This window comes from Hydrotalea flava, from assembly GCF_001623405.1.
GTDB classification, from domain to species: domain Bacteria; phylum Bacteroidota; class Bacteroidia; order Chitinophagales; family Chitinophagaceae; genus Hydrotalea; species Hydrotalea flava.
This window is the reverse complement of the sequence record NZ_LUHG01000082.1, coordinates 1-57,671: the sequence shown is the minus strand read 5'-3', so window position 1 is coordinate 57,671 and position 57,671 is coordinate 1. Positions and strand designations below refer to the sequence as shown.

Sequence of the window (57,671 nt, the reverse complement as noted above, 5' to 3'; positions counted from 1 at the left end):
GCTGCATTGAACGATGTAGCTGTATACATATTAATTTGAATGTCCTAAAATTCCATGATTATTTTGATATACACATTAAAATTTGATAAAAATAAATCAAACGTTTGTTTAATTCAAACATTTGTTTAAAATTTGCATTTTAATAGTTACACTATGAGTATAGACAAGAAGGAATTGATTATGCAAACCGCCATTTCCCTTTTTTCAGAGAAGGGATTTGAGGGTACATCCATTCGTGATTTAGCACAGAAAGCAGAAGTGAATATTGCTATGGTAAACTACTACTTTGGTTCAAAAGAGAAATTGTTTGAAGCCATAGTAGAAGAAAAGGTTCGCTATATAAAGGGGCGAATTGAGGATTTGGAAAATGATAAAAACCTTACTGAAATTGAAAAAATTGATTTAATTATAGAAGCTTATGTAAATCGCTTCTTATCCTATCCAGATTTTCATAAGGTAATGGAACAGGAAATGCTGGTATCGCAGCGAGAAGATTTGCATCAAAAAGTGATTGAGGTTGTTACACAGAACATCAACAATTTTACAAAAATTATTGAAAAAGGGATTCGAAAAAAAGTATTTAAAAAGGTAGATGCTCCCCTCCTTTTTGCCAGCATTATTGGAACCATTAATCAGGTACTGAAATCGAAACAAATTTGTTGTGTATATATTTTCAGAGAAAGTAATAAAGATTTTAATCCTTACTCCAATGAACAATTTAGGAAACGACTCGTTACACACATTCAACAAATGGTTCATTCTACATTATTACAATAATAAAAAATAAATCATCAAAATAAATGGAACAGCAAGCACAGGAACAAAAGAAAAAATCACCCATCAGATTAATTATACTCATTGCGGTTTTATTGGTGGCAGGATATTTTATATTCGATAAAATAAAATTTGCACTAACCCATGAAACTACCGACGATGCAGAGGTAGAGGGGCAAATTACACCTGTTTTACCGAGGGTTTCAGGTTATATTAAAACATTGTATGTAAGAGATTACGACAGTGTAAAATCCGGACAACTGGTGGCAGAAATTGATGATGCAGATTTATTGTTGCAACTGAAAGAAATGGAGGCTACTTTGGCTCAAACAAAAATAGATATTGTAAATGCCAGAGCTACTTTAAATAATGCATTGGTTGCTTTAAAAGTAAACAAAGGAAATATTGACTTAAGCGAATTAAGACTGAAGAAAGCGCAACAGGATTTGGATAGAGATAAAAATTTATTTGCAGCAGAAGCCATTACCAAAAAACAATTGGATGACTCGCAGTACAATTACGAAACAGCTTTGCAACAATACCAAAATTCGCATAAAGATTATAATGCAGCCGATAGCAGATTGGCAGTTTTAAGAGCTTCTGTTGAAAAAGCCGAAGCATCTATTGCTGTGCAACAAGCAAAAATTGACCAACAAAAACTGAAATTAACTTACACTAAAATTTTTGCACCACAATCGGGAAAAATTGGCAAACGAAATGTTAGCGAAGGCCAGTTTGTGCAAGAGGGTACCCCATTGTTTTCGATTGTTGACAATAGTACTTATTGGGTAGTGGCCAATTTTAAAGAAAACCAGCTTCGCCATTTATATAGAGGCAAAAAAGTTGAAATTAATATAGATGCTTATCCGAATTTAAAAATTACAGGAACCATTGCCAATTTAAGTGATGCTACAGGTGCCAAATTTGCCTTGCTTCCTCCAGATAATTCTAGCGGCAACTTTGTAAAAGTTACCCAACGTGTGCCTGTTAAAATAAATTTCGACAATATTGATCAATTCAAAGATTTATTGAGGGCCGGTTTAAGTGTATATGTAGTTGCTAATAACAAATAAAAAAAATTCATGGCTACACCAAAAGGATTTGCCCGTACCATTATTGTGTTAACTACCGTTACGGCAGCCGTAATGGAATTAATTGACACATCTATTGTAAACGTGGCTTTAAATGATATGAGTGGAAGTTTGGGCGTAAGTATAGAAGATATTAGCTGGGTAATTACTTCTTATGCCATAGCAAACGTAATTATTATTCCCCTAACAGGATTTTTAGCAGAATATTTTGGCCGTAAAAATTATTATCTGGTATCCATGGTTATTTTTACAGCAGCATCATATATGTGCGCTCAATCATCCTCACTGGTTGAAATTATTGCGTGGCGTTTTGTGCAAGGTATTGGTGGTGGTGCATTACTATCCACCTCCCAAGCTATTTTATTCGATGCATTTGAACCACAAGATCGGCCAATTGCTTCCGGATTGTTTGGGATGGGTGTTGTGTTAGGGCCAACATTGGGGCCAACATTAGGCGGATATATTATAGACCACGCTTCCTGGCCGCTTATTTTTATGATCAATATTCCAATTGGTATTATTGCTACCATGCTTACCTTTTACTTTATTGAAAAAAAGGAAGGGGAAGGGAAAAAGAAAAAATCTATACATATCGATTATAACGGTATACTATTGCTGGCAGCAGGCATTGGTTGTTTACAATTTGTATTGGAACGTGGTGAAGCTGATGATTGGTTTAGTAGTGAAGCCATTCGTATTTGCTCTGTTATTGCAGTTATAAGTATTGTAGGCTTTATTATTTATGAGCTAAGTATTAAAGAGCCTGCAGTAAATTTAAGGGTATTGGGTAATCGTAATCTGGCATTTACTACCATATTTACATTTGTTGCAGGATTAGGATTATTTACATCCGTATTTGTATATCCGGTATTGGCACAACGGATACTGGGTTTTACAGCTTATGAAACCGGTATTTCTTTACTGCCTCCTACCCTTATGGCCGTTGTAATGTTACCCATTGTAGGTAAAATTATGAGTAAAGGAGTTTCACCCATTCCATTTGTAGTAGCAGGTTTTTTATTGTTTGCTGCTTACAGTATATTAACTTCACAAGTTAGTCCTGATGTAGGAAAATGGGATTTCTTTTTCCCATTATTGTTGAGAGCCATTGGCATTTCAATGGTACAATTACCACTTATTAATCAGGCAGTAGCCGGACTTGAACCCAAAGATTATGCTGCAGGTATTTCATTAAATAATATGATCCGGCAATTAGGCGGTGCCTTTGGTATTGCTATGGCCAACAATTATATATCGCATCAATATGCGCAACATAGAAGCGATATAGTAAGCAATATGCCTGCAGGGTCACCATTATTATTGCAGCGTGTGCAAACTATTGCAAATGGCTTGATTTCTAAAACAGGTGCCGGCTTACAAGATGCAACCCATCAGGCTTATGGTTTTGTTAATGCTTCGGTAGAAAGACAATCCTATTACTTAGCTTATCTGGATACGTTTAGACTAGTGGCAATATTTTTTATAATAGTAATACCATTAGTGGCATTTTTAAGAGTGAAAAAACAAAGTACTGCTGAAAAAGCAGCTATGATGAAAGCAGCCAGTGAAGCACATTAAATAAATGAGGTAATATTTAAAATGTAAAATGAATTAAAATACGGAAAATGAAAAAATATAATTTTTTAATATTATTTGTTTTAATGGCTTTCTTTTGCCGGGCACAAGTACAGGTAAACACAGAATTAAAAAATTTAATTAATCAATCTTTTACTTTTTATCCCAAAGTAAAAGAAGTAAATAATACCATTAGTACTGCACAAGAAAAATTAGAACTCACCAAACTGAATAATATGCCGGAAATTACCGGTAATGCCAGTTATGCATACATACAACCTAAAATCACCATTCCTTTAGGTGGTACTGATTTTCAGTTTGCACCTGTTAACAGTATGAATGCCAGTATGAATGTGCAATATGCATTATTTGATTTTGGAAGATTGAAAGCCAATATTGAAAAATCGAAAGATGAATTGCAAACTGCCACACATAATCTTGCAAATGTAAAATCGCAATTAGCCAATCAGGTTTCCATTATTTATTATAATATGATTTATTTGAAAAAAGCAATTGCAATTCAGGATAGTGTTTTAAAGTTTTTAAATGACAATAAAAAAATAGTAGATGCAAAATTAAAAAATGGCGATGCACTTAAAATTGATGTATTGAATATACAAGCCGCAATTGATAATGAACAAAACAGAAAAGTTGATCTTCTAAATTCATTACAAAAGCAACTCAATTTACTGGCATATACTACCGGCACCAATTTTGAAAATGGAACAACATTCGATTTTGATTTAACAACCCCCAATAATATTGATGATTTAATCAGCATTGCACAAGCCACCAATATGGATTTTTTTATTATGAAAGATAAAATAAAAGAGGCTTTAAGCGATGTAAATATTGCCAAACTTTCCAATAAACCAATAGTAGGTTTACAGGCAGCAGCAGGTTACAAAAATGGATATGTTCCTGAAGTTGAAAATCCCCGTTTTAATTATGTTGCAGGTGTTGGAATCACCATTCCTATTTATAATGGCGGTAAAATCAAACAGCAGGTTAAACTGGCACAAAATATTGTAAAACAAAATGAATTGGCACAGGAAACTTTAAATAACAATTATCGAAAAAATATTCAGCAAGCCCTTACCGATATTAAAAGTAATATGGAACGAATTCAAAATACAACCGGACAAATTGAAGAAGCTGTATATGCAGAAAAATTAGCCGCTTCCCGGTTTTTAAATGGTACAGGCACCAATTTAGAGTTAACCAATGCCAGTACCAACGTGCAAAGGGCTGCTTTAACCAGATTGCAATATGAATACCAATTATGCCTGGCTAAAATTGAATTAGCACGACTAATTGGCTATCAGTATTGGTAATTTTTTTATAGTTGGGTTTTGGTGAATAACGGGGCTGTATTCTTACAGCCCCTTTTATAACTGTATCACATTACTTTGCATCGAACCAAATTTTTGTTGTATCATTTGGATTTGCATTGTAATTAATAAAAATCTCATCGCCTTTATTAATTTTTTTTACAGTAGTAATCGTCATTAATGCGCTTTCAAAATCCATCGTATAATCAGCATTAGCATCATAATCATGATTGTATAAAGATAGATAGCCTAACCCTAATGCTGCCAGCTTCCGCGACCTACCCCACTCAAAAATGTAATTATATAACAAAGTTTGCTCTACAATCAAACGTTCCTGCTTACTAAAAACCAACACCGGTGAAATTTCAATAATGGTTCCGGATGGTATAACGGCTAAAGCAAATACTCCTCTCCCTCCTTTTGGAGAGGGTGCTATGATTAAATCTGGTAATATCATTTCTTATTCACTAATGTAGGCGAAGTTAGCAGAATTCAGTATCTCAAATTTTTTCTTCCTCTGTTAAAGGCTTAAATTGCAATATGGCTGCAATTTTTAAAAAAAATATTTCCAAAGAAGATCAATTCCTGCATTATCTGCAATCTGATAACAAAGAAGGGCTTTCCTATTTTTTAAATAACCTGCATATCAGCGATGTTGTTGAATTGGTGAACCAATTTCCGGATGAAGAGGCTACCATCCTCTCTAACATGTCTATTCACCGAGCCATCAATGTTTTTAAAATTTTAGATATTGCGCAACAGAAAGACATTATTAAAGCCTTACCACCTGCCAAAACTGCTGAATTACTGAATGAATTGCCACCCGATGACAGAACTGCTTTTTTAGCAGAATTGCCCAATCATATTATTCGCGATTTAATTAAACTACTCAATCCAGAAGAAAGAAAAATTACATTGGCTTTATTAGGTTATCCGGAAGATTCTGTAGGCCGCTTAATGACACCCGACTATGTGTATGTATATGAATACAATACCATAGAGGAAGTTTTTGCTACTATCCGAAAATTTGCCAAGAATAGCGAAACCATTGATGTTATTTATGTCATTAACCAAAAGGGGAAATTATTAGATGATATACGTATTAAGGATATTTTATTGGCGCCACCCAACGCTTTGGTTTCTGAAATTATGGATGGAAGAGTCATTACATTGAATGTACATGACGATCAGGAATATGCCGGTAAAATTTTTAAAATGAATAACCGGGTAGCTTTACCGGTAGTGGATGACAATAATATTTTATTGGGCATTGTTACCATTGATGATATACTTTGGGTAACCAATGAAGAATTTAGTGAAGACATACAAAAAATAGGTGGAACGGAGGCATTAGATGAGCCTTATTTGGATATCTCTTTTTTTAAACTCATCAAAAAAAGAGTAGGATGGCTCATCGTTTTATTTTTAAGTGAAATGCTAACTGCAACAGCGATGGCCTATTTTGCCGATGAAATTGAAAAAGCTGTTGTTTTATCCATATTTGTTCCACTCATTATGTCGAGTGGCGGCAATAGCGGCTCGCAGGCCTCTACCCTTATTATTCAGGCAATGGCAGTGGGCGAAGTTTCTTTAACCGACTGGTGGCGGGTAATGCGCAGAGAAATTAGCAGTGGAATTATTTTAGGAAGTATCTTGGGACTCATTGGTTTTATCAGAATTGCATCCTGGCATGTTTTAATGCAGCATGGCATTATTCAGGACTTATATGGTACCCACTGGTTGTTAATTGGATTTACGGTTGGAGTAAGTTTAATTGGAGTGGTTTTATGGGGAACCCTATCCGGCTCAATGTTACCTATGTTGCTTAAAAAATTGGGGGCCGACCCTGCAGTTTCTTCCGCGCCTTTTGTGGCAACATTGGTGGATGTTACCGGCCTGATTATTTATTTCAGTGTTGCCTATCTTCTTTTAAGAGGCATATTATTGTAACAGCTTATACAATTCCATATAAACTTCCGCTTTTTGCAAAAAGCGGATCGATTTTTTTATTGGTTTCCGGCAATACTTCAACCGGAGGAGCATGATGTGGTTTAATGCGTGCATCAATTACCAATGGTCCTTTGCAACCCCAATGTTTGTTTTCAATAAAGGCACCAATACCATGTATATCATGCGATGGATTGGAACGTGTAAAGGTAACCCACAAAAAATTGTTGAGGGTAGCCGCAGTAAATGCACTGCTGTCACATAATACAATACAAGCCACATCAGACAATGTATTCCATCTCTCTTTGAGTTGTGTTTCTAAAATTTCTAAAGTTTGTTTTGCTGCATCTGTATCTGTATAAGGCTGTGCTGTTATGGCAATAACCCCGGGTATTACCAGTTGCGCATTTTCAAAAGAATGGAGTTCTTTTAATTGAACAGGCACCTCAGTGCATAAGCGCCTAATTGGATTTCCGTATGCAGCAAATACTACCTTACTGCCTTTGTTGAATCCTGCTCCGCTGTAATCCAATGTATCAATACTGGTATTGGTATAAAAATGCACATCACGGGTAAAATCAATTCGCTCCAATACAAACTGCATAAATTCAGGTACGTTAGATGTAGTTAACTGTTTGGTATCATCAGCAGTAATGAATAAAAATTTAGCCAGACTCAATTGGCCGGTTCCCAAAATATGATTGGCAATGGTTAAAATTTCTACAGGCTCTCTGGCAGGATTAAATGGCGTATATCTTTCGCTGCCAATAGCCAGCAACAAAGGATGTACACCTGCAGCATCCACTGCATGAATTTCACGCACACCCGGAATTTCCTTTGTAACAGCATTACCGGTAAGTTCATGAATTAATGCTCCAAAACTGGTATCTTCCTGTGGTGGCCTGCCTACAACCGTAAATGGCCAAATGGCATTTTTCTTTGCAAATACCTTATGCACTTTCATTACAGGAAATGGATGTTTCAAACTATAATAACCTAAATGGTCACCAAATGGTCCTTCCGGTTTGTTTCCTCCCGGCATTACTTCACCCGTAATTACAAAATCAGCATCAGTACTAATGGCAAATCCATCTACATAGGTATAACGAAATCTTCTGGCACCCAATGCCCCTGCAAAAGTCATTTCGCTTATGCCCTCTGGTAATGGCATTACTGCTGCCAAACTATGTGCCGGCGGGCCACCCACAAAACAGCTTACTTTTAATGGAACGCCTTTTGCATTGGCTTTTGTTTGATGAATACCAATACCTCTGTGTAATTGATAATGCAACCCAATTTCTTTATTCAATACATAATCATTCCCTGTTAATTGAATGCGGTACATGCCAAGATTAGCATGCATAATGCCAGGTTGTTCAACATCTTCCGTATACACTTGCGGAAGCGTAACGAATGCCCCGCCATCATTAGGCCAGTGCTGTATTAACGGCAAATCACTGATTTGAATTTGATTAGCTAATACCGGCTTTAGAATGGGATTTTTTAAGGGAAATGCTTTCAATGCAGCCCATCCGGTGTATAAATATTTAAAAGGCGATTGTAAAGCTTTTGCAGGATTGTCTTTTAACTCAATTAACTGCTGTACTAACTGAAAAGTATCTCTAAAAATAAATTTACTGCGTTCAACTGTTCCAAAAATATTCGATGCAGCTCTAAACGGTGTACCCTTTACATGCTCAAATAACAATGCAGGCCCGCCGGCAGCATGCACCCTTAAATGAATAGCAGCCATTTCTAAATGCGGGTCAACCATTTCTTTAACACGCACTAAGTGACCGTTTTTTTCTAAATCCAGAAGGCAGGTTTCTAATGTGGCATACGACATAACAGTTAAAACAATTGTACGTTTAAAATGTTCTTTGCGAAGTTAGCATTGTTTTAAATGAACTACATTACCATTTAACTCCTTTTATTCCGTTATCTATAAAAAGGCAATCTATATCAATCATTCTCTGCAGCATTTACATTTTTTATAATTACTTTGCAAAAAATAGTGCAATTGTATGCATACCCGCTTAAGTGTTAATATAAACAAAATCGCCACTTTACGCAATGCCAGGGGCGGCAATAATCCCAATGTAGTCAAAGCCGCTATCGATGCACAGCTTTTTGGTGCAGAAGGTATTACTGTGCATCCCCGACCTGATGAACGGCATATTACTTACCAGGATGTGTTGGATATTAAAAAAGTGATTATTACTGAATTTAATATAGAAGGAAACCCATCTGAACAAAAGTTTGTTGAGCTGGTGCTGGCTGCTAAACCAGATCAGGTAACATTAGTGCCCGATGCCACAAAACAATTAACCAGCGACCATGGCTGGGACACGATTCAACACAAAGATTTTTTAATAGATATCATCGGCACATTTAAAAAGGCAGGAATCCGGGTATCAATTTTTATAGACCCGGATTTAAAAATGGTAGAAGCCGCAGCCAAAACCAATACCGACAGAATTGAATTGTATACAGAAATGTATGCCCGTGAATTTGCTGCAGGGAAAAAGGAAATGGCTATTCAACCCTATCAGTCAGCTGCAAAATTAGCGTCCACCTTAGGTTTGGGTATTAATGCAGGGCACGACTTAGATTTATATAACCTTCACTATTTCAGGCAACATATTTCGAATTTGGATGAGGTGAGCATTGGCCATGCCTTAATTTGCGACGCATTGTATTTGGGTTTTGAAAATACCATTCAATTATATAAGCGGCAATTACAAATTGCAGTATAAAAAAAATGATATGGAAACAGGAAACATTAAAGTAGGTATTGTAATGGGAAGCGACAGCGATTTGCCCGTAATGCAGGCTGCTGCAGATATGCTAACACAATTTAAAATACCGTTTGAATTAACCATTGTTTCAGCACACAGAACGCCTTTGCGTATGGTTGAATATGCTCAAAAAGCAAAACAAAGAGGCTTAAAAATAATAATTGCCGGTGCCGGTGGGGCGGCACATTTACCCGGCATGCTGGCTGCCATTACGCCATTGCCGGTTATTGGCGTACCCATCAAATCATCCAACTCAATAGATGGGTGGGACTCTATTTTATCCATTCTGCAAATGCCCAACGGTGTGCCGGTAGCTACAGTTGCCTTAAATGCTGCAAAAAATGCCGGTATTTTGGCCGCAGAAATAATTGGTGCTTTTGAACCCATTACAGGTACTTTGGTAGAACAATATAAAAATCAGTTAGAACAGGAAGTAAAAGAAAAAATTTCTAAAATAAAATCAGACTGGGTAAATCAGTTTGATATTTAAGACATTGCAATAATGCCCATTTGCTGCCCAAATGATTTTGAAGCTGCATAAATATGATGAAATAATTCAGGGCCATGTTTTCCATATAAGACAGAAAAATTCTCCACACGCTCCTGCAGATTATTATTAGGAAATAATTGTGTTTTAATGTTGGCAATTCGTTGCATATCAGTTGCATATTTTCGCCTTTCTGCTCTTGCCATTTTTTTCTCTAATTGTTCAATTTTTTCAATGGCCCGATGCTGTAATACCTGAACATGTGTAGTTAAAGCACTATCTGCTTTAGCAGCATGTGCCGAAATGAGCGCATAAATAGCGCTGATTTGCGCTATCTCATCATTTAATGATAAAGAATAATCGCTATGCCTTTTTGCATATTCATTTTGCAAATGCAATACCGGTTTAAATAAATCTTCTACACTAAATTGCAACGAACGCCAAATTTCCAACCGACGTTCTTGTATTAAAACAAACGAATTGCGCAACAATAACATAGGATAAGGCACGCCTGCCGATTCAAAAACCCGCTTTAATTCTAACCAATAAGCCAATTCGCCACCGCCACCAATAAAAACAATATTGGGTAACACAGTTTCCTGAAATAACCCCCTTAAAATAACATTTCCACTAAATCGTTCGGGATGCTGTTGCAGTTCTTCCAATATAGCTTCTTTACTAAATTGCAAACCGGCTTTTTTTACAACAAATACATTATTTTCCCATTCAATGCGTTCCCGATAGGTATCCATTAAATAAAATAAATTAATACTTCGCCCTTGTGTTTGAATGGGATAATGCTGCTGCATTTCCCGGATGGTAGCTTCCACTGCCTGATGCGAAAACTGTTCAGTCAATTCTTTAACAATAACCGGTTCAAATACTTTTTTTAAACGGGTATTATCGGGTATTACAATCAGCAAACCAAAATCAGCAAATAAAGCATGCGCCAGTTCTAAAGTTGCTTGTTGTATTGTTTTGCCTAACGTATAGGCATTTGCGAACAATGTACTTAATGCTTTACCATACGGTAATACATCAATTTGCCCTTTTATTTCCGTAATCAGTTGCAGAAAAGGCTGATCTACCTTCATTCTGCCTACTGCACCTGTTTGTTTGGTTTGCCAGGTAAGTTGTTTGCCATCAATGGTAATGGTTCCCAATTCATCCAAATCAGCATCTTCACTACCCATGTAGTAAAAAGGAACAAAACAATATTGGGGCAATTGTTCTTTTAAATAATCAGCCAGTTGAACAGCGTGTATTATTTTGTAAATAAAATACAATGGGCCGGTAAAAATATTAGGTTGGTGGGCCGTTGTAATGGTAAAGGTATTTTCGCTCAAAATAGCCGCTAAGTTATTTTGCTGTAGCGGGGTTAGGGTTAAACCTGCATATTGTTCCACCAAAACATCATACAATAATTGACGATGATTGGTTGTTTGTTGCCGTGCCTGAATAGCGGCCTGAATACCTTCTATAGAAACTGCATGTTGATAAAAAGGGCTTAAGCTTTTATTTTGTTGAACATAATCTACTGCAATTTTAGAAAAAAAACCGGTAGACTCAATTGGTAAATAACGATACGTTGCTTCCATGCATTAATGCTTGTTTCTATTAAAAAAGGTAATAAAGGCAATCAGCGCAATTATTTCAATTCACAGTATTATACCAGTTCACCTTCAATATCATAATCGTATGCTTTAGTAATACATACATTAACAAATTCACCAATAGAAAGTTTTTGATCAGTTGAAATAATTACTTCATTATCCACCTCAACACTATCAAACTCTGTTCTGCCAATATAGCGTCCGGCTTCTTTTTTATCAATCAGCACTTTAAAAACCTGCCCAACTTTTTCCTGATTTTTCTCTAAACTAATTTCCTGCTGTACCTCCATTATTTCCTGTGCTCTTTGTTGTTTTACTTCAGCAGGTATATTGTCTTCTAAAGTATAAGCGCCGGTATTTTCTTCATGGCTGTATGTAAAAATTCCAACTCTGTCAAAGCGGTGATCTTCCAGAAAAGATTTCAATTCTGTTACATCTTCTTCCGTTTCTCCCGGAAAACCTGCAATTAGTGTTGTACGTAAACATATACCCGGTACTTCCTCCCGTATGGTTTTAATCAATGCACTCATTTCTTCTTTAGTGCTGTTTCGGCGCATGGCCTTTAGCATGTTATTGCTGGCATGCTGCAAGGGCATATCTAAATAATTGCAAATGTTTTTCTTTTCACGCATTACAGCCAACACTTCCAATGGAAATTTATTGGGATATGCATAATGTAAACGTATCCACTCCAACCCTTTTACATCAGCCAATTGTTCTAACAAAATATGCAATGATCGTTTTTTGTATATATCTAAACCATAATAAGTTAATTCTTGTGCTATGAGCATTATTTCCTTTACCCCTTTTTTTACCAACGCTTCTGCTTCGGCAATAATGGCTTCAATAGGCTTACTAACATGGCCGCCCCGCATCAGGGGTATGGCACAAAAAGCACAGGTTCTGTTACAGCCCTCACTAATTTTAAGATAGGCATAATGTTTTGGCGTACTTAATAAGCGTTCGCCCAATAGTTCAGATTTGTAATCGGCACCCAATTGTTTTAAAATTAAAGGCAGTTCCATGGTACCAAACCAGGCATCAACTTCGGGTATTTCCTGTTCCAAATCATTTCTGTAGCGTTCACTCAAACAACCTGTTACATACACTTTATCTAATTTCCCTCTACGTTTTAATTCTACCTGATTCAAGATAGTATCAATACTTTCTTCTTTCGCTTTATCAATAAATCCGCAAGTATTTACCACTACAATATTATGGTCGGTTTTTATGTTTTCATGCACCACCGGAATAGCATTGGCCATCAATTGCCCACTCAGTACCTCACTATCCACCAGGTTTTTACTGCAACCAAGTGTAATAATGTTAATTTTATTTTGTTTCAGTGTTTTTGACTTCATATTCGGCGCAAAGGTAGTTGATATTCTAAAGCATATAACGATGCTGTTGAAGATAATTTTGTTACCGGCTTCAGCACTACTATGTAACACCGGTTGCATCGCACACTTGTACGGCAACCATTCTATTCAGCAAGGCTACCGTAGAAAAATTTTATCTATTCATTAAGTATTGCACTTAATTTTGGGCTTTATGAATACACCCAATGAAAGCCCTTTCAGCTCCATTCTTTCACCTCAAAAAGCTGCAATGTTTGAGAACCGCTTAATGAAGGTTTTTAAACACAAATATAAAATTGCAAAAAAACAAAATATTACCTGCTGGCGGGTTTATGATCATGATTTACCAGAATTTCCTTTTTGTATTGACTTGTATGAGGATAAAGTGTATTTAGCCGAATACCAGCGCAGGCACCAGATGACAGAGGAGCAGCATACGGAATGGTTAGAGGCTTGTGTTGCTTTGATAAGCAAATATCTTGGGATAGCCAACGAAAATATTTACATTAAAGAACGCAAAAGAAAGGCCAACCGAAACGATCAATATGAAAAAACAGGCAATACCAAACAATATTTTACTGTTACAGAAAATGGGTTAAAATTTTTAGTAAACTTAACCGACTACTTAGATACCGGCTTGTTTTTAGACCACCGCATTACCCGCCAAATGGTTCGCAACGAGGCTGGTGGCAAACGTGTTTTGAATTTATTTGCTTATACCGGTTCTTTTTCAGTGTATGCGGCAGCAGGAAAAGCTGCAAGTGTTACAACAATTGATTTATCGAAAACATATTTACAATGGGCTCAGGATAACTTTTCGATTAACCGATTGAAAAATGCAAACGCATTTCATTTTATACATGCTGATGTAAAACCATACTTAAAAACTTTGCCACCCAATAGTTTTGATTTGGTAATCATGGACCCGCCCACTTTTAGTAACAGTAAAAGAATGAAGGATATTTTAGATATACAACGTGATCATGTGGAGTTATTGAATGATGTGCTGACTGCATTACCCACAGGCGGTAAAATATATTTCAGCACCAATTTTACCCGATTTGTGATAGATAAGGACAATATTAGAGCCGCTGCTATTAAAGACATTACAAGAGCCACAACACCATTTGATTTTGAAGGGAAATTAAAAAGATGGTGTTACCTTATTGTAAAGTAAATGTTTAGCTTAGCATATTTTAATTTTAAAAGCAGCGGCACATTCTTTAATTTTACAAAATAAACAGCATGTCAATCAATTTTAAAAATTCATCTATGGAGTACACATATCAACAAACCACTCTCTCAAAACATTTATCAGTTGGCGTTTTGGCAGGTTATCTGTTAACAATTTTTAATCTGTTTTACGATTTTTTATTGCGTTCATTAACCAATTTTACTTATTCAGAAATTGTAAATGTTTCGTCAATCATATTCTCTTCCATGTTGTTTATGATTATTGCCAGTTTAATATACCATTTCTTGTTTGTAAATTTTAAAATGGCCGGTGCCACTATTTATATGATTGGTTTTGGAGTATTAACCATTTTTCTTTTTATAGCTGCCAGCCATATTGGCAACAAGTTTGCAATTCCAATTTATAATGATGCATTTCGTATGCAGTTTATGGGTTATGCTGGAATATCAGGCGGATTTGCAACATTGGTCATTCCTTTTATTTCCCGGGCATTCAAATACATATTTTAAACAATCCAATTGGAACATTATACTTCTGAATTACACAGTTGTTTTTGCTAATGCTAAAAAATGGTTGTGTAATTTTATTATCTGTGGCAATAGTAGTTGTGTTTCATCGTTTTGCAGTACAAATTGGCAGCGTTTTAATTTTTCATTTTCATCCATTTGTTGATTCATCCGTGCCAGTACGGCAGATCTTGTGGTGTTATCTCTTTTCATTACCCTTGCAATTCTTAATTCCAAAGGGGCTGAAACCCCAACCATATAGTCCATTTCCTTATCTGACCCCGATTCAAAAAACAAAGCAGCTTCTTTAATTACATAGGCAGATTGCTGTTGTGCCATCCATTGTTGAGCAAAAGCAATGGTTGCCGGATGTACAATAGCATTTAGGGCATGTAACTTATTTTCATCCTTAAAAACAATTCCAGCCAAATAAGCTCTGTTTAATTTTCCATGCAGATACACTTCATTGCCAAAAACTTTACGAATGGCAGTAACAACTGCAATATCTTTCTCCATTAATTCCTTTGCAACAGTATCTGCATCCAACACGGGTATATCAAATACTTTGAAAATATTTGCAACGGTTGTCTTACCACTACCAATTCCTCCTGTTAACCCTATTTTAAGCATAGTTAAAATTAGTATTTCTCTTTTGATATAAGTGCATAAAAAACCCGGCCATGTTTGCACAGCCGGGTTTTACTTACTTAAATTAATTATTTTTTTTCGGCAACAGCAGTTGCTTTATTCAGTGCTGCTGTCCATTCCATACTAATGGCAGATTTTTCAATTTTTAAATAGCTGCCCGGGTTTACTTCAATTTGCAGGGTACCATCTTCATTTACCTTGTTAACAGTGGCATGTATGCCGGCAAGTGTAACAATTTTATCCCCTTTTTGCAGGTTATCGATAAACTTTTTTTGCTCTTTGGCTTTTTTTGCCTGCGGACGAATCATGAAAAAGTAAAATACGGCAATGATGGCAATCATTAAAAACAATTGAATAGATCCACCACCCTGCTGTGGATTACCGGCCATTAAAATAACATTGAACATGTAATTCTGTTTTATAATTGATTAAATAGATACAAAGTAATGGTTAATGGTTGGCAACACTATCTGCAATAACCTGCCCTTCAAAAAACAAATAATGTTCCGTTCCATTTTTGGTATTGGTATTGGCAATAACCGTTTTACGCACATTTCCCACCGGCACATGTTCACTGTTAAACGCCGCTTCAATTAACCCTTCAGAACCCGGCATTATGGGATGTTTTGTATAACTGGTTACTGTACAACCGCATTCAGGTCTTACATTCACCAATATGAATGGTTTATTACCGGTATTTTTACATCGAAAACGCACCGCAATATGTTCACCTTTAGGTATGCTGCCAAACTGAACCGTACTATCTAACCATTTTACCGTTGTATAATGAGCAGTATCTAATGCTGCTTTTATATCGGTATTCGCTTCTTTATGATGCATACTGCAGGCGAATATAGCAAAGAACAGTAAAGTTATAGTAACTGATGGGAATAATTTCATAGCTGCAAATGTATTATTGCCCGGATTTAAATTCTACTTTTTCAATTTTACCTTCAGACACCAGCTCTTTGTGAATAGAATCTAAAATGCCATTTACAAAATGGCCGCTTTGCGGCGTACTATATTCTTTTGCAATATCAATGTACTCATTAATGGTTACTTTGGTTGGAATGGTTTCAAAATAAAGAAATTCACATACACCCAAACGCATAATAATCATATCTAATAATGCAATTCTTTCTGCATCCCAATTATTTAATTTGGGTTTAATGATGCTCAATGTAAAACTTTTTTTTTCTATGGCTGTCATCAGCAAATCTTTGGCAAACTTCCATTTATCTTCCGATAATAATTGCGGAAAATTACTTGCCGCCGGTTTTTGAATGATTTCTGTAATGGATTGCATCATCATATCGCCATCATCCTGCCAATTGGGGAAATAATACTCTACATGTGCTTCAAAATCTTCATTCGGTAAAATGAACTGATTAAAAATATAGAGTAAAATGGCTTTTTCCTTCTTTAAATCGCGACCTTCTTCCAGAATATAGGTTTTATACTCTGTAGAGATGATCATATTGTGATAAATTTTTTTTACCAGTTCCCTGTCAATCATTTTATCCGGTTGATTGGATTTGATGGCCTCCTGAATGGCTGGCAATTCTAAAATATTCCACAGGATTTGGTTCCCTGCAATTTTAGTACTGACATTCAAATCTTCAAAACTGGTAATATTTTTACTGGCTTTTAAACGGGCGTCCTGCTCTGCATACTTTGCAACTTCGGTTAAAAAATAAAGCAGGTAAACAAAGAGTTCACCGGTTTTTTTAAAATTATTTTCAAGTTGTTGTACCGGATTTTTAAAGCACTCAGGATCTTTTGCACTCTCAATAATGTAGATTAACTGCATTACTTTAACGCGTATATTTCGTCTGCTAATCATTGCTGAAAGAACTGTTTTAGTGGCAGCAAAAGTAATGGTTTATACGTAGTTTCCAAATGTGATTGAGTAACAGATGTACACTTTTACAATATTACAATATAGGTATAAAAAAAGTCCGCTATTATCCATCCCCGGAAATAGCGGACTTACCACGCAACATTTACCTAACTATAGTACCAACTATGTTTTATGCCTGCACCACTTGCGAACGCAGTGAATTAATAATGGTACCTAATCTTGCAATCAAATAATCGGGTAATCCATTTTTCTTGGCTGCCACAACCACATCCTTAATAAATGAATCAAAATCATCGTTCATTGCTTTGCCATTCATACGTGGATTGGTGGCAGGATTATGGGCAGATACCATATCTTTCCCACCATAAGTAAAGTTTTTAGCACCGGTGCCTACACAGAAAAAATCAGTTAAATTTTTGCTCAAAGCCTTAAATCCACTCAAATTTCCGGATGAAACTTCCTGTAACAAAACTTTAAAGTAGACATTAATGTTTGTATCGGCAGCAATTACAAAAATGGCGCTATCAACTACCGAACGAATACCCAAACGCCCTTTTTCAATCATGGCACCCTGAACAGCCGGGTCAGGTACCATTGTTGTTCCACCTAAAGAATCATATAATGTTTGTGTCATTACAGACGGCGCGCTGTCACTTTTTTTACACGAACTGCCCAATAAAGCGATGGCTGCAAAAAATGCGGTTACCAGAAATACGGTTTGTACTTTTTTCATTGTGTTGAATTTTTATTGTTTAAGAATGATTAAAAAACAGATTGAACCATTTGCATCAGCTTTTTCTCGGTTGAATTAGGCAGTACCGGACAACCGGAAGCCATTTCTTCCGAAGAAGGCAAATAACGGCTGGCCGGCAGTGCCATTGATTTTGATAATTGAGCCGTTAATTGAGTGGCATTTATTTGAGCAGGATAAAAGGTAAACACTGCAATCCTGGTTTTAGTATTACATAAAACATGTAAAACCCCTTTTTGGGCATACAACCACTCGGTAATGGCGGCACCTTGTTGTTCGGTTAATGGCGTTTTAAAATCTATCCGTGCCATTGCAATACTGTTTACATCTATTTTTTGGGGCCGGGTCACCCAATAAATGTGAACAAATAAAACAACCACTAAAACAGAGAGGGTAATGGCCCCTATACGAAGTATTTTTGTTGTTTTCATAAATGACAGTTTAATGACACTTACGAAGTGTGATTTCATTTGGATTGAAAAAAAAGTTTTTTTTCTTTTATCCGGGTAGTCGATAAAAAATGGTTAGGGTGTGAAATTTTGACACTTAGCTTATTTTATGAAGGTTACTTAACCAAAGATTGCTGCCAAGCTGGGGAATTTACTGAAAAGAAAATAGGCAAAGTCTGCAAATTTGACTTGTTATGTCGCGGTGGCATAAAAATAGCAAGTAACGTTTCATCAAAATCAGTTTTCTTTTAACAACTAAAAATCTATAACGTATGGCTAAAAAAGTAAACGTTACTCCATTACATGACAGGGTAATTGTTAAGCCTGCTGCGGCAGAAGAAAAAACAGCAGGTGGAATTATCATTCCTGATACTGCAAAAGAAAAACCCCAAAAAGGAACTATTGTTGCTGCCGGGGCCGGTAAAAAAGATGAACCTTTAACTGTAAAAGTAGGCGATACCGTTTTATATGGTAAATATGCCGGAACTGAAATTCAAATTGAAGGAGAAGATTTATTAATTATGCGGGAAAGCGATATTTTGGCGATAGTTTAATTCATCAGCCATTCAAACATCCTAACCGAATGATGCATTAATTGAGAATCTTATCCATTTTCGAAAAAATATTCAAACAAAATATTTCCAAACTTTTAAAAAATAAAAGATGGCAAAACAAATTTTCTTCGACATTGAAGCAAGAAATAAAATGAAAAAAGGTGTTGATGTATTAGCCAACGCCGTAAAAGTAACATTAGGGCCTAAAGGCAGAAATGTTGTAATTGAGAAAAAATTCGGTGCACCTCAGGTAACTAAAGATGGTGTTACCGTTGCAAAAGAAATTGAATTAGAAGACCCTATTGAAAATATGGGCGCACAAATGGTAAAAGAAGTGGCTTCTAAAACCGCCGATTTAGCCGGTGATGGAACTACAACTGCTACCGTTTTGGCACAAGCGATTATTAGTGAAGGTTTAAAAATGGTTGCATCCGGTGCCAATCCAATGGATTTAAAACGTGGTATTGATAAAGCTGTTAGCTTAGTGGTTGAAAACCTGAAAGCACAAAGCCAAACTGTTGGAAATGATTCTAAAAAAATACAACAGGTGGCAACTATTTCTGCCAATAACGATGAAACCATCGGTAAATTAATTGCAGAAGCTTTCTTAAAAGTGGGTAAAGAAGGTGTTATTACCGTTGAAGAAGCTAAAGGAACCGATACTACAGTTGATGTTGTAGAAGGTATGCAATTCGATCGTGGCTATATCTCTCCTTACTTTGTTACCAACAGCGAAAAAATGGAAGCTGAATTGCAGAACCCTTACATATTAATATATGATAAGAAAATTTCTGCCATGAAAGATATTTTGCACATACTTGAAAAAGTTGCGCAAAGTGGCCGTCCGTTATTAATTATTGCAGAGGATTTAGAAGGGGAAGCATTGGCTACATTGGTGGTGAACAAATTGCGTGGTACCATTAAAGTGGCTGCTGTAAAAGCTCCCGGATTTGGCGACAGAAGAAAAGAAATGTTGAACGATATTGCTATTTTAACTGCAGGTACTGTAGTAAGCGAAGAACAAGGATTTAAATTAGAAAATGCTGATTTAAGTTACTTAGGACAGGCTGCTTCTGTTACCATCGACAAAGACAATACTACTATTGTTGGCGGAAAAGGTAAAAAACAAGATATCACAGCAAGAGTGAATCAAATCAAAGCACAAATTGAAAATACTACCTCTGATTACGACAGAGAAAAACTGCAGGAACGTTTGGCTAAATTAGCCGGGGGTGTTGCAGTATTGTATGTTGGCGCAGCTACCGAGGTGGAAATGAAAGAAAAGAAAGACCGTGTGGATGATGCTTTACATGCTACAAGAGCAGCCGTTGAAGAAGGCATTGTTCCCGGCGGTGGTGTTGCTTACATCCGCGCCATTGAGGTATTGGAAAACAAAATTAAAGGCCAAATTGCTGATGAACAAACCGGTATGGCCATTATTCGCCGTGCTTTGGAAGAACCCATCCGCATCTTAACTACCAATACCGGTGTTGACGGTTCAATTGTAGTGCAAAAAATTAAAGAAGGCAAAGGTGATTTTGGTTTCAATGCCAGAACAGAACAATACGAAAACCTGTTTAAAGCCGGCGTTATTGATCCTACAAAAGTTAGCCGCGTAGCTTTAGAAAATGCCGCATCTATTGCAGGTATGTTCTTAACTACCGAATGTGTAATTGCCGACAAACCAAAACCGGAAGCACCTGCAGCACATCCTGCACCTGATATGGGCGGAATGGGTTACTAATCCTTCTAACCATACAACATATAAAAATCCCGAAACGAATAGTCATTATTTTTTTCGGGATTTTTTTTCCAATCAATTCCTTTATTGTTTTATGACAAAACAGTTGAACTATGAAATGGATACAATGGTGGAAAAAAGTTTTGAATTATTTTTTACTGAAGAAAGATGATGACTTTAACAATCCTTACCTCATTTTATGAGGTATTTTTTTATCCCCTAAAATAACGGGTAAACCCATCTGCCAATAAACTCAGCGCATAACCATAACTTACCATTACTACTACACCAAGAAAAGATACATCGGTATATAAAAACATTTTTAATGCCAGTACCGAATCAGAAATCATGAACAATGCAGCGCCAGGTATAAAAAAATTAATGGCTAAATTTTTCTTGCTTCTACTACTTAATAAATTAACCGTACTAACAGCCATTGTACTAATTATCAACATATATATTAGTATAGGCCATTTCATGCCCCCTAAATTGGCACCAATAAAGTGAAAGATTAAATAATTCCAACAAAACAAAATAACCACACCAATAAATGCTTCCTGGCTATGTTTTAGTTCAGGCTGGTGCATTCTTAAAAAAGTAATGATGAAAAAAATGTGTGCAACAATAAATGCCACCATTCCGAAAATAAAGAAAAGGGTTCCTTTCCCCATTAACAAAATATCGCCTATCCAGGCAAATACGAATGCTAAAAACACCAATGTTTTAGTATGTTTAAACAAATTATGTTTTGCGTTTAAAAAAATAAAGAAAAGCAAAATGGGTATTAACAAGGGTTTAGTAAATATCTGCAATTGCTCTTTTTCTGTAAGAAGGAGGTAACAATCGGCCAATAAAAAAAACCAGAATACCAATATGCCATGCTTTTTAAGTAAGCGCATGCAGTTAATTTTAAGTGTATGCTACGAAAATAAGCCGATTCAGGAATATAATTTCTGTTTTAAAAAAATGTATGCTAAAAGTATAATAATGTCAGGTAGATACAATATGTAATACCTGATTTTGACATTTTAACCCAAAAAATCGATTTTTTATACCATAGCAGCAATTTTGAAAGCTTAAATATTACATTTGCGACATGTTAACCGAGGAGGAAGAAAAATTTATTGTTTATTGGTCTGCTAACGGGGAAAAGCAAAAAACCAGTGTCCGCACATTATTGAAAGGATTTTCATCAGGAATCAGTATGGGTGCAGGCATCATTTTGCTGATAGCTGCCGGATGGTATGAACGTGCAGATATGGAAGCGCATACCAAACTAAACCCATTTTTTTTATTGTTGATCATTCTCATCATTTCAATATTTATGGCTTTTTTGTACAGGAATTACCGATGGGAAATGAACCAGCAGCATTATTTAGAATTACTATCCAAAAAACGAAAACTTGAAAAAAATAATACAACAACTGGTTCTAACAACCCAAACAATTCTACTCATTCATAAAAAAACAATGATGGTGAAGCAACTGTTAACAGCCGCTTTTATTTCAGTAATCTTTTTTTCTGCCTGTTCAAAATCCAATTCCGGTGGAGGTGCTCCTTGCCAGTCAGCAACGGTAGCTTCAGAAAAAAATGCCATGGTAGCCTTTTGTGTGGCCAATGGCATTACCTACCAAACTGATACCAGTGGCATTTTATATCAAATTATCACATCGGGAACAGGCGCAACCCCTTCACTCAATTCAAAAATATATATAACATATACCGGAAAATTATTAAATGGAACCACCTTCGATATGCAGCCCAATGCCAGTCAAACAGGATGGAATTTGTATTCACTGATTCAGGGCTGGCAAATTGCCATTCCGCTGATTAAGAAAGGAGGCGAAATTAAAATGGTTATTCCTTCTGTTTTGGCTTACGGATGTATTGGCAGTGGCCCGATACCCCCCAATGCGCCGCTATTTTTTGATGTGAATCTGGTGGATGTACAATAATTTTTTTTAAACAATTTTACTGTTGTTAATTTCTAATTAAATATCATTTTCATTCCCCTATCTTTGCCCACTCTAAAATTTTATAAACCCTTACTAGTATGCAACTGAAAGGTTTAGTGCGATTTTTTACGATTGCTCTTATTTTAATTTGTATTTACCAGCTCTCTTTTACATGGATTGTAAAGAGCCACGAAAGTGCCATGGAAGCCAAGGCCGAAAAATATGTACAGGCCTACCCTGCCCCATCAGTAAAATATCCTGATAATACTGATTTGCGGGATTTGTATGCCGATACCTTAAAACAGTTAAAAGAAGCTGAATACAAAAGGTTATTGGACAGTACCCAAGATTTTAAAATTGGGCCATTCGGTTTAACAACCTACCGCAGCGCAAAAGATAAAGAACTATTATTGGGGCTTGATTTGCAGGGAGGTATGAGTGTTACTTTAGAAGTACAGTTAGATGCTTTAATCAAATCGTTGGCCGATTATACCAAAGACCCACAATTTAATCAGGCTTTAGCAGCTGCAGTCAATAAAAAAGCAAATAGTGGAGCAGATTTAATTACCCTGTTTATTGATGAATACAAAAAAATTAATCCCAATGCACAATTGGCACCATTCTTTGTAGCCAGAAGTAATGGCAAATTAAAATACAACACATCTAATGATGATGTTACCAATTATTTAAGAGAACAGGCTACTGCTGCTTTTAATAACACATTACGGGTTTTAAGAACACGTATTGATAAATTTGGGGTTTCTTCTCCCAATATCAACCCCGATCCTGCCAAAGGGATTATCAATGTAGAATTGGCCGGCATTACTGATCCGGAAAGGGTTAGAAATTACCTGCAATCTACTGCCAACTTACAATTCTTTGAAGTGTATACCGCCGAAAATCCGGAGTTAGTGAATGGTTTATTAAGTGCAGACAAAGCTTTACAGGATTATTTAAATGGCATCAAAGCTACTGATACTGCAAAAGCAAAATCGGAAACTGCACCTGTAGCAAAAAAATCAGAAAAAACAGATACAACACAAACCGCTACATTATCGCAATTATCATCTGCTTCAAATAACAATACCACTACAACCGATTCTACCACATTCAAAAACAATGAAAATCCGTTAAGAAGATTGTTGTTACCCGGCCCGCAACCCTATCGTAATGCTACCGGCAAAGTGGTATATCCGGGTGTTATTGCCATGATTCAGGTTAAAGATACAGGCACGTTTAACAGGTACTTCAATATGGATATTGTGAAAAGCAAATTTCCATCTAACCTCGTGTTCATGTATGGTAAACCCGATAATACCAGTGATGATCCTAAGGCAAAAAATTTCCTGAATCTATATGCTATCAAAACTTTAGACAACGGACAGGCTGAATTAGAAGGTGAACATGTTACCAATGCACGTCAGGATAATGATGAAAGAGGCCGTGTGGTAATCAGCATGTCAATGGATAATGTGGGTACCAATATCTGGGCAAAAATGACTGCCAGAAATATTGACAAACCTATTGCTATTGTATTAGATAATTTTGTTTACTCTGCACCCAATGTAAATGATGCCATTACAACCGGTAATTCACAAATTTCCGGTAACTATACTGTTAAAGAAGCACAAGACCTTGCCGAAATATTAACCAGTGGTAAATTAACTGCTCCTGCCAAAATTGTACAGGAACAAATTGTAGGGCCTACTTTGGGTAGTGCAGCCATTAAAGGTGGTGCTTTGGCATTCTTTATCTCCTTCCTGGTTATATTCTCTTTAATGCTTATTTATTATAACAATGGTGGTTGGGTAGCCAATATTGCATTAATCCTAAACTTACTATTTACCATAGGTATATTGAGTGCATTAGGATTTACCCTTACCGCAGCCGGTATAGCAGGTTTGGTATTAACGGTAGGTATGGCGGTAGATACGAACGTTATTATATTTGAAAGAATTAAAGAAGAACTTACCAAGGGTAAAAGCTATCAAAATGCAATTAACGACGGTTATAAACGTTCATTGGCACCTGTATTAGATGCCCACGTAACTACTTTGTTAACCGCTATTATTTTGGCTTATTTTGGATTGGGTCCTGTGTTAGGATTTGCTACCACACAAATTATCGGTATTTTATTATCACTGTTCTGTGGTATTCTGGTTTCCAGAATGATTACCGATATATACATGACCAGGAAGCGCCACTTTAACTATTTCACTGCCATCTCCAGAAAAATATTTAAACATTCTGCATTCAAATTTATTGAGTATAGAAAAATTACTTATATTATTTCTGCCATTGTATTTACATTGGGAATTGCCTCTTATTTCAATGGTTTTGATGAAGGCGTTGAATTTGAAGGGGGGCGTAGCTATACCGTTAAGTTCGATAAACCGGTAAATCAGCAAAAATTAGCCGATGAATTGCGTCCTGTTTTGGGTGGTGAATTGCCGATAATTAAAACAGTTGGAACCAATAATCAGTTAAATATTACAACAGCTTATCTGATTAAAGAATCAAAACCCAATACTGATTCAATTGTAGAACATACTATATTTGAAGGATTGAAGAATTATTTACCGGCCGGTACTACTTTCTACGATTTTGATAAAAAATACAAGCAAAGTTCTCAAACTGTTCAGCCTTCTATCTCAGATGATTTGAAAGCAGGTGCCAAAAAAGCAACCATCATTGCAGTGATTATTATATGTTTGTATATTTTCATCCGTTTTAGAGACTGGAGATATTCGCTGGGTACTATTTTCTCTTTAATGCATGATGTATGCGTTACTTTGGCTGTATTCTCTTTCTTTAGAAAAATTGTACCATTCCCATTAGAAATTGATCAGCATTTTATTGCGGCCATCTTAACCGTAATTGGTTTCTCTATGAACGATACCGTAATTGTGTTCGACAGAATCAGGGAAAACAGTCACTTAATGAAAGGGGCCACAAAAGGAGCCATTATCAATAAATCGATTAATGATACATTGAGTCGTACCATTATGACATCATTAACCGTATTTCTCACCTTGTTAATATTATTCATATTTGGTGGTGAGGTTACCCGCGGATTTTCTTTCGCAATGTTAATTGGTGTAATTACCGGTACTTACTCTTCCATATTTGTTGCCGCACCGATTTTGGTTGATATGGCAAAAGATAAACCACTGGGCGATTCTTCTGAAAAGAAATAATTGCAACATCAATAAATTTAATTTAAAAAACCTGTTGTACCCATGCAACAGGTTTTTTATATAATCAGTCGTAGAAGTAAAGCAGCCAGCCTAAATGTTCTACGTTAAAAGATTATTAAAGTATGCAGATATATCCGATTAGCCCGTATTATTTTTAAATTTGCAAACGTGGATGTATTATTTAAAAATAGAATAAAAAGTTTTGTAACGAAATTCCTCTTATTGGTTGTAGCCCTGCAAATTTTAAACTTCAGCATGGACTCTATCGATTTTCATCCACATAAACACAGAAATACTATCAGCGATTTTAACTATTTAAATTCAATGGTAGAATATTTCGATGAAATTATTTTAGGCAATAAAGATGCCTTCCCGGAATATTGTAAACACAATGCCAGAGAATCTCAAAACATCAAACATTTTGATGTAAAAATTTGCCAGCAACTACCTGTTAAATTAATCCCGCTTCAACATGTGGAGGATAATACTTACCGTAGAAGCAGAAACGAATTTTTTACTTTACTGTTTATCCGCGAAATCACACCTCCCCCTCCAAAGCCATTCATAGCATAAAATTATTTTACAATTATTGTGTGTATTTGGTTGAAATATTGACAAATGCTTAGTATTTTAACAGATATAATTTATTCATAGAATATTACAGGTTTTATATGCAAAAACTAAAAACGATTTTTTTGTTTGGGGCAATATTGCTTTGTTCCCGAATTGCAATGGCACAATGGCAACCTCCCACTAGTGATACTGTCCATTTAAGTATAGATAGTGCTGAAAGTATCTTCTTGCAAAATAATTTGCTGCTTTTAGCCCAACGTTATAATGTAGATGCGCAAAAGGCATTAATTATACAAGCCAAACTTTATCCCAATCCGAATATCAACATTTCGCAAATGATGCTGCAGCCAGTTTCAAAAAAAGTGCTGCCCTTTGGTTCGGAAGGCGAAATTCAGGCTACGCTTTCACAAATGATTATTTTGGCAGGCAAAAGAAATAAGCAAATTAAACTGGCCGAAACCAATGCCAAGTTGGCTGAATATCAGTTTTATGATTTAATGCGCACTTTACGGTATACACTAAGAACCGATTTTTATAATATTTATTATTTAACGCAATCCTCTAAAGTATACCAACAGGAAATTCAATCGTTGCTGCAAGTGGTAAAAGCCTTTGAACAACAACAATCAAGGGGATATATTGCCGAAAAAGAAGTAGTTAGAATTAAAGCGCAATTGTATAGCTTAGAAAGCGAATACAACGATTTAATCAATCAAATTAATGATACAGAAAGTGAATTGCGGCTGGTATTGCAGTTAAAAGACAGTTTTATACAACCGGAAGTTAATGAAACCGAACTGGCAAAAATCAGCCCTGCCAAATATCCTATTGCGATATTAATCGATTCGGCTTATCAGGCCAGAACCGATCTTAAAATTGCAAAGGCTTATACAGATATGAGTAAACAAAATTATGACCTGCAAAAAGCTTTGGCTGTTCCCGATCTTGCCCTGCAATTAGGATATGACCAACAAGGCAACTATATACAAAACTTTAATAATGTTGGTTTTGGAATAGATATTCCTATTTTCAACAGAAATCAGGGTAATATCAAATCGGCAAAGTCGATGATTGATTATAGTACCACCAGCCAAAAAAGTACGGAGGCAAGTATTGAAGCACAAATATACCGGGCTTTGCAAAAGGCATACGACAATTCCGCATTGTACCAAAAAATTGATCCGGCTTTCGGAAAAGATTTTGACCGGTTGAAGGATGAAGTTTTATCGAATTACAAAAAACGAAATATTAGTTTGCTGGACTTTTTAGATTTTTATGATGCTTATAAACAAAATACATTACAAATCAATTCCATTAAATTCAACCGCATCAGCGCATTTGAAGATCTAAATTATTATACTGGAACATCACTTTATTAAACCCTGAAATATTCAAGTATGAAAAATATTAATAACAAATGGATAGTATCCGCTTTTTTTATAGCCGTTTCTATATGCAGTATTACCGCCTGCAAAGAGGAATCGGTAAAAAAAGAAGAAAGGCAACAATATGTAATTCCTGACTCATTATTAAAAACATTAAAAATAGATACAGTTCAAAAATGCCCACTTGTAGACGCATTAACCTTAACCGGAACTGTTGATTTTAATCAGGATAAACAAGTAAATGTATATCCGTTAGTAAGTGGTAATGTGGAAGATGTAAAAGTACAATTGGGAGATTATGTTCAAAAAGGTCAGATATTGGCTGTTATTAAAAGTAGTGAAATGGCTGGATATAGCAACAGCTTAGTGAATGCAGAAACTAACTTAGCGGTTGCCAAGAAAAATTTAGATGCTCAACGCGATTTATTTAAAAGTGGACTTGCCTCACAATTAGATGTAAATGCAGCTGAAGCTGCTTATCAACAAGCTGTAGCCCAACTAGAAATGGTGAATAGAGTTTTAAAAATTAATGGTAATAATACACAAGGCAATTATGTGATTAAAGCACCTATCAGTGGTTTTATTGTTCAAAAAAATGTAACCAATAATACAGCCATAAGAACTGATAATAGCTCTAACCTTTTTACAATTTCTGATTTGAAAGATGTTTGGATTTATGCCAATGTATATGAATCGAATATCAGTAAAATTCATCTCGGCAACCCGGTTGATGTAACCACTATTTCATATCCCAACCGCATATTTAAAGGCAGGGTTGATAAAATGATGAATGTGTTAGACCCCACCAATAAAGTAATGAAAGTAAAAGTGGTTTTGCCCAATAATGATTATGCATTAAAACCACAAATGTTTGCCAGTATATTGGTTACCAATAAAGAAAACAAACAATCTATTTGCATTTCATCTAAAGCATTGGTGTTCGATAACAGCCGGTATTATGTTTTAAAATACCAGGGTAATGGCGTAGCCGTCATTACGCCAGTAGAGGTTATCAATACCATTGGCGATAAAACTTATATTGCTTCCGGCATTGACGTAGGCGATCGCATTATTGCCTCGCAAGCACTTTTAATTTATGATACTCTAAACAATTAGTTTTCATTTATTTCAATCTGAAGCAATGATCAAAATATTAAAAAGCGTAATTGGATTTTCGCTTAAAAATAAATTTTTTATACTATTGGCGTCGTTGGCCATGATTATTGTGGGTATTATTACTTTTAAAAATATGCCCATTGAAGCATTTCCTGACGTTACCAATACTGAAATTAGCATTATCACCCAATGGCCAGGCCGAAGCGCAGAAGAGGTTGAAAAGTTTGTTACCATTCCTATAGAATTGGCCATGAATCCGGTACAAGATAAAGTGAGTCTTCGTTCATCAACCATTTTTGGCTTGTCCTATGTAAAATTGATATTTGATGATAATGTAAAAGACCCACAAGCCCGTCAGCAGGTAATGAATTTGTTGGGTAATGCCAATCTTCCTGCAGGCGTTAATCCTTCAGTTCAACCTCCTACCGGCCCAACCGGCGAAATTTATCGCTATACCCTCAAAAGCAATATCAGAGATGTAAGAGAATTAAAAACCATGCAAGACTGGGTCATTGATCGTCAATTGCGCTCCGTTCCCGGTGTTGGCGATATTGTAAGTTTTGGCGGAAAAACTAAAACTTATGAAATACAGGTAAACCCCGAAAAACTCACCAATCTGGGTATTACTCCGCTCGATGTATTTACTGCTGTACAAAAAACAAATATTAATATTGGCGGAGATGTTATTATTCAAAATAACCAGGCTTTTGTAGTGCGAGGTATTGGTTTATTGAATGATATTAATGAAATCAAAAACATCATTATTGAAAACATCAACGGGGTACCGGTACTGGTAAAAGATGTTGCTAACGTTGAAATTTCTAACTTACCCCGCTTAGGCTGGGTAGCCCGTTCAAATGGCTTGGTAAACAAGGATGGAACAAGGGTTGCAACCGATGAACCCGATGTAGTAGAAGCCATTATCTTAATGCGCAAAGGTGAAAATCCTACCAAAGTATTGAATGCCATTAAAGATAAAATAGATAAACTGAATCAGTTTATTTTACCTGCTGATACACAAATTGTTCCTTATTACGATAGAACCGATTTAATTAATTATGCAACACATACCGTACTGCATAATTTGGTGGAAGGCATATTGCTGGTTACCTTATTGGTTTCGCTCTTCATGTTTAACTGGCGTACCACTTTAATTGTTTCCATTATTATCCCCATGGCCTTGTTGTTTGCCTTTATTTGTTTGCGCTTAATGGGCATGAGTGCCAATTTGTTATCATTGGGTGCAGTTGACTTTGGTATTATTATAGATGGTGCGGTCGTCATGGTGGAAGGTATGTTTGTAATACTTGACCATAAAGCCAAAGAAATGGGCATGGAGCGATTCAATAAAATTGCCAAACTAGGGTTAATCAGGAAAAATGGAGCCCAATTAGGGAAAGCTATTTTCTTTGCAAAAGTGATTATTATAACAGGCCTCTTACCCATTTTTGCTTTTCAGAAAGTGGAAGGGAAAATGTTCTCGCCATTGGCTTATACATTGGGTTTTGCCTTATTGGGTGCACTGATTACAACACTAACACTGGTACCTGTTTTAATAAGCTTATTGCTTAGAAAAAATGTGCACGAAAAACACAATCCTTTTGTAGAAGCCCTCACTGGTTTTATGCAGAAAGGATTTGCAGGTGCTTACAAAAGAAGAAAATGGGTTGTACCCATTGCATTGGTAATTATGGTAGGTGGTCTTTATTCTTTCAAATACCTGGGCTCTGAGTTTTTACCTGAATTAGATGAAGGTTCTATCTGGTTAAGGGTGCAAACACCTTACAGCATTTCCTTAGATAAATCGGTTGAAATTTCAAAACAGGTTCGTAAAATTTTAATGGGCTTTCCACAAGTAAAATATGCAGTATCGCAAACAGGCCGGCCCGATGATGGTACAGATGTAGCTGGATTTTACAACAATGAATTTTCTGTGATGCTATATCCCGAAGATTCCTGGAAACCTAAAATTAGCAAAGATGAATTGATTGCAGAAATGAACAAATCTTTATCCAATATACCAGGTATTGACCTAAACTTTTCGCAGCCCATTATGGATAATGTAGAAGAAGCTGTTTCCGGTGTAAAAGGTTCCATCAGTGTAAAAGTATATGGTGATTCTTTAAATTATATGGAAGGCAAAATACAGGAAGTATATAATATCTTGAAAAATGTTCGTGGCATTACCGATTTGGGTGTGATCCATAACATTGGGCAACCGGAGTTAGATGTAAATCTTGATCAGAACAAAATGGCCATGTATGGCGTTGCCACTGCCGATGCCAATGCAGTGGTTGCTATGGCTATAGGCGGTTTAGCAGCCTCAACATTGTATGAGGGTATTAAAACATTTGATATTCGTATTCGCCTTCCGGAAAATTTCAGAAAAACACCGGAAGATATTGGGAACCTTTTGGTGCCAACACAAAGTGGCTCTAAAGTGCCCATTAAAGAAATTGCCACCATCACAGAAAAAACAGGCCCCTGCTTAATTTTCAGGGATGATAACCAACGTTACTCTGCACTTAAATTTTCTGTACGCGATAGAGACATGGGCAGTACGATTGCAGAAGCGCAGAAAAAAGTTGACCAGGCTGTACAATTAAAACGCGGTTACACCATGGCATGGCAGGGCGATTTTGAAAATCAGAAAAGAGCCGAACATAGACTGGCACAGGTAGTTCCCATCAGCTTATTATTAATTTTTCTATTGCTGTTTACCATGTTTGGCAATTTAAAAGATGCCGGGCTTGTTTTTTTAAATGTGCCTTTTGCAATAGTGGGTGGAATTGCAGCACTGCATATAACGGGTACCAATTTCAGTATCTCCGCAGGTATTGGTTTTATAGCCTTATTTGGTATTTGTATTCAGGATGGGGTTTTACTGATAACAGTATTTAAGCACAATCTTGAAAACATAAAGGGTGCGTCCAATACATTATACTCAGCCATTAAAGAAGGGGTTAAATCGCGCATACGCCCTGTAATGATGACCGCCTTAATGGCAGCCATTGGTTTATTGCCTGCGGCCATCTCACATGGTATTGGTTCTGAAAGTTCCAGACCTTTGGCCAGAGTTGTAATTGGAGGTATTTTATGTGCCATGATCTTTTCGCTATGGGTATTCCCATTAATCTTTGGATGGGCTTACAGAAATGTAGATAATAAACATAAGTCGCTCACAGATAATGATAATACTACTGAAACAAAAAGCTAATTCTCTATATTAATTTTAGTAGAAATTAAAAGCCGCTTCTTATCTTCATGAAGCGGCTTTATTATGCTGTATTGCTTCTTCATCAAAAAACTATTACATGAATACAAAATGGAAATATTACCTCTTTTTATTTTTATTACCGTTGCTATTACAGTCACAAGAGCCGCAACAACAATCATTGCTCTGGCGCATATCAGGCAATCATCTTCCAGCCAATGCCTATATCTTCGGTACCTTCCACTTATTATGCCCTAATGAATTTATACTTCCAGATACCATTTCCAGCATCATTCAAAAAGTTGATACCGTTTATTTTGAAATTAAATTAGACGACCCTTCTCTATTTAATAACATGATGCAGGAAATGACCATGCAAAACAATCAAACACTTAAAAATTTTGTATCCACGCCTGCTTATGATTCTATGAATCATATTTTTCAAGAGAAAACAAATATTAATCTCAGTTTTTTTCAATTTTATAAACCCATTCTAATTACTTCGTTCTTATATCCTGCATTAATGGGCTGCACTCCCATTTCTTTAGAAACTTCTATTCAAAAAATTGCAGAACAGCATCATATTCCAATTGAGGGTTTAGAAACAGCCGGTTTTCAATTTAAAATATTGGATGACATACCTTACCAACAACAAGCCAATATGTTAAAAGAAACGCTGCTGCATTTCAATCGGTCGAAAATAGAACTTAAAAATATGGTGGCAATGTACAAACGTATGAACATAGATAGCATTCAACAAAGTCTGACCACTGAGGATGATTTACTACAATACCAAAATGAACTGGTGGTTCAGCGCAATAAAAATTGGGTAACCAAATTAACACAATTAATGCAAGCAACTTCCTGTTTTATAGCTGTTGGTGCCGGACATTTAGGTGGAAATGAAGGATTAATTGCATTATTCCGTAAACAAGGTTACACTGTTATGCCAATATTGTTCCAATAATAATAGATGATATGATAACTGATGAAAACGAATATTTTTAAAGCAATTTGAAACAGTTCACTTTGCATGTAGTACCTTCCACTCTATATTTTAATTTTTATGAGAAAATTGATCAGCTTTCTAAGTTTCATTTTGCTTTGTACCGGCACTACCAAGCTAAATGCGCAACCTACTTTTATTAAAGATAGTTTAAATACCTACATTGAGCAGGGCATGCAGGACTGGAATATTCCCGGTTTAGCCATTGCTATTATAAAAGATGGCAAAATAATAGTAATGAAAGGCTTTGGCGTAAGAGATGTTACAACAAAAGCGCCTGTTGATGAAAACACGCTTTTTATGATAGCCAGTAATTCAAAATTATTTACAGCTACCTCTCTTGCACAATTGGCTTATGATCATCAGCTTTCTTTAAATGATAAGATTATAAAATATTTTCCCGATTTTCAATTGTATGATTCTGCCGTAACCAAAATGGTAACCATTCATGATATGCTATCGCATCATTTGGGTACCAAAACATTTCAGGGCGATTTTTCTTTTTGGGACAGCAAAAATTCGCGGCATGAAATCATGTACAAAATGCGCTATTTAAAACCATCGGGTACTTTCAGGCAGGATTTTGGTTATTGCAATAGCTGCTTTTTAACTGCAGGTGAAATTATACCGAAAGTTACCGGAAAACCCTGGGAAGTTTATGTATACGATAGTTTAATACAACCATTAGGAATGGAGCATACACAAACCTTAGGCTATGGTATCAGCAGAATGCCCAACGCTGCCAAGCCACATACCACTGCATTCTCGGGCAAACTACAACTGCTCCCCTACGATCAGGTAGATAATTTAGGCCCGGCAGGAAGTTTGTTAAGTTGTGTTTCCGACCTTTCCAAATGGCTGATGATGCAATTAGACAGTGGCAGGTATAATGGCAAAAGAATTATTCCCTGGGAAGTTCTAAGAACAACCCGAGATATGGCTACCATCATCTCCAGCCGTAAAAGAGGTGAGTCACATTTTAGTGGTTATGGACTCGGTATATTCGAAACTGATTACCATGGCAAACAGGTTTTCTGGCATACCGGTGGGGCATTTGGATTTGTAACCAATACCTGTTTTGTTCCCGAAGAAAATCTGGGTATCACCATTCTTACCAATCAGGATAATCAGGATTTTTTTGAATTACTACGCTATCAAATTTTAAATGCCTATTTAAAATTACCTTTTGAAAATTTAAGTAAAACAGTATTGCCCGGATTTTTAGATGAAGAAACAAGAGCAATAAAAAAGATAGATGGATGGAAAGATCGAATTAAAGGCAATACACCACCGTTACCTTTAAAATCCTATACAGGTCAATATGAAAATACATTATATGGAACGATCACTATTTCTGAAGAAAAAAATAATCCAGGCAATTTATTGATCAAATTCAACAGCCATCAAAACTTAATGGCAACACTGCAATATTTGGATAATGATGAATGGCTGCTCACTTATAACAACCCGGCTTTTGGCGTTTTTACTACTTCCTTTTTAACCAAAAATAATACCGTAACAGGCATTCCAATTAAAGCCAGCGATTTTGTTGAATTTGATCCCTATCTGTTTATAAAAAAATAATGTAACCAGCAGTAAGTAATTTTATACCAAGCAATCATTACATTTGAATACCAACCATCAAAACGAACATTATGAAAGTTGCCAAACTACTGTTTTTACTAATGCTGCCTTCACTGGCATTTGCGCAAAATGAAACAAATACCATTAATACTTATGCAAATGCTGTAAATGATTCGGTAATTACCTGGCGAAGACATTTCCATCAATTCCCTGAGTTATCGAACAGAGAATACAATACAGGCGCCTACATTGCAGCTTATTTAAAAAAATTAGGATTAAATGTACAATATCCTGTTGCTAAAACCGGTGTAGTGGCCATCTTAAAAGGCGGCAAGCCTGGCCCCGTTGTAGCTTTAAGGGCCGATATAGATGCACTACCTGTTGTTGAACGCGTTCAATTACCATTTGCCAGTAAAGTTACCGGAGAATATGAAGGCAATAAAGTGGGCGTAATGCATGCCTGTGGGCATGATTCTCATATTGCTATTTTAATGGGAACGGCTACAGTGCTTACAAAAATGAGAAATGAAGTACCCGGTACCGTTGTTTTCATATTTCAACCTGCCGAAGAAGGCCCTCCCGGTAATGAAGAAGGTGGTGCACCTTTAATGATTAAAGAAGGGGTAATGGACCATCCGAAAGTAGATGCTATTTTTGGTTTACACATCAATTCTCAAACCGAAATCGGAAAAATAAAATATAAATCCGGAGCTACCATGGCTTCCAGCGATTGGTTTACCGTAAAAGTAAAAGGTAAATCTTCGCATGGCTCGCAACCCTGGAGCGGAATTGATCCTATTGTAATAGCTGCACAAATTATTCAGAGTTTTCAAACCATTGTAAGCAGACAGGAAGAATTAACCAAAGCACCTGTTGTAATTACTGTTGGTAAAATTAATAGTGGAGTGCGCAGCAACATTATTCCGGAAACATTAACAATGGAAGGCACCATTAGAACATTAGACAGTAAAATGCAGAAAGATGTGCATGAAAGAATGATACGCACGGCAGAAAAAATTGCAGAAGCATCCGGTGCAACTGCAACAGTTTCTATTGATACAAAAACAGAAGTTACTTACAATAACCCCGAATTAGTGAAAGCAACTTTACCGGCATTAGAACTGGCTGCAGGGAAAAATAATGTATCAGAATCTGACTGGACTACCGGAGCCGAGGATTTTTCTTTTTATGGTGATAAAGCGCCTGCATTCTTTTTCTTTTTAGGTGGAATGCCCAAGGGAATGGACCCTGCAAAAGCGCCACCACATCATACTCCGGATTTCTATATTGATGACAGTATGTTGTCTGTAGGTGTAAAAGCTTTTTGTAATATCGTTTTTCAATATACAAAAACACATCCTTAAGATAAAATTGGATTGAAATTTTAAAAGAATACTGCTCAAAAATTATCTGGTTTTGTTTTGATAAATATCAATTCAAAACCAGATTCCATTATACGAAATTAAGAATGATTATGACCTGCTGCCAAATAATAAACTGCCAATACGTACCATATTGCTGCCACATGCAATGGCAATTTTATAATCGCTACTCATTCCCATAGAAAGAATGGTGAAATCTGATAGCTTTTGATATTTTTTTTTACAGCTTTCAAACAAATGCTTCAAATATTGAAACTCTGATTTAATTTGAGATTGATTTTCAGTAAAGCTTGCCATACCCATTAATCCCTTTAACCGAATATTTGAAAAAATACCTGATTGAACAGTTGATAGTATTTCGGTTAGTTCCTCCGCATTCAATCCAAACTTTGTTTCTTCTTTTGCAATATAAACTTGTAACAAACAATCAATAACCCGGTTACATTTTAGCCCTTGTTTATTAATTTCAGCCAGTAAAGACAAACTATCTACCCCATGAATTAAATAAACAAAAGGTGCAATGTATTTTACTTTGTTTTTTTGTAAATGACCAATAAAATGCCATTGAATATCTGTAGGTAATAATGCAGCTTTATCTATCAACTCCTGAACATAATTTTCACCAAAATCTCTTTGACCGGCGTTGTATAAAGCTACAATATCTTCAACCGGTTTGGTTTTGCTAACCGCAATTAAAGTAGTGTTGGTTACATTTAATTCCTGTAAAATTTGCTGATATACTTCTATTGCTGCTGCCATAGTGCAAATTTAAGGATGAGCCTGATTGTATTGTTGTTGCAACAAAAGATATTCTAATAACAAAACAATATTGTATGCTGGTGAATAATAATTAAACTGTCCAATATTCAGTTTTTCAAATATCATTTTAAAAGGATTGGGTAAAATAGAACCCATATTGGCCTTAAAAAATACAAATTGATTATTCTTAAAAAAGTTTTGGATTTGAGGTACACCCATTTTTAAGGGAGAATTTATATTTTCACTCCATCTTAATAAAGCGGTTGCAACAATTATTTTATCAAAATAATTAGTAGATGAATTTGATAAAATTTGATGCGCTGTTTGCATGAGTACAGGTTTAGATTCGTCCAGCAAATCAAAACCAGACAAACTCATTAAACGGGCCAAATGATACAAAATTACCGGGGTTCTTTGATAATGTGGGGATATGATCGCACTGCTGTTTAAAATGTATTTTTTTTCAATACTTATTTTTAAAAGACCCACCGAGGCACTATCTGCTTTTGTGAAAGGTAAATGATAGGCCTGAACAAAATAGAGTATATTGGCCAAAACACATACATCAAAATCAATGGGCATTTTTTTCCCAAACCATGTAGAATATGCCCGTAATTTTTTAAGTGGCTTCTTTGTATTGCGAATTATTTTACCATTTAAATGATTGGTATATTGTTGCATCAGTAAATGTACTGCACTGGCAGAGATGCTATCTGTGCCTAAAGCCAACAAGTCAATTACCGTATCATCCATATCATCGGGAAGCGCCATAGATCGGTTCATCAGATTTAACCAACCACCATTTGGAAATACTACAGAAGGATGGGTTGCCCAGAAATTATAAGTATTTCTTCCCTTTTTATTTTTAAATTTTTTGAAAGCAGACTTTGCACGTTCGATGATGGAATCAATTAAAATTTTATCGGCACTGTCTGCTAAAGGATATAATTGTTTTAGTGTGAATACAATGAGTCCCGTAAAAAATATATTATCATCTGGTTTAGATGTATTGTACCGGTATGTTCTGTATGATGGAAATGTGCCTGTTGTAAAAAACTTAGCAGACTGTACCTGTTGTTGAGCTAATAAATGAATCAGCATGTGAGCGCTAATCGTATCAGTTGATGCAGCCATCAACCCGGTTGGCAAATGGCTGCAAAAAAAGATAAATAGTATGAAGCTGATTTTTTTCATTGCAGTTATATAAACTTACTCAAATAACTGCAAAACGGATTTGCTTATTTTAAAATATTTCTGCTAATTACAATCCGCTGCACCTCACTGGTACCTTCATAAATTTGGGTAATTTTTGCATCACGCATCAATCGTTCAACATGGTATTCTTTCACGTAACCGTATCCACCATGAATTTGAACCGCCTCAACAGTAATCCACATGGCCGTTTCACTCGCATATACTTTGGCCATTGAGCTGCTAATGTCATAATTCATTCCATGGTCTTTTTCCCAGGCAGCTTTTAAACAAAGCAAACGGGCAGCATCAATACGGGTGGCCATGTCAGCAAGTTTAAATTGAATGGCCTGATGTTTGGCAATTTCTTTTCCAAAAGCTTTTCTTTGTTTGGCATATTGCAATGCCAGTTCATAAGCCCCACTTGCAATACCCAATGCCTGAGAGGCAATGCCAATTCTGCCACCTGCCAGTGTTTTCATGGCAAACTTAAATCCAAAGCCATCTTCCCCAATTCTATTGGCTTTAGGCACTTTTACATCATTAAACAAAATACTATGTGTATCGCTGCCTCTAATACCCAGTTTATTTTCTTTGGCACCAACTGTAACACCTGGCCAGTTTTTTTCAACAATAAATGTATTGATACCATGCGCACCTTTTTCAGGATGTGTTTGAGCCATTACTAAGTAAACGCTGGCACTTGAACCATTGGTAATCCAATTTTTTGTACCATTCAATAAATAGTAATCACCCATATCTTCAGCAGTTGTTTGCTGTGAGGTAGCATCACTGCCCGCTTCCGGTTCACTTAATAAAAATGCGCCAATATAGAGTTCACCATCTTTTTTCCCCTGTGCAAGCGGTGTGAGGTATTGTTGTTTTTGGGCTTCTGTACCAAATTCCTGTAAACCATAACATACTAAGCTGTTGTTTACACTCATACACACACTGGTACTGGCATCAATTTTACTAATTTCTTCCATAGCCAAAACATAACTAATGGTATCCATTCCTGCACCGCCATATTCTGGTTTCACCATCATGCCCATAAAACCTAAATCGGCCAACTGTTCTATTTGTTCTTTCGGAAACTTTTGGTGTTCATCGCGTTCAATTACACCTGGTAAACAATAGTTTTTGGCAAAATCACGAGCAGCTTTTTGAATCATCAAATGTTCTTCACTCAACTTAAAATCCATAGCGTTTAATTTAATGCACACAAAAATAAGCTAACGATTGTTAGTAGCCATTATTTGTACAAAGGAATTTTATTTTCAATTGCTACATATACTTTTTTTGAAGATTGTAAAGTACCAATCTTGCCGGTGCGGTCATGCCGGGTGTTGTATCCTGCAGAAAATGACGTTTAAAAGCAATAATGGCTGCAGCAGTATCTTTTACATTATACCCAATAATCCTCAATGCCGTTAAGGTATTAAATGCATTGGGTATAGTGTCAGTAATCATTGCATCATACCAATTGCCAAAACCATGTTGCGCCAATAATTGCCATGGAAAACGGTAGTTGGGATCGTTTTTACGTGTGGGTGCAATATCGCCATGCCCAATAAAATTGGGTGTTGGGATGTGATATGTTTGTTTTAAACGGCTTAACAAACTTAACAAACTGTTGATTTGTGTACTGTCAAATGGCTCAAAGCCATTGTTATCTAATTCAATTCCAATGGACGATGAATTGATGTCTTTATCATTTCCCCAGCTGCTTACTCCTGCCTGCCAGGCTCTTAAATAATCGTTCAACATATGGTATACTGTTCCATCTTTACATATTACATAATGTGCACTAACCTGTGTTGCAGGTTTGGTAAAGGTTTTAAGTGTTGCAGGACAGCTATTTTGTGCGGTATGATGTATAATAACGTAATTGGGTTTACGTAAATTAAAGTTGGTGGTTCCAACAAAATAAGGTGGCTGTTGAATGGTATCATTTGCAGGAACTGCAGGAATTATTTTTAGCTGTCGGCTAAAACGAGATACTTCTTTTTTATAGGTTCTGTTGGTTGACTGATAAGAATTGCGGGAACAAGCACAGATACCAACCATAAAAGTGCAAAGAATAAGATATTTTTTCATAACCAATTAATATTTATAACAAATAGCATTAATGTTCATTCCTGCACCTACAGAAGCAAAAAGAATGGTATCGCCCGGCTGAAGATGGTGATCCGGAATTTGCCCCTTCCGAACCCAATCTAATAATGTAGGAATTGTTGCAACAGAACTATTGCCTAATGTATGAATACTCATGGGCATAACACAGGGTGGTAATTCATGTATGCCATACAACTCATACAATTTTTTAACAATACCTTCATCCATTTTTTCATTGGCCTGATGGAGAAAAATCATTTTTAAAGTTTTGATATCAACTCCACTTTTATCTAAACAATCTTTCATAGCTGCGGACACATAACGCATGGCATATTCATACACTTTTCTTCCTTTCATTTTAATGAAACGAATACGTGGATCAGAATGCGGAAAATTAGATTTACCCATATATAAATAATCTAACTCTTCCAATGCATGCGACTGGACACTGTAAGATAAAATACCCACAGCTTCATCTGTTTCCTTTGCATTTACAATACAGGCTCCTGCCCCATCTGAAAATATCATACTATCCCTGTCATAAATATCAATTACTCTCGATAAGGTTTCCGCACCAATTACTAAACATGTTTTTGCAACACCTGCTTTTATAAATGCATCGGCCTGAATAATACCTTGCAGCCAACCCGGACAACCAAACACAATATCATAAGGAATACATTGTGCATTTTTAATTCCTAAACCGTGCTTTACTCTTGAAGCCAATGCAGGCATGGTATCTGTTTGTATGGTATGTTGAATAACATTACCGAAATTATGCGCCAGGATAATTTGATCGATGGATTCTTTGTTAATTCCGGCATCTGCAATAGCGGCAGTGGCTGCTGCAATAGCCATATCAACATTATTCATATTACCCGGTGCATAACGCCGTTCTTCAATCCCGGTAATATTTTTAAATTTTTCGGCAATAATATTAGATGGCAAAGCGATGGGTTGTCCATTTTCATCATAAAAATGGTTTACATAAAAATCTTTATTCGATTTTATTACCTCAGGTATATAACATCCCGTACCGGTAATTACTGTTCGTAATGCAGGCATTATAGTTGGTATAATAGTGAACTTTAAAAGTAAGGATAGTTCACACACAAAAGTACAGACCTTAAAAAATTATTCAGGATTGTATCTTTACCCAAAAAAATATATGTCATTACATTTAGGCAGAACTGTTTTTGGCAATCCGGCCAATCAGGATAATGTTTTAACAAAAGAAGATGCCATGCAACTAATGCAGGCTTGGGTATTGAATCCTAAACTGCAATTGCACATGTTGCAAGTAGCCCATTTAATGCAATGCTGGGCTGCAAAAATTGAACAACTGCCTGAAGCAACACAATGGAAATGGGAAATGGCGGGTTTATTGCATGATGCAGATTGGGATCAGTGGCCTGAACTGCATTGCAGCAAAATTATTGAAGAGTTAGAAATCAGAAATATTGATCCTGAAATTATACATGCCATTGCCTCACATGGGCCTGCACATTTTGGGGTAGTACCTGAAACCAGAATGGACAAAATGCTGTATGCATTTGATGAACTTTCCGGATTAATACATGCATATTCTTTAATGCGCCCCAATGGTTATGAAGGCATGGATGTAAAAGGCGTAAAAAAGCGATTAAAAGAAAAATCATTTGCAGCAAATGTTTCCAGAAAAGATATACAAGATGCATGCACCCGTGCCGGTGTACAGTTGGATGATCTGATTGCTTTTATTATTGCTAAACAACAAGCGGTTACGTTACCTTAATACTTTATTGTATTAGGTAACATTTTTCACAATAGCATCAAAAGAACGAATGCCCAATACTTTTTCGGAAATAAAGCCTTCGGCATATTCCACTCCTATTCTTTTACCCAGCATCATAGCTCTGGCTTTTACTGTTTCTAAAAATTGTGGTGAAGAAATATAGGTTTGCGGTTCGTTTAAGTTGATTTCAGGTTGATAAAACTGAGTTGTATAAGCAAGTACTGTCTCAATTTTTTTAGGCATATAAGCTGATATATCTATTACAAATGAAGGTTGAATAAACCGGTCTTGTATATAATGAAAAACATAAGTTGGGCGCCATTTTTCCTGTGGTATTTCATTATCTGTTGTTTCAATTTTTCGCAACCCTGCTAAAAATGCTGCATCAGCTACTAATTTTGCGCTTCGACCATGATCCGGATGACGATCTTCAGGTGCATTACATAAAATAATTTCGGGTTGATATTTTCTAATAACGGTAATTACTTTGCGCAGATGAGCTTCATCATGTTCAAAAAAACCATCGGCCATTTCTAAATTTTCTCTCACTAATACACCCATTATTTCTGCAGCTTTTGCAGATTCCTGCAAACGGGTTTCTGCCGTTCCGCGGGTACCTAATTCACCTTTTGTTAAATCTACAACACCTATTTTTTTCCCTTCTGCAGCTGCAGCCATAATGGTGCCTGAACAACCTAATTCCACATCATCGGGATGTACACCAAAAGCTAAAATATCTAATTTCATCTTTTACAATTTTATTCAAACGTTACAACTTTCAATCATTTCAACAGTATTCTATTTGAAAGGTTGCATATTTATTATAAATTTAAGCAAAGCTATTGTTCAATAAAACAAAAAACCCAGTCAGTTTAAAAGACCGGGTTCTTGCTCTATTCTCACGTGTAAATTAGCTTTTCTTCGCATATCTTTTCTTGAACTTATCAATACGGCCTGCAGTATCTACCAATACATTTTTGCCGGTATAAAACGGATGCGAAGTATTAGAAATTTCTAATTTAATTAATGGATATTCATTGCCATCTTCCCATGCAACAGTTTCTTTAGAAGCAGCAGTTGAACGACTTAAAAATGAGTACCCGTTACTCATATCTTTAAATACCACTAAGCGGTAACTTTCGGGATGGATACCTTTCTTCATAATGAATGATTTAGGTGGTACGGTTTGGCCGTACGATTATTAATTTTTTTTGAGGGTGCAAAAATAAGGGTTGGGTAAGTTTTTACCAAAATTAAGATGGTTGTTACACAATTTTTTAGCATTTAGATGAGTAAAACCTCCAACAAACCTCTATATTAAGCTATTAAACTATCAGAAAAACCAAATTTATTTAAGATTTCATGTTTTCAAACTGAAGTGGAACGCCAAAATCCTGCTCATTACACAATTTAATTACCGCCTGCAGGTCATCAATTTTTTTACCCGTAACACGAATAATGGTATCCATAATAGCCGCTTGTACTTTTAAACCGCTGTCTTTGATTGATTTTACAATTTTTTTGGCATTATCTTGCTTTAGGCCATTTTTTACGGCCACTTCTTTTTTGATCACTTTTCCGCTTGGATAAGCATCTTTTTCAAAATCAAAAGCATTGGCAGAAATACCTTGTTTCATGCCACGGCTAATTAAAATATCAATCACCTGCTTCATTTTCATATCGCTTTCCACTTCCAGCATAATTGTAAAATCTTTTTTATTAAGTTCAATGATTACCGGAGAATCTTTAAAATCGAAGCGCCCCTGAATTTCTTTTTTAACCGTATTGATGGTGTTATCCAATAATTGTAAATCTACTTTACTGGTTATATCAAATGAAGGCATAATAATTTTTTTACAAAGATAAAAATCTGCCGCAAATATTGATGATTTACATCTGGCAGAACATAAGTCAGTTATTCCATAAAATACTGCTTCGGTTTTGGAGTACTTATGTTTTGCATCTGAGCCAATAATTGTAATTGATTGGCAGTTCGCACTAAATTTTGCTCTGCATAACTACAGGCATAATAACAGTTATGTTGCAAATAATCTGTTAAGAACCGCAAGGCCTGCATATATGTCATTATCTGGCCGGAATACAACAAATGTTCTTTCTCAAAATCAGTCAACACATGCACCATTGCTGAAAGATACCCTTCGGTTACAGCTTGCAAAAAATCAGGTCTTACTTCAATAAATGTGATATCTTTTTCTTCTTCGCCAACCGGACTTAAATAGGTGCGCATCATATCACCCATATCACTGAAAAAAAATCCGGGCATTACTGTATCTAAATCAATTACCGCCACACCTTTTCCTGCTTCATTGAACAATACATTTGAAATTTTTGTATCATGATGCATGGTTCTTTGCAGGCAAGTATTTTTGTGAATGAAATAATTGAACTTTTCTATAATTTGTGTTTGTCCGGCAATTTGAGTGGCATATTTTTGAGCCTGCTTTTTTAACCCATCATCAGCCTGTTGCCAGGCTTGTTTAAATTGCCAATAGCGAAATGAAAGATGGTGAAAAAAAGGGATGGTAATTTGTAAATGATTGGTATTGAAATGTACCAATGCTGCGGTAAACTTTCCAAATTGCTGAGCAGCCTCAAATGCATCTTCCGACCTTGATAAGATTTCCTGGGTATGTGAACCTTGAATAAAAGGAAAAACCCGGTAAACAGTATTGTCAACAACCATCATTGTTTTCCCATCAACATTTGCAACCGGGCCAACAAATAAATAATCCGACGCTTCTTTAAAAAAATAGTCAGCAAGCATTTGCAGGTTTACATCCATTTTTTCCGGATGAGGAAAAACATGGGTATTGATTGCCTGCAAAATAAAATCACCAGTATTGGTAATCACTTTCCAGGTATGGTTAATGAGTCCGCCGGATATTGGTTGAACCTGAATATTTCCTGTCCAGTTATATTTCTGTTGAAGTTGTTGTAACAGATGAGTTGGTAACATGTATCGGATGCTTTGGCTTATAAAATTCTCTAAATATTAAACGAAGGTTAGGATCTTTTGTAAAATAATTGTAAATCCAGTTTATAAAAACCTGAATCCTGTTTTTTACACCTACTAATAGAAAGAGATGCAATCCCATCCATACCAACCAGGCTAAAAATCCACCAAAATGTAATTTGGGTTTTGGAATATCTACCACCGCTAAGTTTCTGCCAACTGTTGCCATACTTCCTTTGTCGTGATATTCATACGGTTGAGGATTGCCGGGGTGTAATAAATTTTTAGCCACTTGCAGCCCTTGTGTTATTGCTACATTCGCCACCTGTGGGTGGCCATGCGGATACAGTGGTGTTTCCATATAAGCTACATCGCCTACTGCATACATATCCGGTACACCAATTACTTCATTCAATCGATTTACTTTTATACGATTACCACGCACAATAAGGCTTTCGTCAAGCCCAGTGGGTACATTACCTTTAATACCTGCTGCCCAAATTAATGTATTAGAAGCAATACTGTTACCGTTGTTTAAAACTACTGTTTCGCCATCATAATCAAAAACAGATATTCCGGTTAACACATCCACTCCTAATTTTTTTAAATATTGCTCTGACTGAATCCTGCTTTTTTCAGACATGGCAGCCAGTGTATGTGCATTATTTTCAATCAGAAAAATTTTCATTAACGAAAAATCTAACTCAGGATAATCTTTCGGTAATATCAAATTGCGCATTTCGGCCAAAGCACCACACAATTCCACCCCCGTTGGCCCACCTCCCACAACAACTACCGTTAGCAATTTTGCCAAAATGGCTCTGTCTGTAATTTGAAGTGCTTCTTCTAAATTGTGCAGAAAACGATGACGCAATTGCAACGCCTCAACAGTACTCTTCATGGGCAATGCTGCTTCCTGAATTTTTTTATTGCCGAAAAAATTGGTGTCGGCCCCTGTAGCAATAATAAGTTTATCATAATGAAAATTACCAATATCTGTATGCACTTCTTTTAAATGCGTATCGACGGATAAAACGTTGGCCATCCGGATACGTATATTGTTACTGTTCTGAAACACTTTTCTGAGCGGAAAAGAAATATTACTGGCATCGAGGCCGGCAGTTGCTACCTGATAAAATAAAGGTTGAAACTGATGGTAATTGTATTTATCCAAAAGCAATAATTCAATCCCTTTTTGATTGTTGAGTGTTCGTGCAATTTTTAAACCTGCAAATCCTGCTCCAATGAGTACCACTTTCATAATGATTCCGTTTATGATGAATAATCAGTTGCTTTCCACACTCCGCTGCTTTTGTAAAGGTACACCTGTTTAAAAGGGTTCATTTACCTTTTCAGAAAAGAAAATCATGGAAACATTGCTGACATGCATCAATATCCCGATGATGATAGAACTGAATGTGTTATCTTTAAATCAACAAATTACTACTTCAGACAAACTAAATTTTTTATTGTGAAAAGAAGAAACTTTTTATCGCTGAGTTCTTTAGGATTGACTGCATTGGCTATGCCGAAAAACAGGCTGTCGGGCTTTGCCGGGCCGGTTAAAAAACCAATTGTTATTGCTACCTGGGATGCGGGTATTGCCGCCAATAAAGCCGCATGGCTTATTTTAAAAAATAACGGACGTGCATTGGATGCAGTTGAAAAAGGGGTAATGGTTACTGAATCATCCATCAATTGTTGTGTAGGGTTAGGTGCCAATCCTGACAGAGATGGCTATGTTACATTAGATGCCTCTATTATGGATGAAAATTTTAACTGCGGTGCGGTTGCCTGTTTGCAACGCATTAAGCATCCCATTTCAGTAGCCAGAAGGGTAATGGAGAAAACACCTCATGTTTTATTGGCTGGTGAAGGAGCCCAACAGTTTGCCATTGCCGAAGGCTTTATTTTGGAACCGGAGCAACTTAGCAATGAAGCCAAAAAAGCTTATGAAAACTGGCTGAAAAAAAGTGAATATAAACCTATTATCAACATTGAACGGAATGAAGGAAAAACTTCTTTTGTGCCCACTTCGGTTCCTGCAAAATTAGACACCGGACAATGGAATCATGATACCATTGCTATGTTGGCGTTAGACAGTGCCGGCAATTTAAGCGGTAGCTGTACCACCAGTGGTCAGGCCTTTAAAATGCATGGCCGTGTAGGCGATTCGCCGCTAATTGGTGCCGGCTTATTTGTGGATAACGAGGTAGGCGCTGCTGCTGCTACCGGCCAGGGGGAAGATATCATTAGAATTTGTGGTTCGCATACAGTGGTTGAACTGATGCGGCAAGGATGGCCGCCGGAACAAGCCTGTAAAATGGCGGTTGAAAGAATTGCAAAAATTAAAGGCAGTAAAGCAAAAGAAATTCAAATAGGTTTCGTAGCTCTGAATAAAAAAGGAGAATATGGCGGCTATTGTTTACAGAAAGGATTTAATTATGCAGTTTGTTTTGCAGATGATAAAAACTTTTTAGAAAACGCAAAATTTATATTACCATAAATGAAACTACTTGAAATAGCGGTTTTCTCAATTGAGTCTGCTATCGCTGCTTATAAAGCCGATGCCAATCGACTTGAATTATGTGAAAACTATGAAAATGGCGGCACTACTCCTTCCTATGGATATTTAAAAACGGTTCGACAAAAGATTGATCTGCCACTTTTCGTAATGATTTGCCCAAGAGCCGGAGATTTTGTGTACACTGATGCAGAGTTTGCAGCCATGAAGGCAGATGTTAAACTTTGCAAGCAAATGGGTTTTGATGGCATAGTATTTGGCATTTTAAAAACCGATGGTAGTATTGATATAGCAAGAACACAGCAATTAGTAGCGTTGGCTTACCCAATGGAAGTTACCTTTCACCGGGCATTTGATCGGTGCAAACAGCCATTGGAAGCCATGGAAAACATTATTCAATGTGGCTGTCAGCGTATTTTAACCAGTGGACAACAGCCCAATGCCTTATTGGGAAAAGCATTAATACAACAACTGATTGTAGCAGCGGCAGACAGAATTGTGATTGTGCCGGGAGGAGGTATTAGAAGCAGTAATTTGGAGGAGTTGCTTTTATTTACCGGAACAGATGAAGTGCATAGCAGTGCAAAAAAATTGGAACCATCGCCCATGCAATTTTGGGTAGATGCCATGCAGGACAAAAGCGAAAGAATAATGGTAGATACATCAGAAATTGCAGCATTAAAACAAATACTACAACAATGTTAACACATGCTAATTAATTTTTCAACCCATAATCATAAGGCATGGCAGTGGATAAGCCCATCCAGTTCCAATCACCAATTACCCAATAATCAGAAGATGGAAAAGAATATCCGGTATTGGCAATATAAACCGGGTTATCAGAGAAAATAATGTACGAATAGTTTTCTGCTAATGAGCTGGTAAATGGATTAAACCCATTGGATCTGTCAATCGGTTCCCATGCATCTGTTTTTTTATATTTTACCTCCATAATGTGCTGTGAGGCCAATAATACAGCAAGATTATCCTGATTCTTTTTCAGGAAATTAGATAACAAATTCTGTGCACCGGTTGCAGCAACATCAACAAACTTTTTCTTAACAATGGTATTTCCTTCTTTTAAAGATTGCATACCTGTTGTATTTTTTTTATTAGCAACAGCACTGGCATAACCGGATTCATTTTCAAAAATGCGTTGTATAAATTGAACAGTAAAACCATTTTGATGCAAACTGTCATTATACAGGCTTTTCCAAAAAGCAATCTGACTGGTTGGATAGTTTTGTTTTCTATTTTCTATCCATTTATTTCTAATATCTAAACTTTGTGAATGCAGCGGCTTAAATGCAATTGTGCCATCATACACCATGTCGCCATTTTTATTCATCTTAAAACTTTCCAAATTCATCAATAACATATAACCCAGCGCTTCATTACTCACCATGAGGGGCCCATCAGCCAGCACATCTAAAATTTGTGTAGAATCGTTCCATTTAAATTTCAATGCATCAGAATTCAAAATTTCACATTGAGCAGCATAGGCCGCATGGCCCATAAAAAAGTTTTGGAATAACTGAAACCACTCTTTCCCATTTGCAGAACCGGAACCTATCCATCCATTAAAACGGGCAGTATCCAACTGCGTCATTTCAAATCGGATTTGCGTTGGAATTTTTTGAGTGGTAATGTGATAAGTTAAGGTTTCAAAACCTGCTTTGGTAGCAATCAAATCAGCTTCAATACCTGTAATATTACCCAAATCAAACTGACCGGCACTATTGGTGATGGTAAGATAGGTTGACTGATTCACATAAATATATACACCACTAACCGGCTGATGTGTAACAGCATTGGTAACTATACCTTTAAGAGTATAGGCCAATGCATTTCGACTGCTTATACAACCTAAAATGATACAAACTACAATAGCAGCAATACGTTTCATAAAAAATGTTAAGTATAGAAGATGTTGATGCCTGCCAACAAGCCTGATTATCCGTTTGCTACCATCATCTGTTCGTCATATCGTGGTGATGATATTAGTACAACATTCTCACTTTAATGGTATCTTTTACCTCTTTTAATAATGCCGCAGCCTGATTAGATAATTTTTTATCTACATCCAATACTACATAACCAATGGCATCATTTGTTTTTAAATATTGGCCAACGATATTAATATGATGACTTGACAAGGCACTATTGATGGCACTTAGTACACCGGGTTTATTTCTGTGAATGTGTAAAATACGATGTGCACCATCTACAGGAGGCAAACTAATGGCAGGAACGGTATGTGAACCATTGGTAATGCCTCTTTCAAGATAATGAAACAATTTAACACTTACATCTTCACCAATATTTTCCTGCGCTTCTTCGGTGGAGCCACCAATATGTGGTGTTAGAATTACATTGGGTAACCCTTGCAATGGCGTTTCAAAATGATCGCCGCTTTTTTCAGGCTCCCATGGGAAAACATCAATGGCTGCTCCACCAACTGCATCGGCTTTTATTGCTTCTGCCAACGCTTTCAAATCAACCACTTCACCACGTGCATAATTAATTAAAATGGCACCCGGTTTAAAATTTTTAATGACCGCTTTTGTAATCAGATTTTTGGTTTGTGGTGTTTCCGGAACATGCAGTGTAATAATATCGGACATACCCACCAATTCTTTCATGCTTTTACAGGCAATGGCATTACCTAATGGCAACTTGTTTTCAATATCATAAAAACGAACTTTCATACCCATTGCTTCGGCCAAAACGCTTACCTGCGAACCAATATTTCCATAGCCAATAATACCCAATGTTTTACCCCGTAATTCAAAACTGCCCTTCGACTCTTTGAGCCAAATACCTTCATGAGCTGCTTTATTTTTATCCGGAATTCTTCTTATCAACATAATTGATAATGCAATTACCAATTCGGCCACACTTCTTGTATTGCTGTATGGCGCATTAAACACTACTACCCCATTATCGGTTGCTGCTTTCAGGTTTACCTGATTTACGCCAATACAAAAACATCCTATGGCCTGTAATTTTGTTGCAGCTTTTAATACATTTTCGGTAATTTTGGTTTTAGACCGAATGCCTAACAGATGTACATTTTTTACCGCATCTATTAATTGTTCTTCACTTAAAGCACCATTTAATTTTTTAACGTTTGCATACCCGCTTTGTTTAAAATATTGCACTGCTTTATCACTGATGTTTTCTAAAAGCAGTATGTTAATTTTTTCTTTGGGGTAACTGGTTGGGTTGGTTGTTTGCTTGCTCATGGCTGCTAAATTAAATCATATTCTCCAATTAATAGTTGATGCAAATTTTACTTTTGTTTTTGCTTAACGAAACTCGGCACATTATCCTTTATATTTGCGCCTTTTGAAACCATTGAGGCATGCACAAATTATTGGTACTTTCATCTCTGTTTACATTGTTGTTTTTATCCTGCAAATCGCAGAAAGAAAAAAATGCCATACAGCAAACTATTGCACCGGTTACTTTTCATTTCGATACACTGACCCCGCAACAGAAACAAGCCTATGCAGATGCCATTTATCCATTGTATAAAAAAGATTTATTAGATAAAGGTTTTAATGGCGCCATTTTAATGGCGAAGAACGGCGAAGTGGTTTTTGAAGATTACCATGGTTATTACAATTTTAAAACAAATGAAAAAATAACACCCGATGATCCTTTTCATTTGGCCTCAATTTCAAAAACTTATACTGCCATGACGCTTCTGCGATTATGGGAGCAAGGCAGAATTGAACTAACCGATACCCTACAAAAATTTTTCCCAAGTTTTCCTTATCGTAATATAACCGTAACTGATTTACTATCGCACCGAAGCGGGCTTCCCAATTATGTTTATTTCATGGATGAAAAGAAAGCAGTGGTTTCTTATGCAAGAAACAAAAGAGGGAAAAGAATTAAAATTGTACATCTGGTTCCTTCTGGGAATGAAGTAAAAGGCTTTCAAACCAATCAGGATGTATTAAACTATATGATTGCACATCAACCCGCTATCCTTTCCTTGCCCAATAAAAAATTTCATTACTGTAACACCAATTATGCACTACTGGCATTGATTATTGAAAAAATTACCAAAATGCCTTTTCCGCAATACATGAAAGACAGTGTGTTTAATGTTTTGGGCATGAAGCATACGTATGTATTCAGTATTGCAGATACCAATCGGTATATACCTTCTTATCAACCCAATAAAGCACCATTTAAATTAGAAAAATTAGATTGTATTTATGGTGATAAAAATGTGTACAGTACGGTAAGAGATATGCTTTTATGGGATAAAGCCTTGTATGAAGGCAGTTTTGTAAAACAACAAACACTCTCAATAGCATTTGAGCCAAAAAGCCTTGAAATTAAATCGAACCACAATTATGGTTTGGGATGGCGTATGTTGTTAGATGGCAGTAACGGCCCCATTATTTACCATAATGGCTGGTGGCATGGCAACAATACCGTATTTACCCGATTAATTAATGATACGGCCACTTTAATTATATTGGGAAATAAGTATAATCGAAACATTTACAGCGCTAGAAAAATGACTTCAGTTTTCTCCGGCCAGTCAGACACTTCCCGCATTGAAGAATAATTTGATGATTTAGATTATTTGTATTTGATTCTCATCAGATTATTGTTTTTCTGTAGATAGTTCCCTGAATTTATAATACATTCGGGTCTGAATAATAATGAAGCTTCGCCTATTCATTTTAGTAGTATTTCCTTTTTTCTTTGTTGCAACATCAGCACAACAAAGACCCTATTATACGCAATACATTTTAAACAATTTTATTATTAATCCGGCAGTTGCCGGAATTGAAAATTATACTGATGTAAAATTGAGTCACCGTATTCAATGGGAAGGTTTAACAGATGCACCTGTTACTACCTATTTCACCATTCAGGGGCCATTGCATAAAAGCAGCTTTCCTGAAAAAACTGCAACCGGCTACCATACCCCTGGCGAAAACCCTCGTGGCAATGCCTATTGGCGAAATTACACCAGCGCACCCGCCCATGCAGGCGTTGGTTTAACCATTCTGAACGACAAGTTCGGATCACTGAACCGTTTTGCTGCTTATGCTACTTATGCCTATCATGTAGGATTAACTCCTAACACCAATTTGTCTGCCGGAATATCAGCCGGCATTTCGCAACTCAGTTTAAATACGTCCAATCTCAATTTTGCTGTACCGGTTGATCCGGCAGTAGCCAATGCCAACACCATTAACCGGATAAAACCGGATATCAGTGCCGGTTTGTGGTTATATGCAGCCAATTATTTTTTGGGATTATCTGCACAGCAAATTATTCCCGACCAGATTTATTTTTCCAATCATCCGGTTGGTATTGTTCCGGGCAAATTGGTACCCCATTTGTTTTTTACCGCCGGCTATCGGTATAGCCTTTCTGACGATATCAGTGCACTTCCTTCCTTCCAAATCCGATATATTCAACCATTGCCATTGGGGATAGATGTGAATGTAAAATTGCAATACCAGGATTTATTGTGGGCAGGTACATCATTGCGTTATAAAAATGGATTTGCAGCCATGTTAGGCATCAATTTAAATCAATCTATAAATATTAGTTATTCATACGATTATACTACCTCAGCATTAGGAACTGTTAGTAGTGGTACCCATGAAATTTTAATTGGCTTTTTATTAAATAATCGTTATGCTGACTGGTGCCCCAGAAGACTGTGGTGAGCGATATTAAATTTTATCATTTAATTGAATGAAACAACATCACAAGCAGTATCATTCATGATGGGCAATGACTCTTCAAACCCATCAGATTGATTAGAAAACCAATACACATAATCCTCTTCAGGCATTTCATTATTAGCAGGATTCATAATCAGTAACATAAAATAGCCAGGCTCAAATTCTTTGCACCAATTGCTTTTTTGTACTTGAACCAAAAACACCTGACATGCAGAAGTATTTAAAATACAGGCATTTTCATCGAAAATGTATTGATGAGCCATAACGGGAATGAATTGATGTATGGATTGTAACTCAATCTGTTGCTGTTGCATTTGATACAAGAGTGCTTTCATCCACCATTTCAGATCAGTAGTCTTTATTAAATGCCGTTGATGCTGAATACTTGCGAAAAATTTCAGTGCATGCTGGTTTATATCATCTGCGGTAACCAATTTTAAAGTGGATTGTGAAGTAGTGAGGCTGAATAGATTAAAATGTGTTTTAGCACTATTTTGTTGGTTCGAATTTGAAGAAAGCAAATTTTTTGTTTGAATGAATGTAGTGCCTTCGGGCAATGTTGATTCTGCTTTATTTTCTGTTTGAACAACAGGCAAAGACTGGTCAATAATCAGGTTTGAAACAGGCACAGTTGCTTTAGGCAAATAGGAAGTTGCAGATTTTGAAACAGCAATCATTTTCTTGTCTGAATGTAGCTTTATTTTTTGTTTTTTGTATGTATAATGTACAGGCTCCATTGAAATTTTTAAGGGCTGAAGCATACTATTCTTATCAGCAACTGTATGAATAAATAGTTGATTTTGCTGCACCATCTCATTCGGATGCAATACCAATACAGGCTGCTTTAATTGCATGGTATACACAAATACAAACCCTGCCATCATGAAAACTAAAACAGACAGCCATTTAAATACCAAACGACCTGAATATACTGCATGCTTATTCGCATACAATATATGTTTAATTCGAAACAACAATTCACCCTTATGCTGCACAGCCGGCATCGACAAAATGGGCAAGGAATAATTTTGTGATATTCGGGCTAATTGCAACAGGGTTTCAGCATACAATAACGGTTCATACTTTTGTTGCAACACATATTCATCACAACAAATTTCTCTGCTGCGTTCCATTTCCTTCACCAATAATTTGGCAAAAGGATTAAACCAGATGATTGACTGTAACAGCTGCACTAAGATATTGATGAGATAATCATTCCGTTTAATGTGTGCCAATTCATGTAACAAAATTGCTTCAACCGCTGTAGTTGACAAATGTGTAATTCCTGCAATCGGCAATAAAATAAATGGTTTAAAAAATCCAATGGTCATGGGGCTTTTAATACCTGAAATTATAAAAAGTCGAATGGACTTTTTTAAATGCAGCCACTGTTTTTTTGTTTCAATAAACTTTATAAATTCTTCCGGTAACGGTTGCAATGTATTTGCTAATAAATTTTTATGCTGCCGAAAAATTAATGGCCATCTAATCAGTTGTACCACCAACCATACTAAATAGATTCCTGCTATTGCATTAAAAACATAATAAAAAATGGGTTCATTTGCTGCCTGGGTCACCCCATTTAAGGACTCAACAATAAAAACAGGCAGTATCAATGGTTGATTGGCAACCGGTTCAGCAATTGAAAGATAATGTATAAAAGAAAAAATAAAAAGCAGGAAAACACCTGCAATGGCTATTATCGCAACATTGTAATGCATTGCAACTTTGTTGGGAAATAATATTTTAAAGAGCACAAACAATAACCAGACAATACTACCCTGCAGTACATTCCAAATAATAGCTGCTCCTAAATTGGTAAAAATAGCAGGTAACATGCCCATTATTTTGCACTTTTCAAATTATCCAATAAAGTTTGTATTGCCTGTAATTCTTCTGCATTGGGCTTATTTGTACCCAAAGCCTGCATAACCAAAGCAGTTGCCGAACCCCCAAATAAACTGTGTATCATTTTTCCTACTAACTGTTGCTGGGTGTTTTCTTTGCTAACATTTGGCTGATAAATATGTGTCTTATTTTGATCATTTCGAATCACCAGTCCTTTCTCATACATAATTTGCATGAGTTTTAAAGTAGTAGTGTATCCGGAATCTTTGTGTAAACTAAGCACTTCATGCACTTCACGAACAGTGGCACTACCTTTTTGCCATAATATCTGCAAAATTTCTAGCTCACTTTCGGTAGGTTTTATTTTTTTCATATTTACTTGAGAATTTTGGGTGTAAAACAAACAATCCAACAAAATCTATTGAAATGATAGATTTATCACTAAAACTTGTTATACAATTTCACAATCATTGAAGTTGGTACGATTTCATTCGTAAGCAATTTACACAGCTTCTCTGTAAAAGAAAAGATAAAATAAGTTTAACGCTTTTTTTCGGCAGAAGCCTGCCTTTTACGCAATTCGCTGGTAATTTGGCTGCTCCCATCATGGCTCCAGCCGGGTGGACCAAATAAATATCCTATTAAATGCCGAATATGGTGTGATTTTAAAAAATCACCAGCCATTTTTATCCATTCAAAAAAAAGCAATTTTAATAGAACTAAATATATTTACATTTTTAGTAAGACCAAATTTGGGTGTGAAAATTTCTTCCTGAAAAGTGTCAAACAATCTGTACCAGATAATTAAAGTACCTGCATGATTTTTATCTAAATACAGAATATCACTGCCGTGGTGTACCCGATGGTGCCATGAGATATTAAAATAAACTCGAACCATTTTCAAAATTTTTGAACGGTTTGGGTATGAATCCAAAAATCCAAAATTGATATAGTAAACTAAGGGATAGCATCCGTAAAATCATGGCTGGATGAAATCCAATCAATGGCATTTCATTTATGACCAAAAAATAAAAGAACCTGCTAAATTACCTATCCATGTTTGCCGCAATGCGGCCCCGCCAAATTATACGTTTCAGAAGAATGATGTACCACTTGGCTTGCCCAAAATCAACGAACGGTATGTGCCATTCTGTGAAACCAGTAATAACTAAAATCGTCGGCAAAAAATAACAATACCCAAGCCCACCAGGCAGTGTATGGTATAGTGTAAATACGATGGGTATACAGCCAGGTGAAAAACAACAGAATAAATCCTTTAGTAAAAATACCGGTGAAAAAATTCCCTAATCCAAGCGCAATATTGGTGGCAGTATCTTTTACATGGTATAATTCTTTTTGTATGTGATAGGCATAAACCACTTCTACAATAATGAGGGAAACAAAAGCAGGTACGGCATGCAATAGTATATTAGGGGATTGCGGCATAAAATAGAATCAAATCAAACTCTAATATACAAATAAGCGGGCAAAAAAATCCTTTGGAACAAAGCGCCAAAGGATTTTTCAATCAACCGGGTAAATTTATTTCAGAAAAGCTTTATATTTTTCCATAACAGCTTCTGATTGCTCTTTGCCATTAATGAATATTTTGCTGTCACGAATTTCCAGTTTAAGATCATTCCCTTTTATCACGCCATCATTACGCAATTGTTGTAACAATGCATTCATGGAATTATTATTACCGGAAGAAAATGAATCATGTCCTGAAATGTTTTTAGTACTGTCAGAAACAGATATTTCTATGGTTTGTGCATGAATCTGACTCAAATCAGATTGATGCAGGTGTGCCAATGTAGGTGCAATCACCAAAGAAACAATGGACATCAATTTAATTAAAATATTCATTGACGGGCCTGAAGTATCTTTGAACGGATCACCAACTGTATCGCCGGTAACTGAAGCCTTATGAGGCTCAGATTTTTTATAATGCATTTTACCATTTATTTCAACTCCTTTTTCAAAAGATTTTTTAGCATTATCCCAAGCTCCACCTGCATTGTTCTGAAACATACCCATTAAAACACCACTTACAGTAGCACCCGCTAAAAATCCGCCTAAAGCTTCAGGTCCTAAAATAAACCCAATTAACAAAGGTGCAATAATAGTAATTGCTCCGGGCAACATCATTTTTTTAATGGATGCTTTGGTAGAAATGGCAACACATTTATCATATTCCGGCTTACCGGTTCCTTCCATAATGCCGGGAATATGCTTAAACTGACGACGAACCTCTTCTACCATAGCCATGGCAGCCTGACCCACCGCACGAATAGCTAAAGAAGAAAAAATAAATGGAATCATGCCGCCAACAAATAAACTGGCCAACACTTTTGCTTTATAAATATCAATACCATGCATTTCATAACCATTGTTGTTAATCACTCCAACATAGGCTGCAAACAAAGCCAGCGCAGTTAAAGCAGCCGAAGCAATCGCAAAACCTTTTCCGGTAGCTGCCGTTGTATTACCCACTGCATCCAACACATCTGTTTTTTCACGAACATCGCCAGGTAATTCGCTCATTTCGGCAATACCCCCTGCATTATCTGCAATTGGTCCAAAAGCATCAATGGCTAATTGCATAGCCGTAGTTGCCATCATGCCTGCAGCAGCAATGGCTACACCATATAAGCCCGCACAGGCATAAG

The 57,671-nt window shown here is 36.3% G+C and carries 56 protein-coding genes (1 of these 56 running past the window's edge); 26 read left to right on the top strand and 30 right to left on the bottom strand.

Annotated elements, in window-relative coordinates; genetic code table 11:
* Nucleotides 1-29, bottom strand: partial view of a GH1 family beta-glucosidase gene (locus A0F92_RS09465; protein WP_068244833.1) — the 5' portion only. 1,333 nt of this gene lie to the left of the window's left edge; 29 of the gene's 1,362 nt are visible here — the first part of the coding sequence; it begins with the start codon at nucleotides 27-29; its stop codon lies off the left edge, out of view.
* 124 nt (nucleotides 30-153) lie between these two features.
* Between A0F92_RS09465 and A0F92_RS09460 the strand changes: the two genes are divergently transcribed.
* Genes A0F92_RS09460 through A0F92_RS09445 form a run of 4 tightly spaced genes read left to right on the top strand, consistent with a single transcriptional unit; the run spans nucleotide 154 to nucleotide 4,774 of the window.
* The gene (locus A0F92_RS09460) at nucleotides 154-777 is read left to right on the top strand and encodes a TetR/AcrR family transcriptional regulator (RefSeq protein ID WP_068244831.1); all 624 of its coding nucleotides are present in this window, start codon (nucleotides 154-156) and stop codon (nucleotides 775-777) included.
* Nucleotides 778-800: 23 nt separating this feature from the next.
* Nucleotides 801-1,847, top strand: coding sequence for an HlyD family secretion protein (locus A0F92_RS09455; RefSeq protein ID WP_068244829.1), 1,047 nt, complete (start codon nucleotides 801-803; stop codon nucleotides 1,845-1,847).
* Between the two features lie 9 nt (nucleotides 1,848-1,856).
* Nucleotides 1,857-3,443 carry a DHA2 family efflux MFS transporter permease subunit gene (locus A0F92_RS09450; RefSeq protein ID WP_068244824.1) on the top strand — a complete coding sequence of 529 codons (1,587 nt, stop codon included), beginning with the start codon at nucleotides 1,857-1,859 and terminating at the stop codon, nucleotides 3,441-3,443.
* 47 nt (nucleotides 3,444-3,490) lie between these two features.
* Nucleotides 3,491-4,774: a TolC family protein gene (locus tag A0F92_RS09445; RefSeq protein WP_068244818.1), complete on the top strand. Its 1,284-nt coding sequence runs from the start codon at nucleotides 3,491-3,493 to the stop codon at nucleotides 4,772-4,774.
* A gap of 70 nt (nucleotides 4,775-4,844) precedes the next feature.
* Here A0F92_RS09445 and A0F92_RS09440 read toward each other — a convergent pair whose 3' ends face one another.
* Nucleotides 4,845-5,228 (bottom strand): SET domain-containing protein, encoded by a 384-nt coding sequence (locus A0F92_RS09440; RefSeq protein ID WP_068244815.1) that lies wholly within the window; start codon nucleotides 5,226-5,228, stop codon nucleotides 4,845-4,847.
* 83 nt (nucleotides 5,229-5,311) lie between these two features.
* Between A0F92_RS09440 and mgtE the strand changes: the two genes are divergently transcribed.
* Entirely contained in the window at nucleotides 5,312-6,721 is a 1,410-nt protein-coding gene (gene mgtE / locus A0F92_RS09435; RefSeq protein ID WP_068244812.1) for a magnesium transporter, read from the top strand.
* A 4-nt stretch (nucleotides 6,722-6,725) separates the two neighbouring features.
* On the opposite strand, the gene A0F92_RS09430 is transcribed toward mgtE, so the two are convergent.
* Nucleotides 6,726-8,564, bottom strand: a complete 1,839-nt coding sequence (locus tag A0F92_RS09430) for a UbiD family decarboxylase (RefSeq protein ID WP_068244809.1) — start codon at nucleotides 8,562-8,564, stop codon at nucleotides 6,726-6,728.
* Nucleotides 8,565-8,742: 178 nt separating this feature from the next.
* Here A0F92_RS09430 and A0F92_RS09425 point away from each other — a divergent pair, with 178 nt between their 5' ends.
* Together A0F92_RS09425 and purE are read left to right on the top strand one after the other, a co-directional pair.
* Nucleotides 8,743-9,474 (top strand): pyridoxine 5'-phosphate synthase, encoded by a 732-nt coding sequence (locus A0F92_RS09425; RefSeq protein ID WP_068244806.1) that lies wholly within the window; start codon nucleotides 8,743-8,745, stop codon nucleotides 9,472-9,474.
* Between the two features lie 10 nt (nucleotides 9,475-9,484).
* Nucleotides 9,485-10,006, top strand: coding sequence for a 5-(carboxyamino)imidazole ribonucleotide mutase (gene purE / locus A0F92_RS09420; protein ID WP_068244913.1), 522 nt, complete (start codon nucleotides 9,485-9,487; stop codon nucleotides 10,004-10,006).
* Here purE and bshC read toward each other — a convergent pair.
* Together bshC and rimO are read right to left on the bottom strand one after the other, a co-directional pair.
* The gene (gene bshC / locus A0F92_RS09415; RefSeq protein WP_068244803.1) at nucleotides 10,003-11,601 is read right to left on the bottom strand and encodes a bacillithiol biosynthesis cysteine-adding enzyme BshC; all 1,599 of its coding nucleotides are present in this window, start codon (nucleotides 11,599-11,601) and stop codon (nucleotides 10,003-10,005) included. The two genes, purE and bshC, sit on opposite strands and share 4 nt — an antisense overlap.
* A gap of 68 nt (nucleotides 11,602-11,669) precedes the next feature.
* Nucleotides 11,670-12,977, bottom strand: a complete 1,308-nt coding sequence (gene rimO, locus A0F92_RS09410; RefSeq protein ID WP_068244910.1) for a 30S ribosomal protein S12 methylthiotransferase RimO — start codon at nucleotides 12,975-12,977, stop codon at nucleotides 11,670-11,672.
* Between the two features lie 190 nt (nucleotides 12,978-13,167).
* Here rimO and A0F92_RS09405 point away from each other — a divergent pair, with 190 nt between their 5' ends.
* Nucleotides 13,168-14,151: a class I SAM-dependent methyltransferase gene (locus A0F92_RS09405; RefSeq protein ID WP_253810325.1), complete on the top strand. Its 984-nt coding sequence runs from the start codon at nucleotides 13,168-13,170 to the stop codon at nucleotides 14,149-14,151.
* Between the two features lie 95 nt (nucleotides 14,152-14,246).
* Nucleotides 14,247-14,678: a hypothetical protein gene (locus tag A0F92_RS09400; RefSeq protein ID WP_167516987.1), complete on the top strand. Its 432-nt coding sequence runs from the start codon at nucleotides 14,247-14,249 to the stop codon at nucleotides 14,676-14,678.
* 30 nt (nucleotides 14,679-14,708) lie between these two features.
* Here the strand turns inward: A0F92_RS09400 and coaE are convergent, their stop codons facing one another.
* The 6 genes from coaE to A0F92_RS09370 form a co-directional block, all read right to left on the bottom strand.
* Nucleotides 14,709-15,305, bottom strand: a complete 597-nt coding sequence (coaE, locus tag A0F92_RS09395) for a dephospho-CoA kinase (RefSeq protein WP_068244793.1) — start codon at nucleotides 15,303-15,305, stop codon at nucleotides 14,709-14,711.
* A gap of 86 nt (nucleotides 15,306-15,391) precedes the next feature.
* A complete protein-coding gene (yajC, locus tag A0F92_RS09390) occupies nucleotides 15,392-15,730 on the bottom strand; it encodes a preprotein translocase subunit YajC (RefSeq protein ID WP_068244790.1) in 339 nt (112 codons plus the stop codon).
* Between the two features lie 43 nt (nucleotides 15,731-15,773).
* Nucleotides 15,774-16,223, bottom strand: a complete 450-nt coding sequence (locus tag A0F92_RS09385) for a DUF1573 domain-containing protein (RefSeq protein ID WP_167516986.1) — start codon at nucleotides 16,221-16,223, stop codon at nucleotides 15,774-15,776.
* A gap of 13 nt (nucleotides 16,224-16,236) precedes the next feature.
* Nucleotides 16,237-17,166, bottom strand: coding sequence for a transcription antitermination factor NusB (nusB, locus tag A0F92_RS09380; RefSeq protein ID WP_068244785.1), 930 nt, complete (start codon nucleotides 17,164-17,166; stop codon nucleotides 16,237-16,239).
* A 187-nt stretch (nucleotides 17,167-17,353) separates the two neighbouring features.
* Nucleotides 17,354-17,917 carry a globin family protein gene (locus tag A0F92_RS09375; protein ID WP_068244782.1) on the bottom strand — a complete coding sequence of 188 codons (564 nt, stop codon included), beginning with the start codon at nucleotides 17,915-17,917 and terminating at the stop codon, nucleotides 17,354-17,356.
* Between the two features lie 29 nt (nucleotides 17,918-17,946).
* Entirely contained in the window at nucleotides 17,947-18,366 is a 420-nt protein-coding gene (locus tag A0F92_RS09370; RefSeq protein ID WP_068244780.1) for a hypothetical protein, read from the bottom strand.
* A gap of 290 nt (nucleotides 18,367-18,656) precedes the next feature.
* Between A0F92_RS09370 and A0F92_RS09365 the strand changes: the two genes are divergently transcribed.
* Entirely contained in the window at nucleotides 18,657-18,938 is a 282-nt protein-coding gene (locus A0F92_RS09365) for a co-chaperone GroES (RefSeq protein ID WP_068244777.1), read from the top strand.
* Between the two features lie 109 nt (nucleotides 18,939-19,047).
* Nucleotides 19,048-20,682, top strand: coding sequence for a chaperonin GroEL (groL, locus tag A0F92_RS09360; protein ID WP_068244774.1), 1,635 nt, complete (start codon nucleotides 19,048-19,050; stop codon nucleotides 20,680-20,682).
* Between the two features lie 209 nt (nucleotides 20,683-20,891).
* Here groL and A0F92_RS09355 read toward each other — a convergent pair whose 3' ends face one another.
* A complete protein-coding gene (locus tag A0F92_RS09355) occupies nucleotides 20,892-21,578 on the bottom strand; it encodes a lysoplasmalogenase (RefSeq protein ID WP_068244771.1) in 687 nt (228 codons plus the stop codon).
* A gap of 197 nt (nucleotides 21,579-21,775) precedes the next feature.
* Here A0F92_RS09355 and A0F92_RS09350 point away from each other — a divergent pair, with 197 nt between their 5' ends.
* From A0F92_RS09350 to A0F92_RS09305, 10 genes are all read left to right on the top strand, one after another.
* Nucleotides 21,776-22,141 (top strand): hypothetical protein, encoded by a 366-nt coding sequence (locus A0F92_RS09350; protein ID WP_068244768.1) that lies wholly within the window; start codon nucleotides 21,776-21,778, stop codon nucleotides 22,139-22,141.
* A gap of 7 nt (nucleotides 22,142-22,148) precedes the next feature.
* Entirely contained in the window at nucleotides 22,149-22,634 is a 486-nt protein-coding gene (locus A0F92_RS09345; protein WP_068244765.1) for an FKBP-type peptidyl-prolyl cis-trans isomerase, read from the top strand.
* Nucleotides 22,635-22,732: 98 nt separating this feature from the next.
* Nucleotides 22,733-25,831 carry a protein translocase subunit SecDF gene (secDF, locus tag A0F92_RS09340; RefSeq protein WP_068244760.1) on the top strand — a complete coding sequence of 1,033 codons (3,099 nt, stop codon included), beginning with the start codon at nucleotides 22,733-22,735 and terminating at the stop codon, nucleotides 25,829-25,831.
* Between the two features lie 168 nt (nucleotides 25,832-25,999).
* Entirely contained in the window at nucleotides 26,000-26,404 is a 405-nt protein-coding gene (locus tag A0F92_RS09335; protein ID WP_068244755.1) for a hypothetical protein, read from the top strand.
* 158 nt (nucleotides 26,405-26,562) lie between these two features.
* The gene (locus A0F92_RS09330; RefSeq protein WP_167516985.1) at nucleotides 26,563-27,783 is read left to right on the top strand and encodes a TolC family protein; all 1,221 of its coding nucleotides are present in this window, start codon (nucleotides 26,563-26,565) and stop codon (nucleotides 27,781-27,783) included.
* A gap of 18 nt (nucleotides 27,784-27,801) precedes the next feature.
* Complete coding sequence (locus A0F92_RS09325) at nucleotides 27,802-28,905, top strand: efflux RND transporter periplasmic adaptor subunit (RefSeq protein ID WP_068244747.1); 1,104 nt, start codon at nucleotides 27,802-27,804, stop codon at nucleotides 28,903-28,905.
* Nucleotides 28,906-28,930: 25 nt separating this feature from the next.
* Complete coding sequence (locus A0F92_RS09320) at nucleotides 28,931-32,122, top strand: efflux RND transporter permease subunit (RefSeq protein WP_068244744.1); 3,192 nt, start codon at nucleotides 28,931-28,933, stop codon at nucleotides 32,120-32,122.
* Nucleotides 32,123-32,219: 97 nt separating this feature from the next.
* The gene (locus A0F92_RS09315) at nucleotides 32,220-33,086 is read left to right on the top strand and encodes a TraB/GumN family protein (protein WP_068244738.1); all 867 of its coding nucleotides are present in this window, start codon (nucleotides 32,220-32,222) and stop codon (nucleotides 33,084-33,086) included.
* Between the two features lie 99 nt (nucleotides 33,087-33,185).
* Nucleotides 33,186-34,709 (top strand): serine hydrolase, encoded by a 1,524-nt coding sequence (locus A0F92_RS09310; RefSeq protein WP_068244735.1) that lies wholly within the window; start codon nucleotides 33,186-33,188, stop codon nucleotides 34,707-34,709.
* Between the two features lie 71 nt (nucleotides 34,710-34,780).
* Entirely contained in the window at nucleotides 34,781-36,073 is a 1,293-nt protein-coding gene (locus tag A0F92_RS09305) for an amidohydrolase (RefSeq protein WP_068244732.1), read from the top strand.
* A 108-nt stretch (nucleotides 36,074-36,181) separates the two neighbouring features.
* On the opposite strand, the gene A0F92_RS09300 is transcribed toward A0F92_RS09305, so the two are convergent.
* The 5 genes from A0F92_RS09300 to A0F92_RS09280 form a co-directional block, all read right to left on the bottom strand.
* A complete protein-coding gene (locus tag A0F92_RS09300) occupies nucleotides 36,182-36,850 on the bottom strand; it encodes a YggS family pyridoxal phosphate-dependent enzyme (protein WP_068244730.1) in 669 nt (222 codons plus the stop codon).
* A gap of 9 nt (nucleotides 36,851-36,859) precedes the next feature.
* Nucleotides 36,860-37,984, bottom strand: a complete 1,125-nt coding sequence (locus A0F92_RS09295) for a hypothetical protein (RefSeq protein WP_068244727.1) — start codon at nucleotides 37,982-37,984, stop codon at nucleotides 36,860-36,862.
* A gap of 104 nt (nucleotides 37,985-38,088) precedes the next feature.
* A complete protein-coding gene (locus A0F92_RS09290) occupies nucleotides 38,089-39,243 on the bottom strand; it encodes an acyl-CoA dehydrogenase (protein ID WP_068244724.1) in 1,155 nt (384 codons plus the stop codon).
* Between the two features lie 82 nt (nucleotides 39,244-39,325).
* Complete coding sequence (locus tag A0F92_RS09285) at nucleotides 39,326-40,138, bottom strand: N-acetylmuramoyl-L-alanine amidase (RefSeq protein ID WP_068244721.1); 813 nt, start codon at nucleotides 40,136-40,138, stop codon at nucleotides 39,326-39,328.
* A gap of 6 nt (nucleotides 40,139-40,144) precedes the next feature.
* A complete protein-coding gene (locus tag A0F92_RS09280) occupies nucleotides 40,145-41,221 on the bottom strand; it encodes a 3-oxoacyl-ACP synthase III family protein (RefSeq protein ID WP_068244718.1) in 1,077 nt (358 codons plus the stop codon).
* Nucleotides 41,222-41,324: 103 nt separating this feature from the next.
* Between A0F92_RS09280 and A0F92_RS09275 the strand changes: the two genes are divergently transcribed.
* The gene (locus A0F92_RS09275; protein WP_068244715.1) at nucleotides 41,325-41,930 is read left to right on the top strand and encodes an HD domain-containing protein; all 606 of its coding nucleotides are present in this window, start codon (nucleotides 41,325-41,327) and stop codon (nucleotides 41,928-41,930) included.
* A 12-nt stretch (nucleotides 41,931-41,942) separates the two neighbouring features.
* Here the strand turns inward: A0F92_RS09275 and bshB1 are convergent, their stop codons facing one another.
* From bshB1 to A0F92_RS09250, 5 genes are all read right to left on the bottom strand, one after another.
* Nucleotides 41,943-42,677, bottom strand: coding sequence for a bacillithiol biosynthesis deacetylase BshB1 (gene bshB1 / locus A0F92_RS09270; protein WP_068244712.1), 735 nt, complete (start codon nucleotides 42,675-42,677; stop codon nucleotides 41,943-41,945).
* Nucleotides 42,678-42,840: 163 nt separating this feature from the next.
* Entirely contained in the window at nucleotides 42,841-43,092 is a 252-nt protein-coding gene (locus A0F92_RS09265; RefSeq protein WP_068244709.1) for a type B 50S ribosomal protein L31, read from the bottom strand.
* 190 nt (nucleotides 43,093-43,282) lie between these two features.
* Nucleotides 43,283-43,774 (bottom strand): YajQ family cyclic di-GMP-binding protein, encoded by a 492-nt coding sequence (locus A0F92_RS09260; RefSeq protein ID WP_068244706.1) that lies wholly within the window; start codon nucleotides 43,772-43,774, stop codon nucleotides 43,283-43,285.
* A 71-nt stretch (nucleotides 43,775-43,845) separates the two neighbouring features.
* On the bottom strand, nucleotides 43,846-44,907 hold the full coding sequence (locus A0F92_RS09255) for a phosphotransferase enzyme family protein (RefSeq protein WP_167516984.1): 1,062 nt from the start codon (nucleotides 44,905-44,907) through the stop codon (nucleotides 43,846-43,848).
* Nucleotides 44,864-46,165: an NAD(P)/FAD-dependent oxidoreductase gene (locus tag A0F92_RS09250; protein WP_068244703.1), complete on the bottom strand. Its 1,302-nt coding sequence runs from the start codon at nucleotides 46,163-46,165 to the stop codon at nucleotides 44,864-44,866. Before A0F92_RS09250 ends, A0F92_RS09255 begins: the two co-directional genes overlap by 44 nt.
* Nucleotides 46,166-46,375: 210 nt before the next feature.
* On the opposite strand from A0F92_RS09250, the gene A0F92_RS09245 reads away from it, so the two are divergent.
* Together A0F92_RS09245 and A0F92_RS09240 are read left to right on the top strand one after the other, a co-directional pair.
* A complete protein-coding gene (locus A0F92_RS09245) occupies nucleotides 46,376-47,410 on the top strand; it encodes a N(4)-(beta-N-acetylglucosaminyl)-L-asparaginase (RefSeq protein ID WP_253810323.1) in 1,035 nt (344 codons plus the stop codon).
* Nucleotides 47,411-48,133, top strand: a complete 723-nt coding sequence (locus tag A0F92_RS09240) for a copper homeostasis protein CutC (RefSeq protein WP_068244699.1) — start codon at nucleotides 47,411-47,413, stop codon at nucleotides 48,131-48,133.
* A 10-nt stretch (nucleotides 48,134-48,143) separates the two neighbouring features.
* Here the strand turns inward: A0F92_RS09240 and A0F92_RS09235 are convergent, their stop codons facing one another.
* Complete coding sequence (locus A0F92_RS09235) at nucleotides 48,144-49,334, bottom strand: carboxypeptidase-like regulatory domain-containing protein (protein ID WP_068244696.1); 1,191 nt, start codon at nucleotides 49,332-49,334, stop codon at nucleotides 48,144-48,146.
* 94 nt (nucleotides 49,335-49,428) lie between these two features.
* Entirely contained in the window at nucleotides 49,429-50,673 is a 1,245-nt protein-coding gene (gene serA / locus A0F92_RS09230) for a phosphoglycerate dehydrogenase (protein WP_068244693.1), read from the bottom strand.
* A 119-nt stretch (nucleotides 50,674-50,792) separates the two neighbouring features.
* Between serA and A0F92_RS09225 the strand changes: the two genes are divergently transcribed.
* Nucleotides 50,793-52,016, top strand: a complete 1,224-nt coding sequence (locus A0F92_RS09225) for a serine hydrolase domain-containing protein (protein WP_068244690.1) — start codon at nucleotides 50,793-50,795, stop codon at nucleotides 52,014-52,016.
* 97 nt (nucleotides 52,017-52,113) lie between these two features.
* Nucleotides 52,114-53,136 carry a PorP/SprF family type IX secretion system membrane protein gene (locus A0F92_RS09220; RefSeq protein ID WP_068244684.1) on the top strand — a complete coding sequence of 341 codons (1,023 nt, stop codon included), beginning with the start codon at nucleotides 52,114-52,116 and terminating at the stop codon, nucleotides 53,134-53,136.
* 20 nt (nucleotides 53,137-53,156) lie between these two features.
* Here the strand turns inward: A0F92_RS09220 and A0F92_RS09215 are convergent, their stop codons facing one another.
* From A0F92_RS09215 to A0F92_RS09200, 6 genes are all read right to left on the bottom strand, one after another.
* Nucleotides 53,157-54,992, bottom strand: coding sequence for a M56 family metallopeptidase (locus tag A0F92_RS09215; RefSeq protein WP_167516982.1), 1,836 nt, complete (start codon nucleotides 54,990-54,992; stop codon nucleotides 53,157-53,159).
* Nucleotides 54,993-54,997: 5 nt separating this feature from the next.
* Entirely contained in the window at nucleotides 54,998-55,375 is a 378-nt protein-coding gene (locus tag A0F92_RS09210; protein WP_068244679.1) for a BlaI/MecI/CopY family transcriptional regulator, read from the bottom strand.
* Between the two features lie 167 nt (nucleotides 55,376-55,542).
* On the bottom strand, nucleotides 55,543-55,686 hold the full coding sequence (locus A0F92_RS15825; RefSeq protein ID WP_253810321.1) for a hypothetical protein: 144 nt from the start codon (nucleotides 55,684-55,686) through the stop codon (nucleotides 55,543-55,545).
* Between the two features lie 10 nt (nucleotides 55,687-55,696).
* The gene (locus A0F92_RS15820; RefSeq protein WP_253810319.1) at nucleotides 55,697-55,900 is read right to left on the bottom strand and encodes a sterol desaturase family protein; all 204 of its coding nucleotides are present in this window, start codon (nucleotides 55,898-55,900) and stop codon (nucleotides 55,697-55,699) included.
* A 230-nt stretch (nucleotides 55,901-56,130) separates the two neighbouring features.
* Nucleotides 56,131-56,448, bottom strand: coding sequence for a hypothetical protein (locus A0F92_RS15815; protein WP_253810318.1), 318 nt, complete (start codon nucleotides 56,446-56,448; stop codon nucleotides 56,131-56,133).
* Nucleotides 56,449-56,544: 96 nt separating this feature from the next.
* Nucleotides 56,545-57,671, bottom strand: a 1,127-nt coding sequence (locus A0F92_RS09200) for a sodium/proton-translocating pyrophosphatase (RefSeq protein ID WP_167516981.1), incomplete at its 5' end; no start/stop codon positions are given.

Excerpts from the sequence above, each read along its gene's own strand:
- A0F92_RS09460 (WP_068244831.1), top strand. The coding sequence starts at position 154 with ATGAGTATAGACAAGAAGGAATTGATTATGCAAACCGCCATTTCCCTT.
- A0F92_RS09455 (WP_068244829.1), top strand. The coding sequence starts at position 801 with ATGGAACAGCAAGCACAGGAACAAAAGAAAAAATCACCCATCAGATTA.
- A0F92_RS09450 (WP_068244824.1), top strand. The coding sequence starts at position 1,857 with ATGGCTACACCAAAAGGATTTGCCCGTACCATTATTGTGTTAACTACC.
- A0F92_RS09445 (WP_068244818.1), top strand. The coding sequence starts at position 3,491 with ATGAAAAAATATAATTTTTTAATATTATTTGTTTTAATGGCTTTCTTT.
- A0F92_RS09440 (WP_068244815.1), bottom strand. The coding sequence starts at position 5,228 with ATGATATTACCAGATTTAATCATAGCACCCTCTCCAAAAGGAGGGAGA.
- mgtE (WP_068244812.1), top strand. The coding sequence starts at position 5,312 with ATGGCTGCAATTTTTAAAAAAAATATTTCCAAAGAAGATCAATTCCTG.
- A0F92_RS09430 (WP_068244809.1), bottom strand. The coding sequence starts at position 8,564 with ATGTCGTATGCCACATTAGAAACCTGCCTTCTGGATTTAGAAAAAAAC.
- A0F92_RS09425 (WP_068244806.1), top strand. The coding sequence starts at position 8,743 with ATGCATACCCGCTTAAGTGTTAATATAAACAAAATCGCCACTTTACGC.
- purE (WP_068244913.1), top strand. The coding sequence starts at position 9,485 with ATGGAAACAGGAAACATTAAAGTAGGTATTGTAATGGGAAGCGACAGC.
- bshC (WP_068244803.1), bottom strand. The coding sequence starts at position 11,601 with ATGGAAGCAACGTATCGTTATTTACCAATTGAGTCTACCGGTTTTTTT.
- rimO (WP_068244910.1), bottom strand. The coding sequence starts at position 12,977 with ATGAAGTCAAAAACACTGAAACAAAATAAAATTAACATTATTACACTT.
- A0F92_RS09405 (WP_253810325.1), top strand. The coding sequence starts at position 13,168 with ATGAATACACCCAATGAAAGCCCTTTCAGCTCCATTCTTTCACCTCAA.
- A0F92_RS09400 (WP_167516987.1), top strand. The coding sequence starts at position 14,247 with ATGGAGTACACATATCAACAAACCACTCTCTCAAAACATTTATCAGTT.
- coaE (WP_068244793.1), bottom strand. The coding sequence starts at position 15,305 with ATGCTTAAAATAGGGTTAACAGGAGGAATTGGTAGTGGTAAGACAACC.
- yajC (WP_068244790.1), bottom strand. The coding sequence starts at position 15,730 with ATGTTCAATGTTATTTTAATGGCCGGTAATCCACAGCAGGGTGGTGGA.
- A0F92_RS09385 (WP_167516986.1), bottom strand. The coding sequence starts at position 16,223 with ATGAAATTATTCCCATCAGTTACTATAACTTTACTGTTCTTTGCTATA.
- nusB (WP_068244785.1), bottom strand. The coding sequence starts at position 17,166 with ATGATTAGCAGACGAAATATACGCGTTAAAGTAATGCAGTTAATCTAC.
- A0F92_RS09375 (WP_068244782.1), bottom strand. The coding sequence starts at position 17,917 with ATGAAAAAAGTACAAACCGTATTTCTGGTAACCGCATTTTTTGCAGCC.
- A0F92_RS09370 (WP_068244780.1), bottom strand. The coding sequence starts at position 18,366 with ATGAAAACAACAAAAATACTTCGTATAGGGGCCATTACCCTCTCTGTT.
- A0F92_RS09365 (WP_068244777.1), top strand. The coding sequence starts at position 18,657 with ATGGCTAAAAAAGTAAACGTTACTCCATTACATGACAGGGTAATTGTT.
- groL (WP_068244774.1), top strand. The coding sequence starts at position 19,048 with ATGGCAAAACAAATTTTCTTCGACATTGAAGCAAGAAATAAAATGAAA.
- A0F92_RS09355 (WP_068244771.1), bottom strand. The coding sequence starts at position 21,578 with ATGCGCTTACTTAAAAAGCATGGCATATTGGTATTCTGGTTTTTTTTA.
- A0F92_RS09350 (WP_068244768.1), top strand. The coding sequence starts at position 21,776 with ATGTTAACCGAGGAGGAAGAAAAATTTATTGTTTATTGGTCTGCTAAC.
- A0F92_RS09345 (WP_068244765.1), top strand. The coding sequence starts at position 22,149 with ATGATGGTGAAGCAACTGTTAACAGCCGCTTTTATTTCAGTAATCTTT.
- secDF (WP_068244760.1), top strand. The coding sequence starts at position 22,733 with ATGCAACTGAAAGGTTTAGTGCGATTTTTTACGATTGCTCTTATTTTA.
- A0F92_RS09330 (WP_167516985.1), top strand. The coding sequence starts at position 26,563 with ATGGCACAATGGCAACCTCCCACTAGTGATACTGTCCATTTAAGTATA.
- A0F92_RS09325 (WP_068244747.1), top strand. The coding sequence starts at position 27,802 with ATGAAAAATATTAATAACAAATGGATAGTATCCGCTTTTTTTATAGCC.
- A0F92_RS09320 (WP_068244744.1), top strand. The coding sequence starts at position 28,931 with ATGATCAAAATATTAAAAAGCGTAATTGGATTTTCGCTTAAAAATAAA.
- A0F92_RS09315 (WP_068244738.1), top strand. The coding sequence starts at position 32,220 with ATGAATACAAAATGGAAATATTACCTCTTTTTATTTTTATTACCGTTG.
- A0F92_RS09310 (WP_068244735.1), top strand. The coding sequence starts at position 33,186 with ATGAGAAAATTGATCAGCTTTCTAAGTTTCATTTTGCTTTGTACCGGC.
- A0F92_RS09305 (WP_068244732.1), top strand. The coding sequence starts at position 34,781 with ATGAAAGTTGCCAAACTACTGTTTTTACTAATGCTGCCTTCACTGGCA.
- A0F92_RS09300 (WP_068244730.1), bottom strand. The coding sequence starts at position 36,850 with ATGGCAGCAGCAATAGAAGTATATCAGCAAATTTTACAGGAATTAAAT.
- A0F92_RS09295 (WP_068244727.1), bottom strand. The coding sequence starts at position 37,984 with ATGGCTGCATCAACTGATACGATTAGCGCTCACATGCTGATTCATTTA.
- A0F92_RS09290 (WP_068244724.1), bottom strand. The coding sequence starts at position 39,243 with ATGGATTTTAAGTTGAGTGAAGAACATTTGATGATTCAAAAAGCTGCT.
- A0F92_RS09285 (WP_068244721.1), bottom strand. The coding sequence starts at position 40,138 with ATGAAAAAATATCTTATTCTTTGCACTTTTATGGTTGGTATCTGTGCT.
- A0F92_RS09280 (WP_068244718.1), bottom strand. The coding sequence starts at position 41,221 with ATGCCTGCATTACGAACAGTAATTACCGGTACGGGATGTTATATACCT.
- A0F92_RS09275 (WP_068244715.1), top strand. The coding sequence starts at position 41,325 with ATGTCATTACATTTAGGCAGAACTGTTTTTGGCAATCCGGCCAATCAG.
- bshB1 (WP_068244712.1), bottom strand. The coding sequence starts at position 42,677 with ATGAAATTAGATATTTTAGCTTTTGGTGTACATCCCGATGATGTGGAA.
- A0F92_RS09265 (WP_068244709.1), bottom strand. The coding sequence starts at position 43,092 with ATGAAGAAAGGTATCCATCCCGAAAGTTACCGCTTAGTGGTATTTAAA.
- A0F92_RS09260 (WP_068244706.1), bottom strand. The coding sequence starts at position 43,774 with ATGCCTTCATTTGATATAACCAGTAAAGTAGATTTACAATTATTGGAT.
- A0F92_RS09255 (WP_167516984.1), bottom strand. The coding sequence starts at position 44,907 with ATGTTACCAACTCATCTGTTACAACAACTTCAACAGAAATATAACTGG.
- A0F92_RS09250 (WP_068244703.1), bottom strand. The coding sequence starts at position 46,165 with ATGAAAGTGGTACTCATTGGAGCAGGATTTGCAGGTTTAAAAATTGCA.
- A0F92_RS09240 (WP_068244699.1), top strand. The coding sequence starts at position 47,411 with ATGAAACTACTTGAAATAGCGGTTTTCTCAATTGAGTCTGCTATCGCT.
- A0F92_RS09235 (WP_068244696.1), bottom strand. The coding sequence starts at position 49,334 with ATGAAACGTATTGCTGCTATTGTAGTTTGTATCATTTTAGGTTGTATA.
- serA (WP_068244693.1), bottom strand. The coding sequence starts at position 50,673 with ATGAGCAAGCAAACAACCAACCCAACCAGTTACCCCAAAGAAAAAATT.
- A0F92_RS09225 (WP_068244690.1), top strand. The coding sequence starts at position 50,793 with ATGCACAAATTATTGGTACTTTCATCTCTGTTTACATTGTTGTTTTTA.
- A0F92_RS09220 (WP_068244684.1), top strand. The coding sequence starts at position 52,114 with ATGAAGCTTCGCCTATTCATTTTAGTAGTATTTCCTTTTTTCTTTGTT.
- A0F92_RS09215 (WP_167516982.1), bottom strand. The coding sequence starts at position 54,992 with ATGTTACCTGCTATTTTTACCAATTTAGGAGCAGCTATTATTTGGAAT.
- A0F92_RS09210 (WP_068244679.1), bottom strand. The coding sequence starts at position 55,375 with ATGAAAAAAATAAAACCTACCGAAAGTGAGCTAGAAATTTTGCAGATA.
- A0F92_RS15825 (WP_253810321.1), bottom strand. The coding sequence starts at position 55,686 with ATGGCTGGTGATTTTTTAAAATCACACCATATTCGGCATTTAATAGGA.
- A0F92_RS15820 (WP_253810319.1), bottom strand. The coding sequence starts at position 55,900 with ATGGTTCGAGTTTATTTTAATATCTCATGGCACCATCGGGTACACCAC.
- A0F92_RS15815 (WP_253810318.1), bottom strand. The coding sequence starts at position 56,448 with ATGCCGCAATCCCCTAATATACTATTGCATGCCGTACCTGCTTTTGTT.